This window comes from Phormidium sp. CCY1219 (assembly GCF_035615515.1).
Lineage (GTDB): Bacteria > Cyanobacteriota > Cyanobacteriia > Cyanobacteriales > Laspinemataceae > CCY1219.
Genome location: NZ_JAJENT010000844.1, coordinates 1 through 57671, shown reverse-complemented (window position 1 = coordinate 57671; position 57671 = coordinate 1). Strand labels below are relative to the sequence as shown.

41 protein-coding genes (1 of these 41 running past the window's edge) are annotated in these 57671 nt (G+C 51.4%); 26 read left to right on the top strand and 15 right to left on the bottom strand.

Features of this window, described 5'->3' with window-relative positions; genetic code table 11:
* The 7 genes from LKK83_RS27000 to LKK83_RS26970 all read left to right on the top strand — a co-directional run.
* Positions 1-368, top strand: partial view of a hypothetical protein gene (locus LKK83_RS27000; RefSeq protein ID WP_324634574.1) — the 3' portion only. Its footprint begins 328 nt before the window's first position; only the last 368 of its 696 coding nucleotides appear in the window; its start codon lies beyond the left edge, outside the window; its stop codon occupies positions 366-368.
* 150 nt (positions 369-518) lie between these two features.
* Positions 519-833: a hypothetical protein gene (locus tag LKK83_RS26995; protein ID WP_324634573.1), complete on the top strand. Its 315-nt coding sequence runs from the start codon at positions 519-521 to the stop codon at positions 831-833.
* 160 nt (positions 834-993) lie between these two features.
* Positions 994-1992, top strand: coding sequence for a hypothetical protein (locus LKK83_RS26990; RefSeq protein WP_324634572.1), 999 nt, complete (start codon positions 994-996; stop codon positions 1990-1992).
* Positions 1993-2092: 100 nt separating this feature from the next.
* Positions 2093-3190, top strand: coding sequence for a hypothetical protein (locus LKK83_RS26985; RefSeq protein WP_324634571.1), 1098 nt, complete (start codon positions 2093-2095; stop codon positions 3188-3190).
* A gap of 395 nt (positions 3191-3585) precedes the next feature.
* On the top strand, positions 3586-5217 hold the full coding sequence (locus LKK83_RS26980; RefSeq protein WP_324634570.1) for a pentapeptide repeat-containing protein: 1632 nt from the start codon (positions 3586-3588) through the stop codon (positions 5215-5217).
* 126 nt (positions 5218-5343) lie between these two features.
* A complete protein-coding gene (locus LKK83_RS26975) occupies positions 5344-7134 on the top strand; it encodes an NACHT domain-containing protein (RefSeq protein WP_324634569.1) in 1791 nt (596 codons plus the stop codon).
* A 23-nt stretch (positions 7135-7157) separates the two neighbouring features.
* Entirely contained in the window at positions 7158-8183 is a 1026-nt protein-coding gene (locus LKK83_RS26970; RefSeq protein WP_324634568.1) for an ABC transporter substrate-binding protein, read from the top strand.
* 80 nt (positions 8184-8263) lie between these two features.
* Here the strand turns inward: LKK83_RS26970 and LKK83_RS26965 are convergent, their stop codons facing one another.
* Positions 8264-9127, bottom strand: coding sequence for an ABC transporter permease (locus LKK83_RS26965; RefSeq protein ID WP_324634567.1), 864 nt, complete (start codon positions 9125-9127; stop codon positions 8264-8266).
* Positions 9128-9416: 289 nt separating this feature from the next.
* On the opposite strand from LKK83_RS26965, the gene LKK83_RS26960 reads away from it, so the two are divergent.
* The gene (locus LKK83_RS26960) at positions 9417-10181 is read left to right on the top strand and encodes an ABC transporter ATP-binding protein (protein WP_324634577.1); all 765 of its coding nucleotides are present in this window, start codon (positions 9417-9419) and stop codon (positions 10179-10181) included.
* A gap of 47 nt (positions 10182-10228) precedes the next feature.
* Here the strand turns inward: LKK83_RS26960 and LKK83_RS26955 are convergent, their stop codons facing one another.
* From LKK83_RS26955 to LKK83_RS26945, 3 genes are all read right to left on the bottom strand, one after another.
* Positions 10229-10498: a hypothetical protein gene (locus LKK83_RS26955; RefSeq protein ID WP_324634566.1), complete on the bottom strand. Its 270-nt coding sequence runs from the start codon at positions 10496-10498 to the stop codon at positions 10229-10231.
* A gap of 56 nt (positions 10499-10554) precedes the next feature.
* Entirely contained in the window at positions 10555-10764 is a 210-nt protein-coding gene (locus tag LKK83_RS26950; RefSeq protein WP_324634565.1) for a hypothetical protein, read from the bottom strand.
* A gap of 1270 nt (positions 10765-12034) precedes the next feature.
* Positions 12035-12268, bottom strand: a complete 234-nt coding sequence (locus LKK83_RS26945) for a DUF4278 domain-containing protein (protein WP_324634564.1) — start codon at positions 12266-12268, stop codon at positions 12035-12037.
* A gap of 1425 nt (positions 12269-13693) precedes the next feature.
* On the opposite strand from LKK83_RS26945, the gene LKK83_RS26940 reads away from it, so the two are divergent.
* The 7 genes from LKK83_RS26940 to metK all read left to right on the top strand — a co-directional run bounded on the left by LKK83_RS26940 (position 13694) and on the right by metK (position 21151).
* Positions 13694-14026, top strand: coding sequence for a hypothetical protein (locus LKK83_RS26940; protein WP_324634563.1), 333 nt, complete (start codon positions 13694-13696; stop codon positions 14024-14026).
* A gap of 305 nt (positions 14027-14331) precedes the next feature.
* The gene (psbB, locus tag LKK83_RS26935; RefSeq protein WP_324634562.1) at positions 14332-15858 is read left to right on the top strand and encodes a photosystem II chlorophyll-binding protein CP47; all 1527 of its coding nucleotides are present in this window, start codon (positions 14332-14334) and stop codon (positions 15856-15858) included.
* A 137-nt stretch (positions 15859-15995) separates the two neighbouring features.
* On the top strand, positions 15996-16091 hold the full coding sequence (locus tag LKK83_RS26930; RefSeq protein WP_324634561.1) for a photosystem II reaction center protein T: 96 nt from the start codon (positions 15996-15998) through the stop codon (positions 16089-16091).
* 259 nt (positions 16092-16350) lie between these two features.
* Positions 16351-16914, top strand: coding sequence for a transcriptional regulator NrdR (gene nrdR, locus LKK83_RS26925; RefSeq protein ID WP_324634576.1), 564 nt, complete (start codon positions 16351-16353; stop codon positions 16912-16914).
* An 855-nt stretch (positions 16915-17769) separates the two neighbouring features.
* Positions 17770-18840: a 30S ribosomal protein S1 gene (locus LKK83_RS26920; protein ID WP_324634560.1), complete on the top strand. Its 1071-nt coding sequence runs from the start codon at positions 17770-17772 to the stop codon at positions 18838-18840.
* A 218-nt stretch (positions 18841-19058) separates the two neighbouring features.
* Positions 19059-19799, top strand: coding sequence for an HAD family hydrolase (locus LKK83_RS26915; RefSeq protein ID WP_324634559.1), 741 nt, complete (start codon positions 19059-19061; stop codon positions 19797-19799).
* A gap of 83 nt (positions 19800-19882) precedes the next feature.
* Positions 19883-21151 (top strand): methionine adenosyltransferase, encoded by a 1269-nt coding sequence (gene metK / locus LKK83_RS26910; protein ID WP_324634558.1) that lies wholly within the window; start codon positions 19883-19885, stop codon positions 21149-21151.
* Between the two features lie 201 nt (positions 21152-21352).
* On the opposite strand, the gene LKK83_RS26905 is transcribed toward metK, so the two are convergent.
* The 5 genes from LKK83_RS26905 to LKK83_RS26885 all read right to left on the bottom strand — a co-directional run bounded on the left by LKK83_RS26905 (position 21353) and on the right by LKK83_RS26885 (position 31553).
* Positions 21353-23293 carry an ATP-binding response regulator gene (locus LKK83_RS26905; protein ID WP_324634557.1) on the bottom strand — a complete coding sequence of 647 codons (1941 nt, stop codon included), beginning with the start codon at positions 23291-23293 and terminating at the stop codon, positions 21353-21355.
* Positions 23294-23430: 137 nt separating this feature from the next.
* Complete coding sequence (locus tag LKK83_RS26900; RefSeq protein ID WP_324634556.1) at positions 23431-24900, bottom strand: sensor histidine kinase; 1470 nt, start codon at positions 24898-24900, stop codon at positions 23431-23433.
* A gap of 151 nt (positions 24901-25051) precedes the next feature.
* On the bottom strand, positions 25052-25501 hold the full coding sequence (locus tag LKK83_RS26895; protein WP_324634555.1) for a response regulator: 450 nt from the start codon (positions 25499-25501) through the stop codon (positions 25052-25054).
* 161 nt (positions 25502-25662) lie between these two features.
* Positions 25663-30411 (bottom strand): PAS domain S-box protein, encoded by a 4749-nt coding sequence (locus LKK83_RS26890; RefSeq protein ID WP_324634554.1) that lies wholly within the window; start codon positions 30409-30411, stop codon positions 25663-25665.
* 410 nt (positions 30412-30821) lie between these two features.
* Entirely contained in the window at positions 30822-31553 is a 732-nt protein-coding gene (locus LKK83_RS26885; RefSeq protein WP_324634553.1) for an SIMPL domain-containing protein, read from the bottom strand.
* A gap of 197 nt (positions 31554-31750) precedes the next feature.
* Here LKK83_RS26885 and LKK83_RS26880 point away from each other — a divergent pair, with 197 nt between their 5' ends.
* Both LKK83_RS26880 and LKK83_RS26875 read left to right on the top strand, forming a co-directional pair.
* Entirely contained in the window at positions 31751-33679 is a 1929-nt protein-coding gene (locus LKK83_RS26880; RefSeq protein ID WP_324634552.1) for a HEAT repeat domain-containing protein, read from the top strand.
* 187 nt (positions 33680-33866) lie between these two features.
* Positions 33867-35747, top strand: coding sequence for a sulfatase (locus LKK83_RS26875; RefSeq protein WP_324634551.1), 1881 nt, complete (start codon positions 33867-33869; stop codon positions 35745-35747).
* Here LKK83_RS26875 and LKK83_RS26870 read toward each other — a convergent pair.
* On the bottom strand, positions 35744-35875 hold the full coding sequence (locus LKK83_RS26870) for a hypothetical protein (RefSeq protein ID WP_324634550.1): 132 nt from the start codon (positions 35873-35875) through the stop codon (positions 35744-35746). The genes LKK83_RS26875 and LKK83_RS26870 overlap by 4 nt on opposite strands.
* Before the next feature lie 182 nt (positions 35876-36057).
* Between LKK83_RS26870 and LKK83_RS26865 the strand changes: the two genes are divergently transcribed.
* Positions 36058-37050, top strand: a complete 993-nt coding sequence (locus LKK83_RS26865) for a hypothetical protein (protein WP_324634549.1) — start codon at positions 36058-36060, stop codon at positions 37048-37050.
* A 69-nt stretch (positions 37051-37119) separates the two neighbouring features.
* Here the strand turns inward: LKK83_RS26865 and LKK83_RS26860 are convergent, their stop codons facing one another.
* Positions 37120-38136, bottom strand: coding sequence for an OmpA family protein (locus tag LKK83_RS26860; RefSeq protein WP_324634548.1), 1017 nt, complete (start codon positions 38134-38136; stop codon positions 37120-37122).
* Positions 38137-38313: 177 nt separating this feature from the next.
* The gene (locus LKK83_RS26855) at positions 38314-38463 is read right to left on the bottom strand and encodes a hypothetical protein (protein WP_324634547.1); all 150 of its coding nucleotides are present in this window, start codon (positions 38461-38463) and stop codon (positions 38314-38316) included.
* A gap of 33 nt (positions 38464-38496) precedes the next feature.
* Here LKK83_RS26855 and pcrA point away from each other — a divergent pair, with 33 nt between their 5' ends.
* The 3 genes from pcrA to LKK83_RS26840 all read left to right on the top strand — a co-directional run bounded on the left by pcrA (position 38497) and on the right by LKK83_RS26840 (position 42484).
* On the top strand, positions 38497-40833 hold the full coding sequence (gene pcrA / locus LKK83_RS26850) for a DNA helicase PcrA (protein WP_324634546.1): 2337 nt from the start codon (positions 38497-38499) through the stop codon (positions 40831-40833).
* 86 nt (positions 40834-40919) lie between these two features.
* Positions 40920-41375 carry a hypothetical protein gene (locus LKK83_RS26845; protein WP_324634545.1) on the top strand — a complete coding sequence of 152 codons (456 nt, stop codon included), beginning with the start codon at positions 40920-40922 and terminating at the stop codon, positions 41373-41375.
* 92 nt (positions 41376-41467) lie between these two features.
* Positions 41468-42484 (top strand): WD40 repeat domain-containing protein, encoded by a 1017-nt coding sequence (locus LKK83_RS26840; RefSeq protein WP_324634544.1) that lies wholly within the window; start codon positions 41468-41470, stop codon positions 42482-42484.
* A 174-nt stretch (positions 42485-42658) separates the two neighbouring features.
* Here LKK83_RS26840 and LKK83_RS26835 read toward each other — a convergent pair whose 3' ends face one another.
* The 3 genes from LKK83_RS26835 to LKK83_RS26825 all read right to left on the bottom strand — a co-directional run bounded on the left by LKK83_RS26835 (position 42659) and on the right by LKK83_RS26825 (position 48114).
* Positions 42659-43996, bottom strand: coding sequence for an FGGY-family carbohydrate kinase (locus LKK83_RS26835; protein WP_324634543.1), 1338 nt, complete (start codon positions 43994-43996; stop codon positions 42659-42661).
* Between the two features lie 76 nt (positions 43997-44072).
* On the bottom strand, positions 44073-44714 hold the full coding sequence (locus LKK83_RS26830) for a restriction endonuclease subunit R (RefSeq protein WP_324634542.1): 642 nt from the start codon (positions 44712-44714) through the stop codon (positions 44073-44075).
* A 355-nt stretch (positions 44715-45069) separates the two neighbouring features.
* Entirely contained in the window at positions 45070-48114 is a 3045-nt protein-coding gene (locus tag LKK83_RS26825; RefSeq protein ID WP_324634541.1) for a CHAT domain-containing protein, read from the bottom strand.
* A 214-nt stretch (positions 48115-48328) separates the two neighbouring features.
* On the opposite strand from LKK83_RS26825, the gene acs reads away from it, so the two are divergent.
* The 5 genes from acs to LKK83_RS26800 all read left to right on the top strand — a co-directional run.
* Positions 48329-50296, top strand: coding sequence for an acetate--CoA ligase (gene acs / locus LKK83_RS26820; protein WP_324634540.1), 1968 nt, complete (start codon positions 48329-48331; stop codon positions 50294-50296).
* A 278-nt stretch (positions 50297-50574) separates the two neighbouring features.
* Positions 50575-52209 (top strand): iron uptake porin, encoded by a 1635-nt coding sequence (locus LKK83_RS26815; RefSeq protein WP_324634539.1) that lies wholly within the window; start codon positions 50575-50577, stop codon positions 52207-52209.
* Positions 52210-52941: 732 nt separating this feature from the next.
* The gene (locus tag LKK83_RS26810; RefSeq protein WP_324634538.1) at positions 52942-53184 is read left to right on the top strand and encodes a hypothetical protein; all 243 of its coding nucleotides are present in this window, start codon (positions 52942-52944) and stop codon (positions 53182-53184) included.
* The gene (locus LKK83_RS26805; protein ID WP_324634537.1) at positions 53177-56311 is read left to right on the top strand and encodes a TIGR03032 family protein; all 3135 of its coding nucleotides are present in this window, start codon (positions 53177-53179) and stop codon (positions 56309-56311) included. Before LKK83_RS26810 ends, LKK83_RS26805 begins: the two co-directional genes overlap by 8 nt.
* 146 nt (positions 56312-56457) lie before the next feature.
* On the top strand, positions 56458-57671 hold a 1214-nt coding region (locus LKK83_RS26800), incomplete at its 3' end, for an FG-GAP-like repeat-containing protein (RefSeq protein ID WP_324634536.1).

Here is a 57671-nt window from a genome sequence, read left to right as displayed (position 1 = left end):
GGGGAATCGAACCAGCAGAAGGAATTTTTGTGCCCGAATTCGTCAAGCATTCCGGTCAGAAACCCGATGATAATGGCGTGTTGAAGCCGATTAACTATTATAGCTTGAAATGGGATTGGGTGGAACGGACGAACTGGGAGATGGTCGAACAAGCCGCATTGGTGCTTGAAGACCCGCAAAATCTCAGTCGGTTGATTGATTTGGAAGGCACCCGAGAAATGGTTTGTCTGGATAATTTGCCTCCCCATGAAATTGCTTGTTTGATGGCGGCGCATTTGGATGCGGATTCTACAAAAGATGAGATGGCGTTGCCGGCAGGATCCGATGAGGATTTTAATAGCGATCGCGAAATGGCAAACGCGATGTAATTTCTTTCTCTTTCGTCGATTTGTCGGGGTTAGAAACCGGGTTAATTCACCTGATATTTTCATTTGCAAAAAAACTAGATTAAACCCCGGTTTCTTATCCTTTTTCTTGTAGCCATCAACCATGATTTTCATACCTCAGAGGGCACTAAGGTGAAAAACATTGCGAAATTGACCCGCCAGTCGGTGTGGGAAAACCAGTTAAAAGGAAATCTCGCCACCTTTGAAGAGATTCGCAACGATAGCTTAAACGATTTGGCACTGCTAGCGGAAGATTTCCACCACATGAGTTTAATTGTGGAATCAGTAGAGCAAAATTACAGCGCCTTGCTCGAGCAAAATCAGCAGATGAAAGCCTTGTTGTTAAATGTAGTGGAATCATGCTACTGCTGGCAGGGAAATCGTTGCGATCGCTGCCAAAACATCCTGAATATTCTCGCTAATCCCCCCGCAAAAAGGGGTTCTTAAACATTGAGATTCGTTGCTTTACATTTCTTAACCCTGCGTTAAGAAAACTTAATTCAATTCTGGAACATCATCCCGGTTTTCTAGTCTACACTAGAATTATTTAGCGGTCAAACCAGACAATATCTCGCAGTCAATTGTAAATTGCAGGAGGACAATTACCATGACGCAATCCACCGCCAAAGATAATAAAGCCAAAATCCTGGCCGAGTTTCAGCAACTCCTCGAAGAGCGCAAACAGATAGAATCGAAAGTTGCCACGAAAGAAGAAGAAGCGGAAAAAGAGAAAAACAAAGAACTGCTGCAAGTTGCCTCTAGTTATACGATTGATAGTATTGTCAAAGGGTTAGCGGACCTGCAGTTAGATTTTGGCAGTATTATTACGCAGCTTGCCGAGAAACTGGACAGCGAAACCACGAAACTCGACGAATTGAAGCGGGCGATCGCGATTGAAAGCGATCGCTTAGAAGAACTGCGAAAAATCCGCGTGGTTGCCGATGCGCTGCATATCTTAACCCAAGAACACCAAGAAAAGCTAAAAATCCTGGAAAATCGCGCTGCAGAACAGCAAGAGTCCATCGAAAAAGATATGGCGCAAAAGCGCAAAATCTGGCAAAAAGAGCAGGAAGAATTCGACACAGCAGTGCGAGAACAAGCGGAACTATTAGCCCAAGCCCGGGAAAGCGAAGCCGCCGACTACAACTACGAAATACAACGCTTGCGGAAAATCGAGATGGATGAATACGAAGAGTCCAAGCGGCAACAAGAACGAGAACTGCAAGCCATTAAACGGGAGAAAGAAAAGAATTGGGCCGAACGGGAAGAATACTTGGAAGAACATCAAGCCGAATTTGAAGAAAACCAGCAAAAGATTGAAGGATTTGAGGAAGAACTGAAGCAGGCATATATCAAAGCCAAAGAAGAGGCGATCGCCGATGCCAAGCGGGAAGCCAAAGTGAAAGCAGACTTATTTGAAAAAGAGTGGGAAGGCACCAAAGAAGGATACGAACTCACCATCCAATCCCTCAACAATACCGTGGAACGTCAGACCCAAGAAATTGCCGATATTACCGCCCAGCTACAAGCGGCAATGCGACAAGCGCAAGACTTGGCGATGCGCGCCTTTCAAAGCTCATCAAATGGCAGCTCTTCTGCCAAATAATCCACCGATTTTATAGAGACGCGCCGCCGCGTCTACACCGCTAAAAAAGCCTCAAGGTTTTTAACTAAACAGTCGCCCATTCTCAGGAGAAAAACAACCGATGGTGAAAAAAATTAACTCCAAAAGCACCAAAGCCGAAATCCTGGAAGCTTTTGAAGAATTGCAGCAAGAAAATTCCGGCTTGCAATCGCAAGTTCGCAAACTGAATAAAGAAAAACAAGCCGTGGTGGAAAATCCCGTAAAAGCGGTGAAGCAAAGCGCATCGGCGGAAGTCAGACCCTCGAATAATGGGAAAACGGCGCAACAAAAAGTCAATCAAACCATTCAAAGCTTAGAATTGCTGCAACAGGGATTTGGTAGTGCGACGAGCGAACTGTCCGAACAACTCACGCAGGAAGCTGCCAAGTTAAAGGATTTAGAAGAGTTAGTCAGCCAAGAAGTTGAAGAGCTGCAAGAACTGCATGATTTAGAAGAAGTCGAAGAAGACACCTTAGATACCTTATTAGAGACCTATCAAGAACGGGCCAAAAGCTTTGAACAAGAAATCGGCGATCGCCAAGAAACCTTAGACCAACAAATCCAGGACTTAAAGACAGAATGGGAGAAAGAGCAAAACATCCATCAGCGCCAGATTAAAGAGCGCAACGAAACCCATCACAAAGAGCGCCAGCGCGACGAAGAGGAATATCGCTACAACTTAGAACTCGAACGCAATCTCGATAGCGAAGAATACGAGCAAAACAAAAAATCGCTCTATCAAGAACTGGAAGAAACGCGACTTGCCCAAGAGAAAGAATGGAACGAGCGGGAAACGGAAATTGCCGAACGGGAAAAACAATATGCCGAAGCCAAGGCGAAAGTGGAAGAACATCCGAAAAAATTGGAACAAAATATCAAGAACGGCAAAGAAAATGGCCGCAACATCGGCAACTATCAAGCCAAAGTTTCCGCCGACTTGCGTGCTAAAGAAATTGACGGTCTCAAGCGCTCCTACGAACTGCAAATTACCTCGCTAGAAGCCTCGATTAAAGACCGCGAGGCGCGCATCCAAACCCTGACCAAGCAACTGGAAGCGGCACTGAAACAGGTTCAGGATTTGGCCGTCAAAGCCATCGAAGGGTCTTCCAACGCCAATTCTTTCCAAGCCTTGCGAGAAATTGCCGTAGAACAAGCGAAAAATCAGCCGAAAAGCAAATAAACGATTATTTCGGGCATAGTCAAACGAGGGGCAATTGCGATCGATTGCCCTTTTTTTTGTGTGATTTGAAGCAAGTCAAAGGCAATGGTAGAAAAGGTGAGAATCACGGGAGATGGTGGCGAGGGTGAAATGAACCCGGGGGACAAAATCGGCGCTCAATTCTCTTTTTGGGTAGAATGGAGAGTGGCAGGCGATCGCACAGGGAAGAAGCGCCCCAAGAGCCGAGGTATTTCTGCGCCTGTTATTCATCTGGAAAAATAATTTGTGCGATTGGGCAAACTTCATCAAACTTTCATGTTCAAATTTACCCCAATATTATAAAATCAATCTGACTTGTCCGAATCCAGGTCAGCTATCCAGAACACCGAGTCCCTGCTGTTGTGGGCTGAGGATCCATGCAACAAAACAACCCTGATGCGCTCAAAATAGCCGAATATATTTCCCTTGCAGGTTCCGTTGTCGGTTCCCTCGCCGTATTGCTGTTCGGGAAAATAAACTATGGCGGGGTGATTCTGTTTTTGTCGGTGTGGCTCAACCTGGTCAACCGCCACCGGATGCACCAGCTCAACGAGCAACAGATGCTCAGCGCCTTGGTGGAATTAGATTGCAGTCTCGGGAATATCGAAGGAGCGATCGCCCATCACGTGGGGGACTTAAAAACCGAAATGATTCAACTCAATTCCCACCTGCAAGAAAACCTACCCGCCCAAGAAATCGAGCAACTGCACTTACCCCTAGCCAACCAACAACCGAAATTCGATCGCCTAAATGATTCCGTGACGCGCATCAGCGATCGCATGGACACCCTAATCGAGCAACTGCAAGCCGCCGGGGAATCCGCGCCCCCGGAAACCGAACCCAGCGCACCAGATCCCTCCCTGGAACCGCCCTTATCGGCTTTATCTCTCGAACAGCTCGAAACCCTACCCGAGTCCATCGAGCGACTGTGCGATCGCATCGTCCACTTAACCCAACTCATCCGCGAGTTAGAACAACAAATTCCCGAAGAAGTGCCACCCCGCGCCGCACCTCCCCAACCAGAAGCGCCACCGCCAGCACCCTCCCAACCGCCGGGAAGTGAGCCAGCGGATATGTCGGCTCAATCCACAGGGGAAGCGCAACTCAGCCCAGGAGAACGCGATCGCGAGACCAGTGCCACAGAAGTTCCCACCTGGGACAATCCGGAATCCATGTATCCCGCCGACCCCAGGGCCACAGAAGTTCCCACCTGGCACAATCCGGAATCCATGTATCCCCCCGATGCCAGCACCCAGGGAATTCCCACTTGGGATAATCCGGAATCCATGTATCCCGCCGACCCCAGGGCCACAGAAGTTCCCACTTGGGATAATCCGGAATCCATATATCCCGCCGCCCCAGTTGAGTCTGAGGTTAATTTTCCCGCACCGATCGCCCCAACCTCCCCACCCGTGCCGACAGAGGCGGCACAATTTGCAGTGGGTTATCCAGATGAGGTGTTCCCCTACATCGACTTGCGGGGCGTGAGTTTAATGGGAACTAGCTTAACCCAGGCCAATCTCGCCGGGGGAGATCTGTCCGAATCCAATCTCAGCGAAGCGGATTTGAGCGGTTCTGACTTGCGACAAGCTAACTTAATGGCAGCCAATCTCAGTGGTGCAAATTTAGCCCAGGCCGATTTGCAGGGGGCAAATTTAGTCGGGGCCGACCTCAGTGGGGCGAATTTGTGCAACGCTCACTTGCGAGGGGCTAATCTCACGGCTGCCCATTTATGGGGCGTGAATCTGAGTGGATGCCATCTCGCCTCACTTAAGTTAAGCGGCTTCGACCTCACTGGTGCCAATCTCAGTGCCACCGATTTATCTTTTTGCGATTTAAGCGGAACCAATCTCACCGGCGCAAATCTCGCGGGCGCGAATCTACAAGAGGCAAATCTCAGTTATGCCAATCTCACGGGGGCGGCGATCGCCGGGGCGGATTTCGGCGCAGGGGAAACGCTGGCAATTCTCACGGGTGCGATTATGCCCGATGGCACGCAACATGAATAATTCCGCAGGGGGTGGATAGATAGGAATTCTCAACCAGCGGTACAATTCAGTTGGGAAGTGCGAGCGAATTTTACAACTCCTAAACGAACCGCGATAGAGTCGCTATAGAGTCGGATAATCGTTAAAATGAATCAGATGCACACAGCACAGAAGTCACCTGGGGGGAAATGGATGCAGCAAATTCAGGAAGGCGACGGAATTTTTAACGCACTCGGCGATCGCGATCCGGAAGCAGAGGAGATTCGCGAAATTTTGCTCGAAAAAGTCAAAACTGCTTGGATATCCGGTGTTTTGCAAGCATCTCTGCGCGATCGCCCTCATCTGGAGGTGAAGGCGGAAGTCCGGGATCCGGCGGTGGATTCTCCCCCAGAGAACACCCGCGCCACTCTCGCGCCACAAGCGGGGGAAAAACTGCTAATTCTCGGGGAAGCGGGGGCGGGAAAAACCACGGCGCTGCTAGAAATTGCCCGCGATCGCCTCGCACTCGCCGCCCGCGATCGCGATCGTCCGGTTCCGGTGGTGTTTCGTCTCTGCACCTGGACGAAAAAACACAAAGTGCTATTTGAATGGTTAATCGAGCAATTGCATCATCTCTATCAGCTCGCTCCCTATGTGAGCGATGAGTGGTTAGAGGATCGCCAAGGCTTGCCGTTTTTGCTGCTGCTGGATGGTTTGGACGAAGTGAGTTCCGCAGAGCGGCAAAACTGCGCCGAGGCCATCGATCGCTTTTGCCAGGATCGCCCTCAGATAACGGTGGTCGTAACCAGCGCGATCGGCGAATACGAAGCCCTAGAAACGCCCCTCCAGTTCGATCGCACCCTGGTTTTGCGATCGCTGACCCCAGAGCAAATCCAGCCCTATCTCGCCGCCGATATCCTCCCGGAAACTCCCGCCCCAGAAATGCCTTGCACTCCCCTCACCTTACGCCTGATGGCGGAGGTCGGTACTCAGGAGAACTGTACCGCGACGCCCCTGTGGAACGCTTATATAGAAAATAAACTCGATTGCATGGCCGCCGAGAGTCCTTACTCCAAGCGCGACGCCCAACACTGGCTCACTTGGCTGGCGCAAAATATGTGCGAGTGTTCCAGGACTTTATTTTTAATCGAACAGATGCAGTCAAACTGGTTGCCGAAAGGATGGCAGGAACAAGTGTATAGCCTGGGACTCTGGGCGATCGCCGGCATCCTCACTGGCCCGATTATCGGGTTGACTACCGGGGCGATCGGTGGCGTGGTGATGGGCTGGATGCGCGGACCGATGGGCGCTGTGCTGTTTCGCGGCTTGCGCGGTCCGGTAGCCTGGTTTTGGCTTCGTCTCTGGACTCGCCGCGCGATCGCCAGCTTCGCCGGATTGCTGCGCCCCCTGCTGGGGATGGTTGTGCGAGGCGTTCCGCACATGAGCAGTAGAGTGCTGGTCAAATGGCTGCATCGCAAAATCTGGCGATCGCTGCTGCGCCTCCCTTACAAATTAATGAGCAAAACTGTCTTTCGCAATGTTACCCCCAAACTCATCCAAAAGACAATCCAGCGCGGATTTCCCGGTTGGGGAGAGAGTATCGTGCGCGAAACAATGCCCAACCAACGAGTCTGGATTGCGGTCAAAAATGCCCGGTTTTTCGGCATTCTCGGCGCAGCCATCCTGATAATCCTCGCCGAGGCGATCGAGGTGTCTGTATTCAAAGCGGCGATCGCCGGATTGCTATTAGGAATTTTTGCTGCAGGCGGTTTGTGCATCAAACACCTTTTGCTGCGCTTTATGCTAGGATTCATGGGATTGACTCCCTGGAATTATGCCCGATTTCTCGATTGGGCTACTGAAGTGGGATTCTTGTACAAAGTCGGCAGCGGATATATTTTTATTCACCCCCAGTTACAAACCCATTTAGTCGAATTTAATTCCGCTAAAATAGAATAACTTTAACTCTGTTTATGACACCCATGAATCACTTTTGGACTCGTCGTCAAACCCTTTGGATGCTAACCGGTACCGCTGCAGGTCTTGCCTTGCACGCTTGCACCCCTAACCAACCGCGATCGCCGGAAACTTCCGATAAAAATACCGCCTCCATTGGCTTATTTACCTGGGTAGGGTCTACACCGCTTTACATCGCCAAAGAAAAAGGATTTTTCGATGACCTCGGGCTAGACTTAGATGTAAAAGTCTTTTCTGCCAATACTGATGCCAATACCGCCTTTATTGCCAATCGTTTGGATGCAGTTTCTCCTGTGGCTTCGGAAGCCGTTACCCTCGCCGCCACCGGCAAGGATTTTCGCATTGTTTTAGTCCAGGATACCTCTGTGGGTGGCGATGGCATTTTAGCCCGCAATAGTATTGCCGAAATTGCCGATTTTAAAGGAGAAAGAATCGCCGTAGAAGAAGGTAGTGTCAGTCACTTCTTTTTGCTGCAAGTTCTCGACACCGTAGGCTTAGATTCGGAGGATTTTACCCTCGTCAATGCCCCTCCAGATGCCGCCGCTGCTGCATATCAATCCGGGAATATTCCTATCGCCGTGACCTATGCCCCTTATTTGCAAAAAGCCAATGAAGCCCAAAGCGATGGACGAATTATTTACGATTCTTCGCAAATGCCCACGGCAATTACTGACCTCTATGTTTTCGATGCAGCATTTAGCGATCGCCATCCCGAAACGGTGTTAGCCTTTGTCCAAGGAGTCTTGCAGGGATTGGAATTTTTGCGAACTAACCGCGAAGAAGGAATTGCGATCGCCGCCCAACAGTTGGATATCCCCCCAGAAGAATTAGCCTCGGCGCTCAACGGCGTGCGACTTCCGGATTTACAGGCAAATCTGGAATTACTCGCTAACCCGCAAAGCGATCGCTATTTGTTAAACTCCATGCAATCCCTAGCGCAATTCCTCAAAGCACAAGGTCAAATTCAACAAGTCCCCGATTTAGCTCCTTTAATCGAACCTAAATTTATCCTGCGAATCGACTCAGTTTAACCGTCGGGTGGGCAGATTGCCCACCTTCCCCTCCCAACCCACTCTAATATGAAAAATCCCCCGGTTGTACCCTATCTCGATTAATGCTGAGAATACTCCGCCCAAGGGGTGACTTTTTTCGCCACCCATTTAAAGGCAAAATCCAGTAACAACCCAATCGCCCCAATGACCACAATGCAAACTAGCACTTGGTCTGTTTGCACGAAACGCTGCGCCCTGGCAATTCTAAACCCCAATCCGCGATCGGCAGCAATTAATTCCGAAATCACCAAAAAATTCCACGCCCCCGCCACATTCACCCGCAATGTATCCAGAATACTTGGCACTGATGCGGGTAAAATCACCCGCAATAAAATATCCCGTCGATTTGCCCCCAAGGTATAGGCGGCATTTAACAATTCGCTGGGAATAAACTTCACCGCATCGGCTATCATTATGGCATTATAGAACACAATGCCTAAAAAAATAATGACCACCTTTGACATTTCCCCCAACCCAAACCACACCACTACTAACGGAATAAATGCAGCCACTGGCATATAGCGAATGGTGCCTACAATCGGACTAAACAGGCTTTCCATACTGTAAAATGTTCCCATCGCAATCCCCACGGGAATTCCTACCGCCGCCGCCGCTAAAAATCCCCCGAAAACGCGACCAAAACTGACAAAAATATCCACCCACAAGCTTTCGTCCCTCTGTTGTGGGTTTAACATGTCTATCCCCGCTTGCAATACCGCCGTGGGGGTGGGAAGCAGCATCGGCGTCACCACTTCTCCATAACTGAGTATCCCCCACAGCAGCAGCGGTATCCCCAACGCACTCACCGCCAGCAGGATCCGCAACCGCTGCGGAAATCCTTGGCGAATGCTCCAAAAAATGGAAGGCTCTAAATAGGGTTTCGGCGATCGCGGCATGGTCTTTCTCCGATGTTTACCTCTCATTTCTCCCCTCTTTCTCCTCCCGCAATTCTACCCCAGCTCGTCCCTGGATAAATTGTTACAATTTTTACCATTTTTTGGCCATTTTTTTTGCCAATCTATCTGGACAAATGCAAAAATTTGTGATACCCTTATATCATAATGGGAATAGTGGCAAAATTTTTAAAAATGCTACTATTCCCATTATCAGATAATCTATCATATTTTCAACCCTTTGTCCAGGGAAGTCTCAAAAAAATGGCCAAAAAATTTGTTAAAAATTGTTAAATTACGATTGAGTGATATCAGCGTCATGCAAGAGCGAATTTCCAGCAGGGGCATTCCCCAATTACAAGTCAAAGAGTTATATAAGCGCTTCGATCGCCTGATGGTATTGCACAACATCAACCTGCATCTATATGCTAACGAACTGGTTTGTATTGTGGGCGCTTCCGGGTGTGGAAAATCCACCTTATTAAATATTATTGCCGGCTTGATGCCACCCACCTCCGGGCAAGTGCTGATGGATGGCGAACCGATGTTAGGACCGGGAAGCGATCGCGGCATGATTTTCCAGAGTTATTCCTTATTTCCCTGGTTAACCGTCGCCGAAAATGTCGCCTTTGGCTTGCGCCTAAAAAACATGCCCAAGCAGCAAAGAAAGGAAAAAATCGAGTATTATTTAAACGTGGTGGGATTGAGTCAATTTGCCAGCGCCTACCCGAAACAGCTCTCCGGTGGAATGAAACAGCGAGTGGCGATCGCCCGTGCGTTAGCCAACGAACCGGAAGTTTTGCTGATGGACGAACCCTTTGGTGCATTAGACGCACAAACCAAAGAACAGATGCAGCAATTTACCCTGGATTTATGGCAAAAAACCCAGATGACCGTATTGATGATTTCCCACGATGTGGAGGAAGCGATTTTTCTCTCGCAACGCATCTATGTAATGAGCGCCCATCCGGGGGAAATTAAAGAAGAATTGGCGATTAATCTCCCAGAATTGCGGGATTTAGAGATGAAACTCTCGCCGGATTTTATCGAGATTAAGCGACAGGTGATTCGTGCCTTGCGATAAATGTTATCCAAGGCGGTGGGCAATGCCCAGCCTACAAATTGAGTGATTTAAGGCAAAGAATCGAATAAAATCCACTTTTCTTCATAAGCGATTAAACCAGCGGCGTAAGCGTCATCTAAAAATTGCATTAATGCCACACTGGCGCTCAGTTTCATCACGAATAAGCGGGCGGCGGCGGTAGCGCTGCACTGGCGGGAATAAATCACCTCGTCGCTTTCTCCTATATCGTCATCGGGAGGAAAAACGCGAAAGATCCAACCGCGCGATCGCGGAAAAATTTTGATGTGCCAGCCGCGATATATTTCTTCGGTTTCCATTGCTTTGGCGAAATGATTTTAGGCTGATTTTTTGAGGGCAAAAATCTGGCAATTTTTTACGGGTCGAACCGAACCACATCTGTGCGTTGGGGGTTAGACGGTGAGGTTTCGGTTGCACCGGGGTGACTCACGGGTGCGGGCATGGGTGAGAAAAATTTCAAACCAATGGCGATCGCGGCACTAACTAAGGCAAAGAGACACAGATAATCTACAAAACGAATCAGAAGTGTCAGGGCAATGTGCTTGTCATTTTTTCGGAGTGGCATTATAATAAAAGAGATGATAACTGACCACTTCTTCACCTCTATCTCGTGCTATCCGAATGGTTTTTTCAAGGTAAATCAAGGTTTATACTATCAATAGCTGGGCAAATTGAGTAAAAAAGCCGATGTTAAAGATAGGGTTGCTAACTTTGCTATACCTGCAAATCCGCCCGGAGGATCTGACACCTCCTACCGCTGCGCTCAGAGTTTTGACCTGCTGCATGCCAAGGGTTCGGGGGCAAGAGCGCCAAATCCAAATGCCTCAACCCGCTTATCATCGGTCAGCAGTTTGAGCCAAAAGCCGAACGAGTTGTCAATCCGCATCCTGCAACCCACGCCCCACCTAGGATGAGTTGCACTGATAAAAGGCGGGCGATCGCAATCCAACTCCATGCCCACACTTCCCCAGTGCCCAACTTCCCACTACTATGCCCACCACTACACGGGAACTATTCGGGAGTTTGGTAGCCCCGTCTTTTTAAAGCGGGGCGGAAAAACGACTCGCTTGTTTTAACAAGCGAGATTAGTTGCAATTAAAAAGTTAGTAAGGGTAAAAGCCTACGCGACGAAGCATCCTAGTTCAGATGAAATTCCGGCCACCGGAGAACCGACGGCTCTAAATAGAAGTGCACAACGACATTGAGCGGAGCAAACAACGCAGGTTGTGGAGCGTATAGAAGTTAAGGGAAGTGCCCGGAAAGCAAAAAAAGCAAGTAGCCTGAAGCGAAAGCAACAGGGTAGAGGGTCGGTGGCAGAAATGCCTTTTGACAGACCCTTCTGAGTATAACTCGGAGAATCTGCGCGTATGCGCGACCGCAGAGTGTCAACTTACTCTATGCGCTGCATCCCACTGGCGTTGAAAGCCCAACTTGCTCAGGGTGTGACTCTAACCTCAACCGTGAAAGTCATCTGTTCCGGGATTTTCTGGGATTGGGCGAACGGGCGAACATTGATGCTGCGATCGACAATTTCTCCAGGGATGACCCCCAACGGAACTGGGCACCAAAAGGCTGGCAATTTGTCGGTGGGGAACTGCGGCAGGTTGAGTAGAAGGGGGGTTTGCGATCGCCCATGAGCGAAATAGTCCCTAACAAAAAAGCAAAATCATACTCCAGACGATAATTTCCATAAGGGTATCCACTGGCAATCATAGAAAGAGTTGGCTCTTGCGCCGAAGTTGCGTAAGAGCCAACTCTTTAATTAACGATCCGCCTCAAAAACTATCCGAAGTATTGCGTTTTCAAGCGCTATAGTTGGATTCAAAAAAACTGAATTAAACCAAAGTGAGAGACAGTGAAGTTAACTCGATTGTTTTTGGAGATTGTGTGGTTTCTGGATTCATCTGATACGCCACGCCCCGATACATCAGGGTAACGGCAGGAGGAGTTGCAATTTGCGGTTTGGATTGAGTGTAATAACTCACTCCACGATAGTTGGCGATGCTGGAAGGCTGGATTGCAGGTACGTTGGAAGGTTGATACTGGATGCCGCGATAGGATAAACTCATTTTTTTTTGGCAAAGGTTAAATTGATTTTTGATGAGCATAAATGAACTCAAGATTGCCCTTTCCCTATGCTCGTTAGAGTGCTTTTGAGATTTTTTTCTTATTCTCTTGTTTCCAAGAAGATAAGGAGAAGGGATGGACAAAAAGCTGGGGAGTAGGTTTCCTTGTTTCCTTCGGTTTAGCTCGTGAGTGGGAATACAACAAATCTAGCAACGCTTTTAAAGAGTGTCAACCCCAAAAAACTAGAAAATTAAAATTTATATTGTCATCAATTGCTTGTTTAAAGCAAATTAATAGAGAACACAACTAGGAACGAGAAGCCCATTTTTGCTACGTTTGCATCCTCGTTTACATCGAAATTCTCTAATATGTATCGGTTTAATAACTGTCGCATGGCTTGAAAATAAAGCAGTAGTTTGTTATGCAAATTTATTTTATTTCTGCCAAAGATAATTTGCAAGAATCTCCGAGACATTCAGGAGCAGATTCCCCCAACCCTCTTTTTAAGGGCTTAGTTTTCCCCATTTTCAAGAGCGAGGGGGATTTTAAGCAAAAATGCCACCCTTTGCATGCCGGTGGAGGGGGGGGAGGAGACTCCGCCTCGGGAGAGGTTGTCCGGGGAGCCTGAGAGCGAGTTAAGCTTGGGAAAGAGTTAAAAACTTGTTTGCATAAGTGCTTAACTGTTTCGTTATTAAAGAAAACTCGTATTAGATTCGGATTTTTAATTTTTGCCAAGGTGCATTTTTCAAGTTCTGGGGAGGAAAAGTGGACTTCGAGTTAGACTTGTGGGGTAAATCCGCCCGAGTTGTTGGTTGAGATGTCATAGTGAAATCCGGGCCATTGCAAGTCCGAGAGTTGCTGTAGACGATCGCTAGCCACCCCGAGGGTCCGTGCAATGGCTTGGAGGATGCTTGTTTTTCCTGCACCATGCATGGCAATCAGAACAATCAGATCCCTGGCTAAAGTTGTATCGGTATCGGTGAAATTGAATGAGATATCGCGAAATTTTTTGAAATGTTTTCAATGGAGGGATTGAACTTTCATAATAAAATAGCCGTGACAGTAACATTGGCGATCGCCGTTTAGGTGAGGGAATCAGACAGAGTGATGGGAAGATGCATGGACACTGAGGGAAAAGTGGTGGAGCGGATGGATCGGAACAAGGAGGAGGATGGAAGCGAGAAGCGATCGCGCCTCAACCGGAGAGGTAAAACGCTTACCTGAGCGGGATGTACTCTCGCCACAAGGGGGAAGAGAAATAGCAAATCGCGCTAACGCAAAGAGATTAAAAATTATTCGGATGAGAGCTGGATGGAAAAATGAGAGGAGTGATGCATGGGGAGGCAACACGGTAGGCGGTGAAAGCCGCCCTTAGTGGAGTTTTCCGTGCATATTAAACACAGATTATAGGCGATCGGGAGAGGCTCGTGAAATATTTTTTTCTAACAGAAGGCTGGACCGTAGGTCGAGTGTGGGGAGTAGAAGGACTGTGGAACGCGATCGCGTGGCGACGCGAACCCGCGATCGAGAGAATCAACCTGAGCATTGTGGAGCATGAAGAGATTTTGTGGCTTTATCGAGTTGAAGACGCGGTGATCATGGTAGAAGTCAAGCCCAAGGTTCCAGACGCCAGTGGAGCCTCAAGTATCGGGCAAGTGTTTCTCCGGCGGTTAATGAGTGCCGAGCAAGTGATCGAGAGATTAGCGGCGTCAGAAGCGATTTGCCAGATGAACAGTAGCAAAGGGACGAAATTCACCTAAATCGGCGTAGGGAGGGGGAAATCACCGGGGCGTGAAAGCCCATTCCCGGAGGCACTAGGGGGGATTTGGGAGTCCAGAGCGATCGCCGAGCGAGAACAGAAGCCGGAATAAGCTTGCATTCGACTCCATCAAACGTTACACTTCTTTAAATACTGTCTCATTTTTTGAGAACCGATGGTCTGAATGCCACTCCTGTCAAGCCCAGAGGCGATCGCCCCCGGGTTTCCAGGCAAGGCAAAGACCCTATAAAAGGCTCGAAAATAGCGTCCAAGTAGAAATCTCTAATAGAGGAGGAAGTGTAGTCGATGGGACTACCCTGGTACCGAGTACACACAGTCGTCCTGAATGACCCAGGGCGTCTGATTGCCGTACACTTGATGCACACTGCCTTAGTGGCAGGATGGGCTGGCTCGATGGCCCTATACGAACTCGCCGTTTTCGATCCAAGCGATCCGGTTCTGAACCCCATGTGGCGTCAGGGCATGTTCGTGTTGCCCTTTATGGCACGGCTAGGGGTGACGGATTCTTGGAGAGGTTGGAGCGTTACCGGCGGCACCGCCACCGACGTGGGCTTCTGGTCATTTGAAGGCGTAGCCACCGCTCATATCGTCCTGGCTGGTTTGCTGTTCCTAGCAGCCTGCTGGCACTGGGTTTACTGGGATTTGGAACTGTTCAACGATCCTCGCACTGGCGAACCAGCCTTAGACCTGCCAAAAATGTTTGGCATTCACCTGTTCTTATCCGGTTTGCTGTGCTTCGGGTTTGGAGCCTTTCACCTAACCGGGCTATTTGGTCCGGGCATGTGGATTTCCGACCCTTACGGATTAACCGGGCACGTACAACCGGTAGCGCCAGAATGGGGGCCAGACGGATTTAACCCCTTCAATCCCGGGGGAATCGTCGCGCACCACATTGCCGCCGGAATTGTGGGAATTATTGCCGGCATCTTCCACTTATCCGTGCGTCCGCCAGAACGGCTTTACCGAGCGCTGCGGATGGGGAACATCGAAACCGTACTTTCGAGCAGTATTGCTGCGGTATTTTTCGCGGCATTCGTCGTCGCGGGTACCATGTGGTACGGTTCGGCGGCGACCCCCATCGAACTGTTCGGTCCGACTCGCTATCAGTGGGATAGCGGTTACTTCCAACAAGAAATTAACCGCCGGGTGCAAGTCTCTATGGCGCAGGGCGCAAGCCAGTCCGAAGCCTGGTCGCAGATTCCCGAAAAGCTGGCGTTCTACGATTACGTGGGCAACAACCCCGCCAAAGGCGGTTTGTTCCGCGTCGGTCCGATGAACAAAGGCGATGGAATTGCCCAAGCGTGGTTGGGTCATCCCGTGTTTGAGGATGGTGAAGGTCGGGAACTGACCGTGCGTCGGATGCCCAACTTCTTTGAAACCTTCCCGGTGGTCTTAGTAGACTCCGAAGGCATCATTCGCGCCGACATTCCCTTCCGGCGCGCAGAATCGAAATACAGCTTCGAGCAAACTGGCGTGACGGTGAGCTTATACGGTGGAGACCTCGACGGTCAAACCTATAGCGACCCAGCAGTGGTCAAACAGTTTGCCCGGAAAGCCCAGTTAGGCGAACCGTTTGAATTCGATCGCGAGACCCTAGAATCCGACGGGGTGTTCCGCACCAGCACTCGCGGTTGGTTCACCTTCGGTCATGCCTGCTTTGCCCTGTTGTTCTTCTTCGGACATCTGTGGCACGGATCGCGTACCATCTTCCGGGATGTGTTCGCCGGGGTCGATCCGGATCTCGAAGAGCAAGTGGAGTTTGGCGTCTTCCAGAAAGTGGGTGATATCAGCACCCGGAAGCAAGAAGTTTAAACTCTGTGTAGCTCTCTAGCTATTTAGAAAGGTCTAACAACGATGCGCGTTGGTTTTGCTTGCCCCGTGCTGTTTGTTAGACCTTTTTTCTGTTGCCTGGTAGACTGGAAAAAACAGAATTATCAGGAAGTTCTCATATGGAAAGCATCGCTTACATCCTAGTTCTGACCTTGACCCTGGGTTTGCTGTTCTTTGCGATCGCATTTCGCGAACCGCCTCGGATTGGCAAATAACCCCTTCCGGCAAGTTATTCCATAGCCCCTGAGCCAATCTTATCTGTTCGGTCATGCTTTTGCGATTCGCCGGAGAGGATAAGAATGTTGGCTCAGAGTTTTGCCGTTGAATGGCAAATTTTTGCTTGCCTCTTGGCGACGAGGGGCGGAAAAACGAGGGGCAAAGCGCCAGGGGAAATTTTTCACCTGCATTGATAGCGCTTTGTCTTTGCAATTTTCCGCCCAAACGCCTTTTATCTGTGCCCAGAGGACGATTATTATGCGCTGTCCATTTTGCCAACATACAGAAAGTCGGGTTCTCGAATCGCGATCGGCCAGAGACGGTCAAAGCGTTCGGCGACGTCGAGAGTGCTTGAACTGCCAGCGTCGCTTTACCACCTACGAGCGGATCGAATACGTTCCCGTGACGGTGATCAAGCGCGACGGAGGACGAGAGTGCTTCGATCGCTCCAAATTGCTGCGCGGCATCGTTCGCGCCTGCGAAAAAACCGGGGTGGAAGCCGAACAAATCGAAGCGTTAGTGGATGAAATCGAAGCCTCGTTGCAGCAGCAGCGGGTGATGCGAGAAGTCTCGAGCAACCAAATCGGAGAATTGGTTCTGTGCCACCTGCAAACACTCAGTGAAGTGGCCTATATCCGATTTGCTTCGGTTTATCGCCAATTCCAAGGAATTCGCGATTTTGTCGAAACCCTAAACGATTTGCAAAACCGCAGCGAGGCGCAGATGGAGCGATTGACTCCCGAGATCGACGATCGCTCCTGCGATTCTTCTGCCACTTCATCCGAGACCCAAGCCCACGACGCTTCCTTATTTATTCATTAATCTTTCTGCGATTCTCGCGCCGCTTCCCTGGCAAACCGAGGCACAGGGAGCAAATTGAGCCTGCCTGGGTTCTCGCTTGCAGAAAAAATTCCCCTGGCAATCTGGTCAAGGAGGAGTTGGCAAGATATAATAGATGGTCTAGAATAAAAAATTTGGAATGCGATCGGCTAAACTAAAAGCAAGCTTCTTCGTCAACCGCCGTGCTATTAACACTGCTGTTCGTCGCCGAAGTTCAAAAAAAGGAGCCACTGACCGGGACCAATCAACCCCTTCACCTCTTGGGAAAGGTGGAAATTGTCCAAAAATCAGGGGGTCAGCACAGGATCCAAAGCCAGCGATCGCCATCCAACATTTCCTGAAAGCAAGGAGAATTTTCCTCCTTCCTTGGTAGGAAAAACGGGGAATTGCACCCCATACAAGTCAGGATAAACATACTTCTACAAAAGCTACAGAAAGTCTTTCCCACAGCAAGAGCAATTCGAGCAATCCGGCAAGACTTTCCCTGCGACATCAGCCGCAGTTCATCGAGTAGAATAAAAAAACGGTACGCGCGCCCAGCGCGAAACCTCGACATCCTGTCGAAAACGCCCTTCCCAGAACCAACTGGGTTGAGGAGATAACACCCCGCCATAAGGCAAGCGGCGGGTTGTGCCGGGGAATTCTCAGGCATCCACAGAGAAATTCAGGATCGAGCGCCTGACTCGCCTGAAGACGCTTCTGCCCCCAAGGCGGGAGAACGTCAACCGAGATTTTGAAGTCCTCGCCCTCGGGCGGAGTCCTGAAAATCTGCACTCAATTCATCGCCAAAACCCACAAAAATCAACACACGGAGACAAGTTCCAGGAAAATATACGCATGGTCAATCAGAACACAATCGCCAAAGATATTGGCTTTACTCACGAAGATTTCGCCGCCCTACTCGACAAGTATGACTATCATTTTAGCCCCGGCGATGTAGTGGCCGGCACAGTATTCAGTCTAGAGCCAAGGGGCGCTCTGATTGACATTGGTGCAAAAACAGCGGCATACATCCCCATTCAGGAAATGTCAATCAACCGGGTTGACGCCCCCGAAGAAGTCTTGCAATCCAACGAAACCCGGGAATTTTTCATCCTCACCGATGAAAATGAGGACGGGCAGCTTACCCTGAGCATCCGCCGCATCGAATACATGCGGGCATGGGAGCGGGTTCGGCAGTTGCAAGCGGAAGACGCTACGGTACGCTCGCAGGTGTTTGCAACCAATCGCGGGGGGGCACTGGTCCGGATTGAAGGCTTGCGCGGGTTCATTCCGGGGTCCCATATCAGCACCCGCAAACCGAAAGAAGAGCTGGTGGGAGAAGAACTGCCGCTGAAATTCCTGGAAGTGGACGAAGACCGCAATCGTCTAGTTCTGTCTCATCGGCGGGCCTTGGTGGAACGCAAGATGAACCGCCTGGAAGTCGGCGAAGTGGTGATCGGCACGGTGCGCGGCATCAAGCCCTATGGTGCCTTTATCGACATTGGGGGCGTCAGTGGATTGCTCCACATTTCGGAAATTTCCCACGATCACATCGATACACCCCACAGCGTCTTCAACGTGAACGACGAACTGAAGGTAATGATCATCGACCTGGATGCGGAACGCGGACGGATTTCTCTGTCTACCAAACAGCTCGAACCCGAACCCGGGGATATGGTCAAGAATCGCGATGCGGTGTACGATCGCGCCGAAGAAATGGCCGAAAAATTCCGGGAGCAGTTGCGCCTCAAAGAACAAGGCATTAGCCCGCAAGAGGCAGAACAGCAGGCAGCAGCAGCCGCCGCCCCCACCCCCGCCCCCACCCCCACCGAGGAGGAAGAACCTGCAGCGGTGGAACCCGAAGGCGAAGAACCAGTGAGCGAATCCGAAGAAAGTCAAGAAGACGCGGCACCGGTGACAGAATAAGTCTCGCCCAATTCGCAGATAAAGAGCTGTCGGCGATCGACGCCGAAAAGGTTCGGGGTGAGGAATTTTCCCTGGCGGGTGAAAAGGTAAAGGAGATTTGCTCTCCACACTTGCCACAACCGCCCAAGGGACAACCATTCCGGGGACAGACTCCCTCGAACTAACAAATGTCTGCCCGACAGCTTTTAGCGAGAGTGATGTAAGTGGAGAACAAGCCATTGGCAACCATTCAATGTGGCACGGTCAAGTTCGAGAATATCCAGGGGATTATTTTCGACAAAGACGGCACATTAGAAGACTCGGAAGATTTTTTGCGAATCTTAGGACAAAAGCGATCGCGGATAGTAGATGCGCGGATTCCCGGCACTGGAGACCCCCTGCTCATGGCATTCGGCATCCATGAAAACATTCTCGATCCCACTGGGTTATTAGCGGTGGGCAGCCGGGAAGAAAACCAAATTGCCACCGCCGCCTATATCGCCGAAACCGGTCGCGGATGGTTAGAATCCCTCAACATTGCTCGCGACGCATTTGCCGAAGCGGACGAACTGTTCGAACAAGATCCAACTCCATCCCCCTTGTTTGTGGGCTGTCTCGAAGCCATACAAGTTTTGGCTCGGGGGGATATCAAACTGGGCATCCTCTCAGCCGATCGCACCGAAAGAGTGCGAAAATTTGTCGAGCATTATCAGCTCGGCAAATACATTCAACTACAAATGGGAGTAGATTCTGGACCATCCAAACCAGACCCCTCCCTTTTTTTGCAAGCATGCCAAACCCTGGGTGTAAAACCAGGGGCCACCTTGATGGTGGGAGATTCGCCGGCAGATATGCAAATGGCAAAAAATGCCGGTGCGGCTGGATGCATTGGGATTAGCTGGCGTCCGGCTGGGGCAAGGCGTTTAGAAGGGGCGCAGGTGGCGATCGCCAGCCTGGATGAAATCCAAATTTTCCCCTAAGACTTGCCTGATGACCCAAAAGTCTATATGGTAAAAGGCACCGCAGAATTGTAACCGATCGTACATTTTAGGAGGACTTCATTTTGCCTCGTCGCTACCTATTCACATCTGAATCCGTTACCGAAGGACATCCCGACAAAGTCTGCGACCAGATTTCCGACACAATTCTGGACGCCCTGCTGGCTCAGGATCCGAAAAGCCGGGTCGCCGCTGAAGTGGTGGTCAACACCGGCTTAGTCTTAATTACCGGGGAAATCACCTCCCAAGCGCAAGTCAACTACGTAGACCTCGCCCGGGAAAAAATTGCCGAAATTGGCTACACCGACGCTGACAATGGCTTTTCTGCCAATAGCTGCTCCGTGCTGGTGGCCCTGGACGAACAGTCTGCAGATATCGCCCAAGGGGTGGACCAAGCGCAAGAAACCCGCACCAAACTCAGCGAAGAACAACTCGACGCGATCGGGGCGGGCGACCAAGGGTTGATGTTCGGTTTCGCCTGCAACGAAACCCCAGAACTGATGCCGATGCCCATTTCTCTGGCCCATCGCATGTCTCGCCGACTGGCTGCAGTTCGCAAAACCGGTCAATTGCCTTACCTGCGTCCCGATGGCAAAACTCAGGTGACGGTGGTTTATGAAGATGGCGTCCCGGTGGCGATCGATACGATTTTGATTTCCACCCAACATGACCCCAGCATTGGCGAACTGACCGATAACCAAGCCATCCAAGAGAAGATCCAAAAGGATCTGTGGTCAGCGGTGGTGGAACCTTGCTTCACCGATCTGCAGGTGAAGCCGGACGATCGCACCCACTACTTGGTCAACCCCACCGGCAAATTCGTCATCGGTGGCCCCCAAGGGGACTCCGGTCTCACGGGACGGAAAATTATCGTCGATACCTATGGCGGCTATTCTCGCCACGGTGGCGGTGCCTTCTCCGGTAAGGACCCCACGAAGGTAGACCGCAGCGCGGCTTATGCTGCTCGCTATGCGGCGAAAAATATTGTAGCCGCTGGTTTGGCCGATAAGTGCGAAGTGCAGCTCAGTTATGCCATTGGGGTGGCTCGCCCGGTGAGCATGATGGTGGAAACCTTCGGCACGGCGAAAGTGGACGAAGAGAAGTTAGAAGAATTAGTCAACGAGCATTTCGAACTGCGTCCGGCAGGAATCATCCAAGAGTTTAATTTGCGAGGTCTGCCCGGAGAACGCAACGGTCGCTTCTTCCAAGAAGTGGCGGCATACGGTCACTTGGGTCGCACCGACCTCGACTTGCCTTGGGAAGCCACGGATAAGGCTCAGTTGCTCAAAGATGCTGCGAGTTCTGCGGCGGCTACTGCTCCTGCGATCGGATAGGAAGATGGGCTTAATGCTTTTCCCATAAGGCGATGAGGCCGATAGTTTAAATCTTGTATATTGGCGGCAGCTTGAATGGCTGCCGCTTTCTTGTATAGCAATTACCTTTAGTGAGGTATATTTGAGTGCTAGGGGTGGTGCGTGACCCCTGGCGGGGATTGGGTGGCGGTTGCAGGGATTGAGGAGCGGGGGTCACGCACCCTACGGGGGGTCGGTTTGAGGAACGTTGGCCAGAGACGCGATCGCCTCCACCAAGCGAGCGGCGTCCAGGGGTTTGGGCAAGTGAACCTGAAAGCCGGCGGCTAGTGCTTCGCTCACATCCTCAAAGCGCGCGTAGGCGGTGAGGGCGATCGCCGGAATCGGATTTCCCTCTTCTCGCACAAAGCGGATCAAATCGTACCCATTTTCCAACGGCATCCCGATATCGCAAACCAGCACCATCGGATCGAAGCGCTCGAGTTCCGCTTTCGCCTCTGCGACCGACCCCACTGCCCGTACCTGCGCCCCATATTCTTCCAGCAAGAGAGCCAATAAATCCCGGGCATCGATTTCGTCATCCACCACCAATACCCGCAGGTTGACCAAGGGAAACTTATCTGCATCCTCACCTTCTCCCCCACTGGCAGAGGCTTCCTCCGGATCGCTCGATCCTTGATGCAGGGGCAACCAAACCGTAAACGTGGTTCCTGCTCCTTCCCCATCACTGGCTACCGAAATTCTGCCGCCGTGCATTTCCACCAACTGACGGGCGATCGCCAATCCCAGACCCAGCCCGCCAAAGGAACGAGTGGTGGAGGCATTCGCCTGACGAAAGCGATCGAACACGAAAGGCACAAACTCCGGATCGATCCCTTGCCCGCTATCGCGCACCTGAATTCGCGCCTCAGACTCCAGGCGATCGAGTCGCACCTCCACCCATCCGCCAGGGTCGGTAAACTTCACCGCATTGGATACCAAATTCCAGAACACTTGCTGCAAGCGATTCGGATCCCCCATCACCCAAGCTTCTTCCGGATCCAGTTCCACCCGCAACTCGATGTCCTTCGCTTGTGCGGCTAAACGGACCGTTTCGATCGCCGCCTCGATGGTGGGAATCAAGGACATTTCTCCGACACTGAGACGCATGCGCCCCTGAAGCAACCGCGAGGTATCCAGCAAATCCTCCACAAGCTGCGTTTGTAACTTTGCATTGCGCTCGATGCTCTCCAACGCCGCCGCCCGTTTGGCGTCACTGAGCTTGCGGGCGCGCATCATCGTCGCCCAACCCAAAATCGCATTCAGGGGCGATCGCAACTCGTGAGACAACACCGCCAAAAACTCATCCTTCATCCGGTTGGCATTTTCTGCCGCCTCCCGTGCTGCTTGTTCCCGTTGCAGCACCTCGAGCCGCTCTTGCTCCACCTGTTTGCGATCGCTGATATCATCCATCAACCCATCCACAAACACTTTCCCATTGCGGACCGCTTTCGTCTTGGTTAATTCCACCCACAACGAATTGCCATCCCCTCGGCATATCTCCACTTCTGTCTGCAGGAGATTATCTCTCTCGTGGCTTTCTATCTCCTCTAAAAACGAACCGATGGCGGAAGACCACTGCTGAGAAAGCAGCTCTTGTGCGGCGGACAAATCCTCCACCCCAAGTAAATTGAGAAACGCTTTATTGCCCTGCACCAGTTTTCCCGCCCGGGTGAGGCGAAACACCCCCACATTTAAACGATTCAGTAACGATTCCAATTCCGTTTGTAAGGTAGCCGCCCGCTGTTCGGCTTGGGTGCGTTCCCAAGCCGATCGCACCGCCGCCGACAAGCGGGAATAGTGCTTCGGCGACTTGACCACATAATCGTCCAACCCCTCTTTCATCGCCCGCACGGCAATTTCTTCATTACCGCTATTGGTAAACATCACCACCGGCATTTTCGGGTAGCGTGCTTTCACCGCTTGCAACACGTCAATTCCCGTACTCCAGCGCAGTTGATAGTCACTCACCACTAAATCGAACTGTCCTGCGTCGATGGCCGGTTCTAAGTGGGCGAGATCGAGAATTTCTTCAAACTGCACCGCCTTAAACTCGCGCTTCAGTTCGCGGACAATGAGAAAGCGATCGTCTGGGTTATCATCAACGAGCAGAATGCGTAAAACCATGTTAGAGAGAATTCAGTTGAGATTGCAGTTGAGCTTCAGGCCCGTGACACTCACTCAGGAACCGACCCCCATCCAATGGGACGAGCCGACGGTTTCTCGTTTGTTACTCTTCGATTTTAACCAAAGGTAGCGCATTTTTATGAGGCTGCGGGCAATTCTATCCAAAATCGGCTGCCTTGACCTAGCTCGGAGTCCACCCCGACTCGACCCCCGAGGCGATCGACGCCCTTGCGGACCAGGGCCAAACCGATGCCGGTGCCGGAATAGTTTTCCACCCCATGCAAGCGCTCGAACACGCGGAAGACGCGAGTTTGATTTTCTGGCGCGATGCCCATGCCATTATCTGCCACCCACAGGCGCACCCAGCCGTCTCGTTCCTCGGCCCAAATCCGCACTTCTGGCACCGGTTCTGGGGGGACAAATTTGAGGGCATTGGTGAGTAAATTGCCAATAATCTGGACTAAAGTGGGGTAGTGCCCCACCACCGAGGGGAGGGGTCGTCGCAGGTCAATTTGGGCATGGCGAGCGGCTTGTTTGGTTTCGATCCGCCGCAGGACTTCGGTGAGTACCGCGTCGAGTTCTACCGGTTCGCGGGGAAGTTCCGAGCGAGTGATGCGGCTGTAGTCGAGCAAATCGCCGATCATTTTTTCCAGGCGATCGGCAGAGTTGGCGATCCGGTGCATGTATTCGCGACCGCGATCGCCCACCTGTGCGGCGCAATCTTCCAGTAAAGCTTGGCTAAATCCCTGAATGCCGCGCAAGGGTTCTTGCAAGTCGTGGGAAGCGGAATAGGCGAAGGCTTTCAGTTCTTCATTCACCTCTTGCAACTCGGCGGTGCGCTCCTGCACTCGTTGCTCCAGGAGTTGGTTGAGCTGCTGCATGGCGTCGTCAGCTTGCTTGCGCGGGGTAATCTCTTCGAGCAAGCCTTCGATCGCAGTTTGATTGTTGATTTCGATGGTGGTGGCGCTCAGTTCTACCCAGATGCAGCTACCATCCGGGCGCTGGAGCTTGATTTGCCGTTTTTCTGTTTTCTCTTTAGCGGTTTGCGCTGGTAATTCTAGAGTTGGCGTAGCATATTCTCGGGCTTCTGGCAAGGAGCTGACGCCAAGCAAGTGCAAAAAAGTGGGGTTGCATTCGAGTAATTCGCCTTCGAGGGTGGCGCGAAATACCCCGACGTTCAAGCGTTCTAGCAAAAATTGCAATCGCACTTCCAAGGCTTCGGCTTTGCGCTCGGTTGCGGCGCGTTCTGTGGCGAGCTTTACCGCTCTCGGTAGGCGGATAAAGTGTTTGGGGGATTTGATGATGTAGTCGTCGAGACCGGATTTCATCGCCTCTACGGCAATTTCTTGGCTGCCGGTATTGGTAAACATGACCACCGGGCAAAAGCGATCGCGTTGTTTGATCTGTTGCAGGACTTCCATGCCGGTACTCCAGCGCAATTGGTAATCGGTAATCGCTACATCGAAATTCATTGCCTCGAGGGCTTGGGCGAGACCTTCGCGATCGATGACTTGTTCGATCTCGATTTGAGAAAACTCGCGCCGGAGTTCGCGAATAATCAACAGGCGATCGTCGGGATTATCATCGACCAGTAGGATGCGAAACACGGTTATCCTTCAACAATGGATGAGAGTGGCTAGTGGTCGATCGCCCATCCCGCAGGCAGGAAAATCCAGGGGTTTTGCGCCCAGATTTGCCATTGCGGTGGAACCTACGATCGCCGGGGCGGCAAAAAACCAGGTAAACGACATTTGCCCGTTATTTTAGTATTGGCTGCTGATTTAACGACAGCCAGTAATTATTCACGTCTCCTAACATGTTTTGTAAGGCTTTAAAATTGGGAGGTTTGATTAAATACGAGTTGATGCCAATGTCGTAAGCGACGTTGATATCGGCATTTTCTCGAGAAGCGGTGAGCACCACCACTGGCAGTCGTTTGAGGTTGGGTTGCTGGCGCAGCCATTCTAGCACTTCGAGACCGGATTTGCGCGGAAGTTTTAAATCGAGCAGCATCAGCAGGGGCAGGGGGTAGGTATCGCGATCGCCATATTCCCCTTGCCCCTGCAAGTAGGCGATCGCTTCTTCCCCATCTTTGACGATATGAATGGGGTTAATGGCATTAATTTTGCGAAAGGCACGTCGAATCAACAAGATGTCGTTGGCGTCGTCTTCGACGAGCAAAATCGTATAGTTGCTTTGGTTTAACATGATGAGTCCTCTGTGGTCGGGAGTGGGAGAAGCGGGAAAATCGGAAATGCAACTTTGGGTAGGAGGGATGAAATGGACTGATTTTGTACAGATGCTATTTTAAAGCCTCTCTATCTCTTAGGGTAGCACTACAGTGGGACTCGAGCGATCGCCAATTGAGTTTATTCGACAGACTGCGCGCTTTTCTCCCCCGCCTCGGGCAGTTCTATCCAAAATCGGCTGCCCTCGCCCAGTTGGGAGTCCACCCCGTAGCGACCTCCGAGACGCTCCATACCTTTGCGGACGATCGCCAAGCCAATGCCGGTGCCGGCATAGATTTCCACACCATGCAGGCGTTCGAAGACCTGAAAAATCCGGCGTTGGTGCTCTGGGGCGATGCCGATGCCGTTGTCGGCAATCCACAGGCGGATCCAACCGTCGCGATTTTCTGCCCAGATTTGCACCTGCGCGGTGGTTCCGGGGGGCTGGAAAATCATTGCATTTCTCACGAGATTTGTCAATACTTGTACGAGAATGCTGCGATGACCGCGCAGGGTGGGCAGGGGGTGTTTCACCTGGATCTGCGCCTGTCGCTCCTGTACCTCACTTTCAAGCAGGGAGCAGATTTCTGTGAGAACTAACTCCAAGTCTACCCGTTGCAGTTCGATGTCGGCGCGGCTCAATCGGCTGTATGTGAGTAAATCCTCAATCAAACCTTCCATGCGCTCTGCTGCATTAACAATGCGTTCGGCGTATTGGAGTCCGAGTTCATCGAAGCAATTGCCGTAGTCTTCGAGCAACGCTTGGGCAAACCCCTGCATCGCCCGCAGGGGAGCGCGCAAATCGTGAGAAACGGAGTAGGAAAAGGCTTTGAGTTCTTCGTTGACCTCTTCGAGTTCGGCGGTGCGCTCTTGCACGCGCTGTTCTAGGGTGGCGTTCAGTTCGCGCACTTGGGCTTCGGCTTGGAAGCGATCGCTGATATCGAGGACGATAACCACGGCGGCGATGATGGTGTCGTCGCGATCGCGAATCGGTGCTGCATTTGCCTGAATTATCCCATAACTGCCGTCCTGGCGCAAAAATTGAATTTCTTGTCCGCGCACGATTTCTCCGTGGTATAATGCCCGCGCTAGGGGCCATTCTTCTTGCGCTAAGGGTTCGCCGTTGAGGTGAAATCCGGCATACTCGCTATATAAGGAAACGAACTGGGAAGGATGACCCAAAATCTGCCCCACTTGGTGATTGGCGAGAATGGGTTTGCCCGAGGGGGCGGCGGCAATTCCTACCCCTGCCGGCATTTGCTGCAGTACCGCTTCAAAGAGCGATCGCTCTTTGTCTAATTCGGCGAACAGTCTTTCCCGTTCTGCTTCGGCATTTTGCCGCTCGATCGCCGTCGCCAGCAGGTTGCTGACCGCTTGTAGGAAGTTGGCATCTTCTGGGGTGAAGCGGTGTTTTTCCCGGGTATGTGCGCCCAATACGCCAAACAGGCGGGTGCGATCGGGAATCACCACACTGATGCCGCTGACGATTTGGCGATCGAGCAGCAGAGACGGCCCTGTAAACCGGGTTTCGGCGTTCAGGTCTTCTACAATCACCGGTTCGCGGACGCCCAGAGTATAGCTGGCTTGGGAATTTTCCGTCGCATCTACGGTGGCGCGACCGATTTCGTCAGCGTCCCAGCCTACCCCAGAACGCAACAGCAAGAGATTTTCCTCGGGCAGCAGTTGCAGTATTTTAGCATACTCTACATCCAGATTTTCGGCCACGATCGCGGTCATTTCATCAAATAAGCTGTCCAGATTTCGAGTGGAAAGGGCAATCTGACCCAACTGAGCGATCGCTGCTTGTTGTTTCGCCCGCTTCGCCAGTTCTTGTTGCTTAGCAATACTCTCGCTGATGTCTACCGTCACCGCCAAAATTTGATAAATTTCCCCCGCTTCGTTCAACATCGGCACGTATTTGGCAATAATCGAAAATGGCTGAACTCCGGGCAAAGTAATGGTAGCATTTACCGTCTGGGTGCTGCGGGTTTCTACCGCTTTTTTCAGGGTAGGTAAATAGCTTTGGGTAACCTCTGGCGGCCAGATTTCTTCGTCTCGCCGCCCGATGAGTTCTTCTGCTGATTGGCCGCTATATTTTTCCCCGGCTGCATTCACAAACTGAAATCGTCTTTCGGCATCGTAAATCACGAAGACATCGGGAATATTATCCAATGCGGTGCGAAATTTTATTTCGCTTTTTTGCAAAGCTTTTTGGGCTTTTTTGCGCTGGGTAATGTCAACAATTATCGAGCGACTGCTCAGATAATTTCCTTCGGCATCTTTTATGGCTGTGGCGCTTAACTGCACCGGAAAGGTCGTGCCATCTTTGCGAACCATTTCAAATCCTAGCCCTTTAACAGCTCCTTGCTGTTTAAACCGCTGGAAGTTTTTATAAAAAATTTCCTGACTTTCCGAGGTAATTACGTCAGTAAATTTGCGTTTGCCCACAATTTCTTCCCGCTGATATCCCAACCACTGGAGTTCGGTATCGTTGATGCGGGTGAAGGTGCCGTTTTTATCTAAAGAATGGTAGCCGCAAGGAGCGTTTTGATACAAATCGTTTAACTCTTCGGCTAAGGCGGTGATTTTTTGTTCGGCATGTTTGCGCTGGGTCACATCGTTTGCCATCGAAATAACCAACCGTCTGCCATCGGGTAGGGAACCCAATGGGGCGGAAGAAAAGCTCCAAATTCGCTGGGTTCCCCGGTTGGTTTGGATGATAAATTCGCCTTCATCTACCCGGCGATCGAGTTCGTACAATTTTTCGATCTTTTCTCGAACCACAGCTTTGCGGTTGCCATAGGCGCGATCGGTCCATTCTTCCACCGTGGGAATCTGTTCGGGACGGTACCCGGTTAGTTCGGTCCAGGTTTGATTCATGTAGAGGTTTTCGCCATCTTCGGCATGAACGATCGCCGGAAAGGGAGCTTGATTGAAGAAGCGGCGAAATCGTTCTTCGCTATTTTTTAGCGCTTGTTTGTCTTGCTTGGATTCGATCGCAATGCCGGCGAGATGAATCGAGCGTTGGATGAGTTCCCAATCGGCGGCACTGGGACTTTTTGGGGTACGATAGTACAGAGCAACGGTGCCGATCGCTTGGTTTTGGCTGGACATAATCGGCACCGACCAACAGGCGCGCAGTCCGCATTGCAAGGCGGCATCTTTATACCGTTCCCAGCGCGGATCGGTGGCGATATCGCAGGCGATCGTCGGTTCGCCGCGATAGGCAGCACTCCCGCAGCTTCCCGCATTCGGCCCGATTTTCACCCCGTTGGGCGTCACGGCTTTAAACTCGGCTGGCAAACTAGGAGCGGCGATATAATGCAAGGTTGTGCGAGTGGAATCGAGCTGCAAAATCGCACAAATGGCGTCTTCGGCGTGAGATTCGATCGAGAGGGTGAGTTGGTGGAGAATCTCCGGGAGGGGTACATCCTGGGCGATCGCCTCTAAAATCCGATTTTGCCCCAGCAACAGAGCTTCCGCCCGTTCGCGCACGTGGATTTCCCGACGCAGAGACTGGTTGACGGTGGCTAACTCGGCGGTTCGTTCTCGCACGCGATTGTCTAAGTCGGCGGCGAGATGCTCGAGGGCGGTTTCGGCTTGTTTGCGCTGGGTGATATCTCGTCCTTCTGGAATCAGCAATATCACTTCCCCGGTGTTGTCGGCGATCGGTTTGAGGGAAAAATCAATCGGAGTGAGGGTGTTTCCCGCGCCGCGCACTTCTACTTCGTAGCGCAAGAATTCGCCGGCTGCAGCGCGGGCGATCGCTTGTTTTAATTGCTCCTGAGTTTCTGGAGAACCGGTCCACCACCGCGCCTCCCAAAAGGGTTTCCCGATAACCTCTCCCGCCTTTATCCCGCCAAAGTCCAAGGCGGTTTGATTCGCTTCGAGGACAATTCCCTCGGGAGTCAGCAGTCCGATAAATTGATAGGTTTGGTGGAAAATAGCGCTAAATTGCCTCTGACTTTCTGCCAGTGCTTTGATACCTTGCACTCGTCGCAGGTCGATCGCATCGAGAATGCGGGCCACATGCCAAATGATGCCGGCAAATACCACGGCATTTAACACGCTCAATACGGCGATCGCAAAAGCCATTTTCTCGCTATTGCGGTACAAGGCGATAATCAATCCCCCCAATATCGACGGGATGAGAATGGCCCAGGGTAACAGTCGCCTCAACATGATGCCCCCGGCATTTTCGCCGATGACGCGCTGCATCCACCCGCGATCGGGTGCGTTCAACCATACCCCGAGGGACAGCAGCATAAAGGCGATCGCGGTATGAATCGCCATGCCGGTGTAAGACCCAACGCTGTAGAATAAGGTAATGTGGTAAACATGCCCCAGCAATGCAGTAAAGGCAATGAAAAACGTCCCGGTTGCCAAACCCTGCGCCCATCGGTCTCGTCTTCGGCGCGCCAGGAACAATGCCAAACCAATGCCGATAAAGTTTATCGCCGTATTGGGAGCCATGCGCCCCTCGGCTAAGGCATCTACTGCATGGGGACTGTCTTCAAACAGCAGTTCGTCAATACCCAAATTGACCCCAAAGCCATACTCGATGCTGGTGAGTACCCCCAACAGAACGATCGCGGCGATCGCGCTATAATTGAACCGCTGGAAACTCTTTCCCCGGCGACCCTGGGGCGCGTCTCTCCCGGACAACCACAGGGAAATTCCGCCCAACAATAGCCCCAAGGCGGTGTTGCCTTTCATCGTCACCACGCCTGGGAGCAAGCTTTTGAGCCATTCTATCTCGAATATCCACCCCAGCAAGACGGCAATACTTATCGCGATCGCCGCCATGCCAAAAAGCTGTCCGAGACGTTGAAATCGTCGCACCAGTTTGGTGGATTTGGGAATGGGTGGGGGTTGAGTTAAATCAGTCATGGCATACGCTAATTTCAGGAAAACCCAGATTCACGCAACAGAATCATCCTTGTCACCTATGCTCCTCATAGTAGCGAGTCGATGGCAAGTTGAGTTTAGATCCGGTTGGGAATCAAGAAAGTTTTAATAATTTCTTACCAATCGTTTAAAATAAAAAGTCGGTTTAATTTTCCAACTCTACTCAATGGATGGATCTGGGGTAACAAAAGCCGGGAACCAATAGAGCCAAGTTTATGGTATTTTGGACAAGCTTTGTTCTATCTTATCATTTTTCCCCTACCGATGGGATGGGGGTCTGAGGTAGCGATCGCAGGGGATAAAAAACCGGGATAATAGAAAAGACGCGCCGGGGCGCGTCTCGATATCTAGAACCCACTGAGAAACTTAGCACAAATCGGCTAAATTGGCGATTAGTAGCGAACTTCCAAGGTCACGGAGGCGGATATCTGCTGTTCGCCGCCGATAACGGGGGTGGCGCGGTCCAAACCTGCAACTTCGCTTCGCAGGAAGGGTTCCGGGGTGGGCGTCGCCGCATTCACCTGAATTCTAACGATTTCCTGGCGGGAGAGATTCAGGGAGTCGAGGACCGTATCTGCTTGGGTGAGGGCGTCATCGGTGGCGGCACGAATGGCTTGCTGGCGGGGGGCGGCAATGGCTGCATCTGTGGCAACGAAGGAAATGCCATCAATCCTGGTTGCGCCTGCATTTACGGCGTTATCGAGCAGCGCGCCGGCGTCTTCGGTGGGCAGGCGAAAGCTGACCAGATTCGAGGCAGAATAGCCGGTGATGACGCGGCGATCGCCCTGGCGAGAATAGAGGGGGTTGAGGCGGATGCCGGTGGTTTCGAGTTGGTCTACGTTGCGCGAGCGCAACAGTTCTACCACCGCCTGCGATCGGCGGGCGGCGTCTTGCTGGGCGTCGGCGGCAGTTTTGCCTTGCACTTCTACCCCCAAGCGCACCTGGGCCAACCGGGTGGGAACGTTCACCACTCCCTGACCGGTAACGGTTAAGGTATTGAGGCGCTGTTCCTGCGCCACCACGGGATGCACCCCGGTGAGGCTCACCACCCCCAAGGCTAAGGATAAGGCGGTAAGTTGACTCCAGAGATTGACCCGAGGGCGAGATGGTAGAATTCGATTCATAGCTATAATTGTGGTGACAAAAGTTAGGGTTGGGTCGGTTGACACAGCGGTAAAATTGAGCGCAGATGGGTTACAATGCTCGGCAATCTGGCCGGCTTTCTGGCAGCAGGGCGATCGCATCCGTTACTTTTCGGGGGCGACCAGATTGTGCCCGTGCTGTTTCCGGTTGCCCCATCTGATTTTCTTTGCTTAAAAAGATGACTACACTACAGCCTCCTCTCGATCCGCTGAGTAGCATGAGCGACGATCGCCTGCGCGAGTATTTGGCCCAACCGCAAATCCGAGAAACTCTGGGGCAGCAGTTGGCGTGCATTCAGCGCGAAAGCGATGCCCTGCGGGTGGTGAAATTGGCCTTAGAGGTGGATTTGACTTGGGGGGCGAGGGCGATCGCTTCCCTGAAACCGATGTTTGTGCGCTCTAGTTTGGGGCTGATTTTGCGCTTGGGGGTGGCGCAATGCGTGAAAAATCGGCTGTTCGGGTTGACGCGATCGGATGGGGCGATTCGGTATTTGATGCAGCAGGTGCGCGAAAGCGACCCCACGGTGTGCGCCTCGGCGGTACGGGCGATCGCCCAGATTGGCTCTGATGCTGCAGTAGAGTCGTTGCAGCGCTTGTTGGAAGGGGCGGATGACCCCTTGCAGGCATGGGCGGCGTGGGGATTGGGGCAAATTGACACGGCGGCGGCGGTGTTCCAGTTGCAAGAATCCCTACATCATTCTAAGTCTCGGGTGCGGGAATGGGCGATTTGGGCGCTGGGACAACAGCGATCGGCGGCTGCATTTTCCGCATTGCAGGAAGGATTGCAGCATCCGGATGCTGAGGTGCGCTGGCGGGCGGTGGCAGGAGTGGGAGAGTGGGGAAAAGACGGACGTTGTGCGAGTGAGTTGGGGGAGGATTGGCCACAACGCTGGTCGGCGGCGATTGAGAACTTGGTGAGAATGCTGACGGATGAGGAGGATTTCGTCCGCGAAAAAGCCGCTCGCGCCCTGGGAAAGCTGAAGGCATCGGCGGCGGTGCCGGCGCTGATCCCCTGTCTGGACGATCGCGATGTTTACGTGACGGTCAGGGCATGTGAGGCACTGGGGCAAATTGCCGACGATCGCGCATTGGCTGGATTGGCACAAGCCCTCGCCCATCAAAATGCAGATATTCGCAGTGCAGCGGTGCGGGTGGTGGGCGACATGGGCAGCGATCGCGCGGTGGTTCTGGCGTTACGAGGCTTGCAGGATAGCGATCGCTTCGTGCGCGCCCGGGCGGCGGAAGCCTTGGGTAAAATCGGCAGCCAGCGGGCAGTGCGGGGATTGTTACAGGCTCTCTGCGATGGGGAGTCTTACGTGCGCTGGCGAGCTGTGTCCGCGTTGGGACATATCGGCAGCGATCGGGCAGTGAGGGCGTTAGGTGAGGCGATCGCCGATTCAAATCTGTCCGTGTGCCAACAAGCGATTCATGCCTTGCGTCATATCGGCTCTCACCTCGCCGTCGATACCCTCGAAACCGCGATCGCTGCCACCGAAAGCCCCGAAATTCGCGCTATAGCTCAAAATGCTTTAAATCAAATTTTAAATTCTGCCGCAAAAACTCCATTATTTCACAATAGCACACAATCGGAAAACAAACACCCCCAATTGCCAAAACTTTATATTACTTCATTTTCCCAAGCCCGGGACTATCTGCGAGACAACCTAAAAACGCGATCGATTCGCGGGGTAATTTCAATTGGCAGTGCCACGGTTTCTCCGCCCCCGGGATTTGCCGCAGTTCCCCAGCGATTGCGGTTGAAATTCGACGATATCGACACGCCCTATGATGACCCGGATCGTCATTTGGCCAGCGCTGAAGATATCCGCAAAATTCTCGCCTTTTCTGAAGAAATCCACCCCAGCAAAGGGACGTTGCTCGTCCACTGTCAAGCGGGAATTAGTCGCTCTTGTGCAGTGGCGTTTGTCCTTTGTGCCGCGTTACTCGACCCGGGAAAAGAACCAGATGCCCTCGATTATGTGTTGCAAGCTCGACCCCAAGCTAAACCGAATCGATGGATTGTAGAATTGGCCGATGAAATTCTATCTCGCAATGGCAAATTGATTGAAACTCTAGAGGCGATCGGCACGCGCAACGTTCGCTTTTAGGCTAAGATAGCCTCATACTCCCCGTAGGGCGATCGCCACCCACCAATTGACTGATTTACAACAATTTTCTGGGAAATTGCTAATTTAAAATGGTAACGTGGGTAGGCTCACCCTCCCACCCTACTCTCTCCCAGACAACAGCGCACAATTCGAGAAAAAACCAGGGATTGACAATCAGCCATCAGCCATGAAAAGACGCAATCTGTTAAAGTATTTAAGCCTGAGTGCAGCTACGGTGGGATTGAGCAAAGTTGCCCATGCCAAACCACCAGAAAAGTACAATGTTTTGTTTTTGGCTATAGACGATTTGCGACCGCAAATTCAAAGCTATGGTGAAAGTCAGATGCTGACACCAACCTTGGATAAATTAGCAGAACAAGGGGTGTTGTTCGAGCGTGCCTATTGCCAAGTGCCGGTGTGCGGAGCCTCCAGATTAAGCATTCTCACCGGGGCGAGACCGAATAAAATTCCCGGCGAACCGATAGGGCGATTTTGGACTTACAATTCCCGATTAGATAAAGAGATCGTTAATTGGCTGGGTCACTTGGAACCGGCGGGCATCAACCGTCCGAAAACAGCCGAGGGAAAACCCGCGCCGACTCTCCCGATGTTGTTTAAACAAAACGGATACAATACCCAGTCTGTGGGAAAAATTTATCATGTGATGGAAGATGATATCGATGCCTGGAATTATGGGATGACGCGGTTTAAAGACATTCGGGTTTATAATATTCCTGGAAACGAAGGGAATGCGTATGAAATTGGGGAAAACCAGCCGGATAATGCTTATCCGGATGGGGTGACTACGGATTTGGCGATCGCCGCCCTGCGAAATTTAAAAGAACAGCAAAATCCCTTCTTTTTAGCTGTGGGATTTGTTAAGCCGCATTTGCCCTTCAACTGTCCAAAAAAATACTGGGATATGTACGATCGCCGTGACATCGAACTGGCACAAAATCCTTTCGCCCCCACCGATGCACCCCCGGAGTCTTTACACTTTTGGGGAGAATTGAGAAGCTATCGCAATCTCGTATTTGCAGATGAAACGCGATCGCGGTTAGATGAAGAATACGCGCGCACCCTGATTCATGGCTACTATGCTTGTACCACCTTTGTCGATGCCAGTATCGGCTACATTTTGGACGAATTAGAGAACTTGGGACTGGGAGACAATACCATTGTGGTGGTGTGGGGAGATCATGGGTTTTTGTTGGGAGAACATAATTTATGGACTAAGCATACAAACTATGAAGTTGCTTTGCGAGTGCCGTTAATTATCGATGCGCCGGGAAAAGCAAAGAATGCAAAAACCGCCGCATTAGTGGAATTGGTAGATGTTTATCCGACTCTTTGCGAACTGGTGGGCATTGAAAAACCCGAACATTTGCAAGGTACCAGTTTAGTGCCGCTTTTAAATAATCCCCAGCGACGTTGGAAAGGTGCGGCGTTCAGTCGATACAAATATGGAGACACAATTCTGACCGATCGCTATAGCTACACGGAATACATCGATGTAGAAGATAATTTGGTGTCGCGAATGCTCTACGATCGCCACCGCGATCCGTTAGAAAATCGCAATATTGCCAATTTGCCCGAAAATGCGGCCCTGGTAGAAACCTTGAGTCAATTACTCGCTAGTGGGTGGGAAAGGGTGGTATTTGGCAAAAGCAATTTTCCCCTGCCCCTCGATGTTTTGCCCGATGGCACGATCGTGATTCCCAAATCGAACGATAGTGGCAAATCCAAGGGGGAATCTGCCACTGCTTTACCCTTGAGTTTAAAAGCGAAACAAATCGAAATGTTAGATAAGCAAGCAACCCTTTCTATTGGCCCGGAAAAACAGCTTGCGTTCCAGCTTGACAGTGGCGATCGCTTCCAAATGGCGCGTTTGTGGTTTGTGGCAAAACATGACCCCACCTCACAGGCGATCGCCTTGGAGACCATCTCAATTCAACCGCCCGCTTGGCGATGGAACTCCCCTAAATCCGGCGACTACTTTTACCAACTGCAGCTCAAAAAAAGTAATGCAAATTACATCGTTAAAACCGGATCGGTGAAAATTCTCTAAGGGTGGGGAACTACTGCTGGAATCGATGGGTTATTCCAGCCAAAGGGATTGGCAGGAGTTATTGCGATCGCGGCTAATTTTGAGCCATGTGTTTCCCCGGCGTTAATGGTTGAAAAAGTATGAGTCATTGCACATTATCCGGTTCATGGCTCAATTTACCCCCAGTAGTGGGCTAACCCACCTTACATAAATTCACTTTTTTTGATATCATTTAAGGTTAACTGGTAAATTGAGAATTTACACTTATCCGAGCGGCATTTTCCACCCTAAGACTCAGATAAATCAGTAAAAACTACTACGGAATGGGGCGATGAAAAAATCACTATTGGTCAGTGCGGCAGTATTTTTGATGGCAGGATTTGGCGCGACCCCCGAACCTGCACCCGTCAGGGCGCAAAACCGGGGGGCGAGTGTGGTCCAACTGGGGAATGAGGTGTCGAACAGCCAGATAACTCCTGCGGAATTAGAATTGCTGAGTACGGGAGGAGAACCGAAGCTGAAACTAGAGTTTATTCCGCCAGCCATTGGGGCAGAAGAACGGCTGAAAATGAGCGTGGATATGAACTTAAATATGGCGATCGCCGGTCGTCCGATGCCTTCTTTTGAAATGCCGACAATGGAGATGAGCTTTCAGAGCAAAGTTACCCAAGTAGACAACAATGGCGATGTTTATTTAGAGTTAATTTGTGCCGATGCCAATTTTGCCGACGCCGCCAGCTTCCCCCCGGAGGTGATGGAACAAATGCGATCGCAAATGCAGCAGTTTATCGGTTTAAAAAGCTCCTTTGTCATCGACGCTGCAGGTCATACGAAAGATATTAGCTTTGATTTTCCCCCTAATACCGACCCTAACGCGATGCGAATGTACGAGCAAATGTTTGCCTCTTTGAGCGAACTTTCTGCCCCTAGTCTGGATGAAGCGATCGGCATCGGCGCGCAATGGCAAGTCACCGCTTCAGTTCCCACGGGAAGCGGCATTAATGTGGTGCAAGTTTCTACCTATGAGGTGGTGGATTTGCAGGATAATTTGATGACAATTGATTTTGAAACTCAACAACAAGCCGATCCGCAAAACATGAGCTTGCCGGGAATGCCACCCAATGCTAAGGTGAATTTAACGGCATATGAAGGTCAGGGAGAAGGTCAAATAGCGATTGAGGTGGGAAAAATTATGCCGATTCGCGCTCAGCTTTCAATGGCTACTAATAGCGCCATGCAGATTACAGTTATTGAAGGCGGCAAAGAAGAACAAACCACGATGGATTCTAATGTGTTGATGCAAATTAATTTAGAATCGAATTGATTGGCATGGGGTGTTTTGAGGCGTAGGGTGGGCATTGCCCACCCTCCCTTTGATGGGGGTAAAGCGCAGCTATTCGGCATTTTGGCGGGCGTAATTGAGGTTTTTTTGATATTCAATTACTTTTTGTTGAGCGGTTTGGTGATTGGCGCTGGATTCGGGAACCGCTTGCATTAGCGCGATCGCTTCTTCCCATTGAGTGGTAACCTGTTGCCAAGCTGGCGCTGTATTTGCCTTTTGTGTCAGAACCGCCGCATTCATCGCGGTATTGAGACCTTCTTGAAACAATTCCGACGGGGATAAGGAGGCGATCGCCCGTCGTTCGGTTTTGATAATAAACTCAACCCGACGATTCTTTTTTCTTCCCTCGGGATTATCCGTGCCATCTGGCTTATAATTGTCCGCAATCGGTTGACTTTCCCCCATTCCTTTGGTTTGAATTCGCGTGAGTTCTACATCAAACTGATTCACGAAATAATATTTAACGGCGGCGGCTCTTTTTTCGGAAAGCTGCTGGTTGTAATGTTCGTCCCCTTTGCTATCGCTATGCCCGTACACGAACAGTTGCGCGTCGCGGAAGTGCTGCAATAGTTGATGAATTTTCTCTAACGAGGGTTTGGCGGCGGCGAGAACCTGGTATTTATCGAATTCAAATAAAATATGCTCGGGCAGATTAAATTTAATCCCTTCGATGGTGGTTTCTGCCTTTAATTCTTCCAGCATTTCCTCTACTTCCGTAGGGGTAAGGATGACCTGTTGGTCTAAAATTCGGGTGGCATCGATGGGACTGGTGCTATCTTGTGCGATCTCCCTTGGCGCTGGGGTGGGAGGATTGTCGGCGGGGAGGGGTTCGGAAAGGGTTGCCGCTTCCGCACTCTGCGTCAGGGATAGGCGATCGGCGGTTTTTTCCGATGCCGAGGGGGAAGGTGATGGGGAAACGGTGGGGGTATTTTCCGATGCGGTGCTGGCGGTTTCGGTTTTGTTGGGGGTTGCTGAAGAAGGAGAAGGTTTTTGTGCGACTGGCGTGCTTTCACATGCAGCACACAGCACCGAGATGCTTGCTAAAATTGACAAGATTCGACGAGTCATGGCTGCGCCCTAATGTGGAATTTTTATTTATTATTTTACTACAGTTGGGTCGGTTTTGTCACGCTTTTTCCGTGAAGAATTATTAAAAAAATCGCCCTTGGCAATGCGTTGTCCTCGGGTAAATTACGCAAATTAGATGTTTTGGATGAGGGAAGTTTCCCGGAAATTGGGAAAGATTTATTTGTATCCTCTGAGGGGGGTAGGATTATTCTGGGAAGCGATCGCGGTGGTGACGGGATATTTTGGGGGGAAATTTTCCCGGGCATCCATAAAAGGCGATCGGGCGAAGCCAAATTTCGGTAAAATCGAAAGGCGACTCGATCGCAAATCAAGCCCCTAGCGCAGTTCTCCGGTTCAACGATGACCCCAATCACAATTGATTTTCTCAGTCAACTCAACCCCAACCAACGACGCGCCGCCGAACACTTTTGCGGTCCCTTGCTAGTGGTGGCGGGGGCGGGTTCTGGCAAAACTCGGGCGCTGACCTATCGGATTGCCAATCTGATACGCACCCAGCAAGTCCATCCGGACAATATTCTCGCGGTGACTTTCACGAATAAAGCGGCGCGGGAGATGAAGGAACGGATCGAAAAGATATTTGCCGATGCCTATGCTCTGCAAAAATACGAAAAGCCGTTGGTGGCGTTGGAACCGGCGGAACAAACCCAGGTGCGATCGCGGGTGTGGAAAAGCACCATCAAACCCCTGTGGATCGGCACTTTCCACTCCCTGTGCGCCCGAATTTTGCGCTACGATATCGACAAATATAAAGACGAAAATGGTCGCGAGTGGACTCGCAGCTTCTCCATTTTTGATGAAAGCGACGCGAAAAGCCTAATCAAAGAAATCGTCACCAAACAGATGAATTTGGATGACAAAAAATTCAATCCGCGTAAAGTGCGCTACGAAATTAGTGGGGCGAAAAACAAAGGCTGGACCGCGCGCGATGTAGTGGAAGACCAACCGAACCCTCGGGGACGGATTATCGCCGAAGTTTACAACCGCTATCAAGATGGGCTAGCAGCAAATAACGCTCTCGACTTCGACGATTTGATTCGGATTCCCGTGGAACTGTTTCGGAAAAATTCCACCGTGCTAGACTACTGGCACCGACAGTTTCATCACATTTTAGTGGATGAATATCAAGATACAAACCGCACCCAGTATGATTTAATTCGCTTGCTGGCCACCAACGGGGAACCGGCAAAATCCTTTAATCAATGGAGCGATCGCTCGATTTTTGTCGTCGGCGATGTAGACCAATCAATTTACAGTTTTCGCATGGCCGATTTTACCATTTTGCTGGAATTTCAGCAAGACTTTGGCGATGGATTGCCCGACGAAGAGACCCAAACCTTAATCAAACTCGAAGAGAATTATCGTTCGCGGGAAAACATCCTGCAAGTGGCCAACCAACTGATTGAAAAAAATACCGAACGCATCGAAAAAGTGCTGCGCCCGACCCGAGGGGAAGGCGAAACCATTTTATCCCACCGTACCGAAAACGAAATCGACGAAGCGGAATTTGTGGTGAATCAAATTCGGATGCTGCACGCCCAGCATCCGGAATTAGACTTAAACGCCTTTGCGATTTTATATCGCACCAACGCGCAATCGCGACCCTTTGAAGATGTATTGGTCAGGACGGACCTGCGCTATCGCGTTGTGGGGGGACTGCGATTTTACGATCGCAAAGAAGTCAAAGATGTGTTAGCCTACCTCAGAGCGATCGCCAATCCCGCCGATAGCATTAGCTTGCGAAGAATTATCAACACTCCCAAACGCGGAATCGGCAAAACCACCCTCGACAAACTCGAAGCCGTCGCCCAAGAACTCGGCGTCCCCTTGTGGGAAATTATCAGGGATGAAACCTCGGTGAAAACCATTGCCGGAAGGTCCGCCAAATCGGTGATTGAATTTGCCCAAATCATCAAAAACTGGCAAGCCGAAACCCACACCTTACCCGCCCTAGAAATCGTCCAAGGCGTCATTGACGATTCCGGCTATATTGCTGCCTTGAAAAACGAAGGAACCGACGAAGCCGAAAATCGCATCGGCAACGTGGAACAACTTTATAGCGCCATCATGCAATACGCCGAGGAACAAGAAGACGAATCCTTAGCGGGGTTTCTCGCCAATGCATCTCTCGCCAGCGATTTAGACAGCTTAGGAGAAGGGGAAGAAGCGGTTTCGTTACTCACCTTACATGCTGCCAAAGGGTTAGAATTTCCAGTAGTGTTTATGGTGGGCATGGAAGACGGATTATTTCCCAATTTCCGCAGTCTGAACGATGCCCGGGCATTAGAAGAAGAACGACGACTCTGTTATGTGGGAATTACCCGCGCCCAAGAACGATTGTTTTTGACTCATGCGGCGCAACGGCGCTTGTGGGGGTCCTACGAAACCACTCGTCCTTCGCGATTTTTAGCCGAATTACCGCGCGAATTGCTGCAAGGAAATGCCGTGGCTAAACCGCGCCGCCAGCGCCGCATTCCCACCGGAAACCGGGGTAAAGGTGCGGCGGCGGGGGCGGTGGATTGGAACGTGGGGGATTTGGTGATTCACGATACCTTTGGCGCGGGAGAAGTGTCCCATGTTTTCGGTTCGGCAGGTAAAATTTCTTTGGCGATTAAATTTCCCCGGGGGGGACAGAAAATTATCGATCCGCGCACAGCGCCTATGGAAAAATTAAACTAGAATTTGCGGGTGGAGGGGCGAAAATATGGGTCAAAAATGCCCCTTTTTCCCGCGACAAGGCAGGATCTACCACTTACACGAAAAGAATGGAAAGAGGTTTAATTTGGTTGCCGTTGCTGGCCCTGTTTATCGGGTTGGCGTGGGCGGGTTGGAACGAATATCAGAAAGTGGAAGCCTATCGCAGTTGGGCGCAGCAGTTCGATCGCGCGAAGTACGATATTTATGCGGTACTCGGACAGCGTGGCGATCGCATTACTTGGGGAAAACCCACCCGTAGCGGTCCGGTGGATTTAAGCGGATTTTCCCTGCAAGCGGTAAAATCGATAAAGATGTGGGTGGACGAACAGCCGGTGGACCTGGAACGACCGCCCGAAACTCTCAACGGTGGTCGCATCTACTTAGAATTTTTATTGTCCCCACCGGATAGCGCCGCGCGAATTCCGTTTACCCAAGTTTCTCTTGCCCTAGAATGGGCCAAGTATTTGCAGCAGGAGTGGCAAAAGTGGCAGGAAAAACCCCCGGATGGAACTTTATCCCAGTGAAGCGCGACGGAAAAACGCTGGCGGAGGTTTTTAGCCTGCGATCGGCGATGGATTCAATGTAAATTGAAGGTTTATTTTTTCACCAATCACAGATGATCTTACAGTCTTTCTCCTGGAAAAAATTTGGCGCGATGGTTGTTGCGGGAATGGCAACGGTTTCTACCGTTCATTTTGCAGTGGGGATGAGCGCCCCCCCGATTTTTGCCCAACAGCAACCCACCAATGCACAATTGCTAAAAACTCTGGGCGATCGCGCCTTTCCGATTTTTGCGGTAGCGGTGAGTCCGGATGCGCCGGTGGTGGTGAGTGGCAGCAATGAGGATACGATTAAGTTTTGGAATTTCAGCACTGGGGAACTGCAATACACCGCACAGGTGCATTTAGATGATGTGAGGGCGCTAGCGGTGAGTCCGAGTGGGGAACTCCTCGCCAGTGGTAGCGATGACACCACTGTGAATCTGTGGGATATGGAAACCGGACAGCTTCTCTATACCCTCTACGGTCACGATAAAGGGGTGAAATCCGTGGCATTTAGTCCCAACGGCGAGATTGTCGCCAGTGCCAGTTGGGATCGGACGATTAAATTGTGGGATGTGAATACCGGCCAAGTGATTCGCACCCTGTCGGGCCACGAGGATGGCGTGGATGCGGTGGCATTTAGTCCCGATGGCACTACCCTCGCCAGTGGCGGATTAGACCGCACCGTGCGCTTGTGGGATGCGTCTAATGGCGAATTGCTGGCGACGATTCCCGCCCACGATGACTGGGTGAGTTCCGTGGCGTTTACCCCGGATGGGGAACTGTTGGTCACCGGTAGTTACGATAATACGGTGAAAATTTGGGATGTGGCGCGCGGGGAATTGCTCGAAACCCTTCGCGGGCATGATTTCCCGGTGTACGCGATCGCCGTCACCCCCGATGGGCGCACGGTTGCCAGTGCGAGTGACGATCGCACGGTGAAACTGTGGGATATCGCCACCGGCAGAGTGCTGGACAATTTGACCGGTCACGAAAAGTCCGTGTTTGCTCTGGCAATGGATCCCGATGGCAGAGTGCTGGTGAGTGGTGGGAATGACAACACGATCAAAATTTGGGAGTTAGAGAATTGAGGATTTCTCCCGCGTAGGGTGGGTGATGCGCCGCACCCAATGGACGACGCCGGGGCATCACCCACCAAAATGCTACGTCTCGTTCAGTCTCCGTTCCCAGCATATGCTGGGAACGGGCATTCGGAGGTTCTGCCTCAAACAGATGGGGTCTACGGGGGTTATGGTTTTTTGGGTCTATCGGGAAAGGGGATCGCGCACTTGCGGGTCGGATTTCAAGGCCAGCAATGCAGTGCCGTAGGCGGCTTCCGTGTTGGCAGATGTGGCCACATTGACTCTCAGGTAGCGCTGTCGAATCGCTGTCCAGGTGGGGTTTTTGGCTCCACCGCCGGCAGTGTACACCTGTTTGAGGGTGGTGGCTCCCAGTTCTTGCAACAGTTGATAGCCGCGCGCTTCAATCCGGGCAATGCTTTCGAGTAGGCCGTGGAGAAATTCGGCGGGGGTGTCGGGACGCGGATCGAGGCGTGGGGGTAAGTTGGGGTTGTTGATGGGGAAGCGATCGCCCGGGAAGATGAGGGGGTAATATTGCAGGGGACTTTCGCGATCGGGGTTGATTTGGGCGCTCAGTTCCGTGAGCTCTGTATCGGTGAAAAATTGCCGCAATACCGCGCCCCCGGTATTGGATGCGCCGCCGGTGAGCCATAAGGTGCCTTGGCGGGCGGGAAGGGCGGGGGGGTCGAGGCGGTGGCTGTAAATGCCGTAGCGCGCATCATCCACGCGATCGCGACTCAGCAGTTTGAGGACTAAGGTAGAACCGAGGGAGGTCACGGCTTCCCCGGGTTCTCGCGCACCACTGGCGAGAAAGGCGGCGATGCTGTCAGTGGTACCGGCGCAGACATAGCACTCGGGCGGCAACTCGAAGCGATCGCCCATTTCTGCGGTGACTTCCCCAATCCGGCTTCCGGGCTTGACAATATGCGGCAAATAGGGTAAGACTTTCTGGAATAATGGCGCAATTCCTTCGAGCAACCAACTGGGATAAAAGCCGACTTGCGGATCGTAGCCGAGTTTGAGGGCGTTGTGATAGTCACTAATGCCGATTTGCCCGTGCAGCAGGAAACTCAGCCAATCCGCTTGATGCAGGAAAAATAGCCCGGTTGTAGATACGCGATGGAATGCGGAATGATGGATTCTGTCGTGGCGCGCGTACCACAGCAGTTTTGCCAAGCTAGAGGTGGCGCTGATGGCGGGATGGTTCGGCGGGGCAATGGTTTGCAAGCTGTCCATTACCGAACTTCCTCGGGCATCATTGTAGAGGATGGTTTCGGCAACTGGGGTTCCCGTGCGATCGCACAGCAAGACCGTGGAGGAGGTGCCATCAATGGCGATCGCCTTCATCTCTCGCCGGATTTCTACCGGAATTTGCTCCAATAGGTCAAATAAGGCGGTTTGCCAGCTTTCTGGGGTTTGGGTGTCTAGGGGATAGTGCGCGATCGTCTGAATCTCCGCGCCCGCGTCAATCGCGATCGCGCGCGCTCCAGAGGTGCCGAAGTCAATGCCAAGATAAAAAGCCATCTGGATATCAGCAACGGGACAATTCCTAGTGTACGCGATCGGGCTGCATTGGAAACAGTAGCGCGATCGCAAAATTTCATAATTGGCAAATCGCTTTGAGCACTTGCAGCAATTGCATCGCCGCCTCGGGATTCATTAAATTGAGTTCTGGCATAAGCTGATAACTGGGCGGATTTCCCTGCTGCATATACACAAACTGATAGTGCATTCCATTCGTCGTTAATCCCCACTCCGATTCTTGCCCACTGAGATTTTTAAAGGCATAAACCAGCAATTGAGGTAAGCCCATATAAACCGTAAATCCACTATTTTTCGCTTCGATGACCAATACCCAAAACGAGACATCTGTGCTGCTCATGGCTTTTTCTCGATTGACCGCCAAAATATCCAAGCGCCCGGTAATTTTGGTGTCTTCATCCTCAATGGTTATTTCCGCAATATCTTCTTCTAAGCTAATCTTAATCGGACTGCGATAAAATCCCGCCAACCGCATCAGGGGAAACGTGGTCAGTGCTTTCACCAATCCTTCGGAAACTTTCTCGCTATAAAGGTAGTTTTCAAAATCCTCGCGAATTTGAGCCAGTTCCTGCTGCTCGAATTCGCTGAGCGGTTCTAGGGATAATAAATCGCTGAATGAAGCAGCAGGAGAGTGCTTCTGGATTTTTAACAGGCGATGAACTTCATTTAAGGAGAGTTGTTTGGTTTGCAGGATGGTCATGGCTGGTATTGGCAAAGGGGTATTTAATTGATTGTAGCAGAAAGACGACGCAAACTTAAGTTAAAACTGAGTAAAAAATAAAAAGCGATTAAAATCGCGCCTAGGCAGGCCAAGTCCGCCTACGCGGACTAATTCGTTTGACATTTATTCATTTCAAATGGCTCGGATTGTTTGCTTGTTAATAAAAAGCGATTAAAATCGCGCCTAGGCAGGCCAAGTCCGCCGACGCGGACTAATTCGTTTGACAGATATTCATTGAAAATAGCTCGGATTGTTTGCTTGTTTAGTAATGGTTTTAGTCGGGTTTTAACCGAATTTAGCTACTAGGCGGTGATTGAACTCATCGGCGGCGAATTTACCGCAAATTCATGCGGGCAAAATGCTCTTGCAGTAACTTGTGAATAAACCGATAGCGTCCGCCCACTTCTTGCAAGAACATGCGCTGGGTGGCATATTTCAAAAACCGGGCATAATTCCAGGGAATATACCCTTTCCAATAGAGAATCAAGCGCAGGGTAAAATGTTGAATGCAGGCGGTTCCTGCTGGGGACAGACCTAAAAATAGCCCGATCGCCATGCCAATCGAAACAATTTGCACGGTGTCTGCAAGGGAGAGTGAAACAGCGGAGATCGCCTCGGTTTGGGCAAATAACATTGCAAACAGATGCTTGCGTGCCAGAAAAGCAATTCCTCCCATCGAGATTGCCCCCAAAACCGCAAAAAACAGAGCATTTTTGAACGACTGCTTTATTCCTTGATTTGGGTGTTTGGGACGTTCGATTTCCGGACTGGTTATTTCAAAAGTCAACAGGAAAACTGGCCCCATTAGTGGAATTATCCAGTAGGGCAAAGGCAATCCGGCAAATCCCGGCAAAATCCAAAAAATAACCTTCACAATTGGCCATGATATTAGTCCACAAATCAATCCCACCCCGATAGATTTTAAAATTTTTACCTTAGACTGGAGGAGAGTGGCAACGGGTTTGATGTGCAGCTCTTTGCCAAAGGTTAAAAATACCCAAAGGCCAAAGAAAAATCCGTAAAATAGGGCGATTACGACCAAGAGAAAAAACCAAACAATGGCAGAGAGTTGAATGTGATTCCCCAGAAACACAAGGGCGTGAATTCCGCTAATGATTCCGCCAGCGATTAATCCATAAATGGCAGAAACGCCGAACCGATACAGGCGTCGATTGACAAGATTCGGCAGCAACAGGGGTTGCATGTCTTCAATGGCAAAGTTAGCCAATTCTGTTTGGGAAAAGCGGTCTAGTGTTTTCGCCAACCAGATGAGAAAATGCCGGGTTTGCTTAGCACTGGGGGGGCGATTGTGCGGGAAACGGAGGGGTTTAAGGGGTCGCTCTAGCATCTGTTGAATATAAGTATCGAGTAAATACTCCTGGCGGGATTCATTGGTGGTTAATTGCTGCCAATGTTGTAGGGAAATATGACGATAAGCTAAGGCGATCGCGCTCAAAAATAAAGGAACTCGGGCTAATTTGAACAAAGCGCGATCGCCTTGAATTTTTGGCCATATTTTCTCTCTATCTACTATCTGTAAATAGTCTTTGATTTGCGAGTGGTTCAAGGGGTGCAAGCAGATAGAAGCATTCAGGTGTAATTGAATGTCCGATCGCTCGTATGCTTCGCGCCGACTGCAAACCACCAGGGCGGGCGATCGCATTTCGCCGTGCAAAAATTGATTAATTGCTCTCACGCCGGGTTCTTGTCGCCCGGATTCCAGTTCATCCAACCCATCTAACAAGGGTAACAACTGACCCGTTTTCAGCCATTGTTTGCCAAGTTTTGGCTTAATATCATATTTATTCTGAAGTTCAACCGCGATCCAGTCTCCGATTCCTTGGGTATCCTCTTGCCAAGTGGCGAGATTTAAGAGAATTGGCATCGGTTCTGTTGCGACTTTCATCGCGCGATCGCACAATTCTCGTGCCAGTTCCAACAACGTGGTGGTTTTCCCGCTACCGGGAGCACCCAAAATCAGCAATTTTCCCCCAATACTCTCTTTATCAAACACATCCACAATATCCATCCAATCGGGCAACATCTCGGGGGTGCGATCGCCCACTTTTACCTCCACATCCCACTGTCGCTTCACCTGCTGTAGTTGATGCTCTTTCCCCACATTTGTCAACAACCCTCCATGCAAAGATTGCTCTAACCGACTCTCGATTTCTGCATTAACTTTTTTGAGCAAATCTTTGCGATATGGCGCATCCGATCGGGCGAAAAATTGCCGCCACAACTCCCACCACTTTCCTCCCGCCAAGGGTTGAGGCGCAACGGCGATCGGTTGGTTGCGCCCGCGCAATTCACCCCAGGTGGGCGGTTCCATTGCTGGATGTTGATAGATAACCGGCACCCACTGAATTCCCGGATACTCTGTTTGCCAAAAATCCTTTAATTTTAACCGCGCTTCTCGCAGCGCAGCATAAAAAGAGGAACCGCGAGCAAAGGCGGTGAGAAAATATTCTAAAAAATCCTTCGCTACTTTGTCGGGGACTTTTTCTTTCATTACAATGCTTTGTGCCAGTTGCAGTTTAGCCAATTGATGCGCCAATCCCAATCCGTCGCAAGAATTAAAAATGGCGATTTGCAACCCGCCTTGGATAGCATGAGACAGAGCATTTTTTAAGTGGTCTATGGTCAATTGTTCTCGATGGTTAACTTCCAACCACCCGATTTCCCCGTTTTCGCTGGAACTGTGTCCGGCGAAGAAAAAAATATCCCATGTTACCTGGTTGCTCCACAGTCTGTGGAGTAACTGTTCTTTGCTGGGGCGTGTTAGGAATTCGATTTTGCCTCCGACGTTGCGTAACCGGGCAATTTGTTGGCGATCGAAATCGGTATCCAGATTATCGCTATTGCCCAAAACGGCTAAAATTCGCGCCCGTTTTCGGTGCGGTGGCGGCAGAGGAGGAATCGCGCGATCGGTGGTTCCACTCAAGGCAATTTCTACCTGGTTTTGGGCAAAGATATCCCACGCCATCCAGGGTAACTGTCGCAATTGTCGATGGTGGGTGATAATAATTGCGCGAATGTCGTCTGTGGAATTTAAGTGCTGCGCGATCGCATGGCGAATGGGTTGCCACTCGGCGCGATCGCCGTTGAGCCAGCAATTTAGCTGTTGTTCTAATTCTTTGGCGGCATTCTCACTGGAGTTTTTGCTTTGATTTCGCTTGTTGGCGCGGGATGTGCCTTTATCCAATCGAGCTTTAAACGCCTCTTGCCACTGGCACAACAAGTGCGGCATCTCGGAGTTTCCCGGGAGATGACCGTCAAGCTGCAAACCTCGGTTGCCATGTTGATTTAGCTTCAATCTGGCGGGAAATCCGTCCGCGAAATTGCCGTTACCAAACTCGATAGAGATATAGGCGATCATTTGAGTGAAATTACATAAACTTGTGCGAGGGTCAACCCACCCTCTGCTAGCTTAACCGATCGCCCACCGCGCGATCCAGGACTTGCCCCCTTTCCCGAGTGGGATGCCCCCACCCTACCTGCGCCCCAGAAAAACTTAAAAAAATCTAAATATTTTTCTGGCTCAGAAAGAGGGAAAATAGTTGGAAACGGTAACTAAAATTACAGCAAACCCTATGTCCCAACCAACTATCGAATCCATACTCAAGGAAAAACGACTGTTCCAACCCGGGGCAGAATTTTCCCAAAACGCGCATATCAAAAGCCTGGACGAGTATCAGCGCCTCTACGAAAAAGCAGCAGCGGATCCGCCGAAATTTTGGGCGGAATTGGCCGAAAAAGAGCTGCATTGGTTCAAAAAGTGGGATACGGTACTCGACTGGCAACCGCCGAATGCGAAATGGTTCGTGGGCGGACAAACTAATATTGCCTACAATTGCCTCGATCGCCACTTAACCACCTGGCGCAAAAACAAAGCGGCATTAATTTGGGAAGGGGAACCGGGGGACTCGCGCACCCTGACCTATGCCCAATTGCATCGGGAAGTTTGCCAGATGGCGAATGTGTTCAAGCAACTGGGGGTAAAAAAAGGCGATCGGATTGGCATTTACATGCCGATGATCCCAGAAGCAGCGATCGCAATGCTTGCCTGTGCCCGGATCGGTGCCCCCCACACGGTAGTATTCGGGGGCTTCAGCGCCGAAGCGCTCAAAGACCGGCTGGTTGACGCAGAAGCCAAACTGGTGATTACCGCCGATGGCGGGTGGCGCAAAGATGCGATCGTGCCCTTGAAAGAACAGGTGGATAAAGCCCTCGAACATGGGGTGCCCAGCGTAGATAACGTGCTGGTAGTGCAGCGTACCGGGCAAAATACTCACATGGAACCCGGGCGCGATCACTGGTGGCACGACTTGCAAGCCAATGCATCCGGCGAATGTCCCGCCGAACCGATGGAGAGCGAAGATATGCTCTTCATCCTCTACACCTCCGGCACCACGGGCAAACCGAAAGGGGTCGTTCACACCACCGCCGGCTACAACCTTTATACTCACATAACGACCCAATGGACCTTTGACCTAAAAGACACCGATGTGTATTGGTGTACTGCGGATGTGGGCTGGATTACCGGGCACAGCTACATCGTGTACGGGCCGCTGTCCAACGGGGCGACCACGGTAATGTATGAAGGTGCGCCTCGTTCCTCTAACCCGGGATGTTTCTGGGATGTGGTGGAAAAATACGGCGTCACCATTTTCTATACCGCCCCCACCGCAATTCGCGCCTTTATCAAAATGGGCGAACATCACCCGAAAGCCCGCAATCTCTCTTCCCTGCGAATCCTGGGCACTGTGGGCGAACCGATCAACCCAGAAGCCTGGGTATGGTATCATCGCGTGATTGGCAAAGAACGCTGCCCGATCGTGGATACTTGGTGGCAAACCGAAACTGGGGGCTTTATGATTACCCCCATACCCGGGGCGATTCCCACCAAACCGGGTTCCGCAACTCTGCCCTTCCCGGGGATTATCGCCGATGTAGTAGACTTGGATGGCAACCCAGTGGGTGAGAATCAAGGCGGATATTTGGCCATCAAACATCCTTGGCCGAGTATGATGCGGACGGTGTATGGCGACCCCGATCGCTTCCGTCGCACCTACTGGGAGCATATTCCGCCGAAGGATGGCCAGTATTTCTATTTTGCCGGGGATGGCGCAAGGCGCGATGAAACCGGCTATTTCTGGGTGATGGGTCGCGTGGATGACGTGATTAGCGTCTCGGGACACCGCCTGGGAACGATGGAAATCGAGTCGGCGTTGGTGTCTCACCCGGCGGTGGCGGAAGCTGCGGTGGTGGGCAAACCCGACGAACTGCGCGGCGAGGCGATCGTGGCTTTTGTCTCTGTAGAGGAAGGCTACGATGCTGGCGACGAACTGGATAAGCTGCTCAAGCAGCATGTGGTGAGTGAGATTGGTGCGTTGGCCCGTCCGGCGGAAATTCGCTTTACGGACGATTTGCCGAAAACGCGATCGGGTAAGATCATGCGTCGCTTGCTGCGAAATCTGGCCGCAGGTCAGGAAATCGCCGGCGATACTTCTACCCTGCAAGACCGGAGTGTGTTAGATAAGTTGCGTTCTGGCGCGTAAGCCGATCGTCGCTTGGGGGTTTGCAAGGGCGGGGAATTCATTCCCCGCCCGTAGGACTTCCGCAAATTGACCCGATAAGAACTACCTGTAGGGTGGGCAACGAGTTGCCCACCCTACCTGTAAGGTAGAGGCAAAAAATTCCTCGTATTCCCCGGCGAATGGGCAGGGAATTTCCCGCAAATGGGAATTTTTCTGATATCATGTAGCCCAGCGCTTTTCATTGCAGGGTGTCCAGGCTTTTCGCGCGCTTCAATTCGGTGTGAGGAGATTTTACCACAATGAGTCAACACTATCGCAATTTTATCTGGGGAATTCCGCTCTGGGTGGGATTTGAGGCTCTCCTGGGTTTGGCAACACATGCAATGCCCCTCCCCTCTGTGGCACCTGCCCCAGGGGACTCGGCAGGGTTGTGGCCCCCGGGGACTCCCTCTGCTCAGGGCAATCTGGATGCAGGGCCTCTGGAACGGGTGAATTCGGTGTCGAACCTGCGGGATGTGACGCCGACGGATTGGGCGTTTCAGGCGTTGCGATCGCTCTCGGAGCGCTACCAGTGTTTGTTGGGCTACGATGATGGCACCTATCGCGGCAATCGGGCGATGACCCGCTATGAATTTGCCGCCAGTTTGAATGCCTGTCTCCTGCGAATTCAAGACCTCATCGATACTATCGATCCGTTACCGCCAGAGGAACTGGTAGATATCCGCCGCCTGCAATCGGAATTTGCCGCCGAATTGGCAACCCTGCGCGGGCGGGTGGATGCATTGGAAGTTCGCACCGCACAACTGGAAGCGAATCAGTTCTCTCCCACCACGAAACTGGGCGGGGAAGTGCTGATGGCACCGGTGGATGCATTTGGCGATCGCGGCGAAACTACTGCAGGCGGCGAAGATACGGAGTTATCTTTTGGATACCGCATGCGGCTAACTTTGGATACTAGCTTTACCGGGCGCGATCGCCTCCGAACTCGCTTGGAAGCGATCGAAATGGCTGAGTTGGACGATACCACCGGCACCGCAATGGCTCGCCTGGGGTTCGATGGGGACAGCGATCGCGCCTTTGAACTCGATCGCCTGGAATATCGCTTCCCCGTGGGCGATCGACTCCGCCTCTGGGTCGGCGCAGTCGGTGTAGGCCAAGATGATATCCTCCCCACGATTAATCCCTTGTTTGAAAGCAGTGGCAGTGGGGCACTTTCTCGCTTCGCCCGCCGCAACCCCGCTATATTCCGTCAACCCGACGGTTCCGGTATCGGGTTTGAATATACACTCAGCGAGTTCCTCTCCCTGCACGGCGCGTATCTCGCAGACAATGCCGCTACCCCCACCTCCACCAAGGGCCTGTTTGATGGACCTTACAGCGCTAGCGCACAAGTTACCTTTTCTCCAGTAGATACCTTCGATATCGCTCTGTCTTACCTGAATGCTTACTATCCCGCCGGCGAGGTGAATCTCTCGGGCAGTACCGGCAGTAACAATGCCCGCCGCCCCTTTACCGACGATATAGCTACTTCTGCCAATCACTTCGGCATCCAAGCCAGTTGGCAACTGCAACCTCTCACGATTGCCGGTTGGGTGGGTCTGTCTTACGCAGAAGCGCGGGTGAGCGATAATGGCGTGAGTGAAGGGGATAATGCTACCCTGTTTAATTGGACGGTGAATGTGGGCGTGCCGGATTTAATTAAAGAAGGCAGTTTGCTCGGATTTATCGTCGGTCAACCGCCCAAGGTGACGGATAATGATTTCAATGCCCGGGAAGATGAGGATACCTCCTTGCATTTCGAGGCGTTATTCCGCTATCCAATTACCGATAATATCAACATCACTCCCGGCGTTTTCCTGATTACCCATCCGGAACATAATTCCGATAATAACACCATTTGGGTGGGTACGGTTCGCACGGAGTTTGATTTTTAATCCCCCTGCCATCGCCTGGTTTTCTAAATGTGAGAATTGAGAATCGAGAATTGCCTTAATTCTTAATTGTCAATTCTCAATTGTTAATACTTAATTTATCTCCCCCGCAAATTACCACAGGAATTACCACAAAAATGATAAATTGTCAATCCCCATTGCGGATTGCAAAGAGGGTTCCCAGAAAAAGTTTCTCATTGTTAATTGGTATTTATTGATTTGAGAGGTAGCACCGCGTATAGGAGGAAAACGCACCTCGAGGGCAAGGTAAGAAGAAAGGTAGCAACTTGAATAAAAATCTCCCTATTTGTTAGCTAAACCTCAATATTGATTACCCCCAATCGAGTTGTATCGAGTTTTAGGTTACAAGTTTCATCAAATTGGCTACAGGTTTTTGATTGACAAAAAAGTTTTATTGTGATAAAGCAAGCATCATCCATCTCTTTGTATCCACCAACCCTTTAACTCGTAAGGCATTCAGCATTTTTGCCCTTAACCCGAGGTAAGGGGAAGCCGAGGCACCCCGCAACCAACCCGTGGATATTGCCACAGAACCAATCAGGAAATTATCACCAAGAAACTCTTGACATTCAGACAAGGAATCGGTCAAGATATGTCTAACGATATAGCGCCTAAAAAATGGCTAAAATTGCGATAGTAATGCAAGTAAAATAGCTGTAAATTAACCCCAAACCGCATTTCTTGCTCACGTCATCAGGGAAAATTGTGTCACCCATGAAGCTACAACTAGCGTTCGTGCGAATCAGTCAAACACCGATCGCTGCTTCTACACCCGTTTTCAGACAATTCCCCTTCATCGACCCCTCGGATGAAGCGGAACGGAAAATCGTGGCTACAGTGGCGATCGCTCCCCTTATTTCCTCCACCCTAACCCGCCTGACACCCAAAGCATCCTCCGCTTTTTTGAGGGTCACTCCTCCATTGAAAGGATATTTCCTGTTGCCCGCTGATGTCTAAGTCTCAACCCCTAACCGTTGCCCACTCCCAGCAGTTCCCAGAGTGGTTGCACGAACAGCAAATTAGCCTTGCCTTCACCACCTATCAAACCAATCGGTTATTCCTCATCGGATTGCACCCCGATGGGAGACTTTCCGCAGTCGATCGCGAATTTGACCGTCCGATGGGGCTTTTTGCCACTCCGGAACGGCTGGTGATGAGTACCCACTATCAAATCTGGCAGTTCGATAACCTCTGTCGCCCGGAAGTCGGAGTCAGCGATTATTTAGAATACGACAAACTCTACGTTCCCCGCGTCGGCTATACCACCGGCGACATCAACACTCACGATGTGATTGTAGACAAAGACGAGAACTGGGTGTTTGTCAACACTCAATTTAGCTGTCTCGCCACCCGCGATCGCGACTGCAGTTTTCGCCCGATTTGGCAACCGCCCTTTATCTCCTCCCTCGCCGCCGAAGATCGCTGTCACCTCAACGGATTGGCAATGGTAGACGGCGAACCCGCCTATGTCAGCGCCTGTTCCCAAACCGACAGTCCCACCGAATGGCGACAACAGCGACAAGAGGGCGGCTGCATTATCAATATCCGGTCGAACGAAATCGTTTGCAGGGGCTTAACCATGCCCCACTCGCCCCGGGTTTACCAAGAGAAACTCTGGATCCTCAACTCCGGGACTGGTGAATTCGGCTATGTGGAGTCCGGACAATTTCACCCGGTCAGTTTTTGCCCCGGATTTGTGCGCGGATTGGCATTTTATCGCAATTTTGCCTTTGTCGGACTTTCCAAACCCCGACATAACAACTTTCAAGGGTTGGCATTAGACGATCGCCTCTCAACCCAGCAGCAACAAGCTCAATGCGGATTGATGGTTATCGATCTCAACAGCGGCCAAATCGTTCACAAGCTGCTGTTTGAAACCATCGTTACAGAATTATACGACATTGCCGTATTGCCCGGAGTGCGGCAACCGATCGCATTAGGATTTCACACTGACGACATCGAACGATTGGTGACGTTTCCGGGTTCTGGACGCATTGTATCCACCCGCCCCGGCATTCATCAAGTCCCGGAAATCCAGGTCAAAGTTATCGAATCCGAGGAACCCAGAACAACCGCGCCTCGGAAACGTCCCCCCCTCAAAATGGCAGTGGTGCAGTTCGATCGCGGCAGGCAATTGCAAAAACAAGGCAAATTAAAAGAAGCAGTAGCTTGCTTTCGTAAAGCGATTACCCTGGATCGCAACTATACCGCTGCCTACAATAACTTGGGAAATCTCCTGCAATCTCAGGGGAAAACGGAAGAAGCGATCGCCTGTTACCAGAAAGCCCTGGAACTCAATCCCAGCTTAGCACCGGCTCACTGCAACTTAGGCAGTGCGAGACAAATGCAAGGGGAAATTGAAGCAGCGATCGCCAGCTATCGGGAAGCCCTGCGCCTCAAACCGGATTTCGTGCAAGCGCACCACAACCTAGCCCAACTCTTGGAAGCAGTAAAAGCCGCAGATAAAACCGCTGAAAATACCGAGGTGAAAACGGCGATCGCGCCCCCAAGTGCTACCCCTGCTGCACCCACAGCAACCGCCCCAGTTTCCCACCCTTTGCCCAAAGTTTCTTTAATCATGACGGCGTACAATACTGCGGCTTATATCGAAGAAGCGATCGCCTCGGTTCTGGCGCAAACCTATCAAGATTGGGAGTTAATTATCTGGGATGATGGATCGAAAGACGAAACTCCATCCATTGCCCGTGCTTATGCCGAACGAGACCCCCGCATTCGGTTTTATGGCAAACCCCATCGCGGCTATTCCCCTGCCTTAATTTCCAGTTTCAACCTCGCCCGAGGCGACTATTTCGGTTGCGTAGATTCCGATGACATTCTCGCCCCCACTGCCCTAGAAGAAACCGTAGCAATTTTAGACAGCGATTCCGATTTAGGAGTAGTTTATACCGACCATATCGATATGGATGCCAGTGGCAACAAGCAGGGGTTAAATTATCGCGCTTCAATTCCCTACTCCCCCGAAACATTGCTGCGAGATTTTATCACCTTTCACTTTCGGTTGATGCGGCGGCAAGTCTTTGAAGCGGTTGGCGGTTTCAATCTTGAATTTCAATCGGCTCCCGATTATGATTTGTGTTTGCGATTGTCGGAAATGACTCAGTTTTACCACTTAGCCAAACCGCTGTATTTCTATCGGCAGCGCCCCCAGCAAATCACTCAATCCAGGTCCGTCAAATATCAAGCGGTTTACAACCTCACCCCAGACAATCTTGCCCCTTACGATGCCTTCACTTTTCCCAGCTTGCAAAAACGCTGGCAAACCCAAAGACAACGGGGCGAACTCATCGGCATTTCCGCCACCATTGACAATCGCATGGTGGGCATGGTTATTGCAGAAATCATCCCCGAATCCCAGAATCCCGCCACCACCTATGCCAGCATTCTCTCCTGTTTTGTCGTTCCCGATGCGCAACAGCAAGGCATCGGCACTACTCTGATAAACCACTTAGAAAAAGAACTGAGAAAAATCGGCTGTCAGCAGATTGAAATGACTTATAAAAGCAGCGAATTGACCACCCTTGCCTTGGAACCTTTGTTGCAAAAACTCGGCTGGTTGCCGCCAAAAACCACCTTTATTCTGGCTCAAACCACCACCGCCAAAATTGCCGAAGCCCCTTGGCTGTACAAGTATCCCTTACCCGATTCCTTTACCGTCTTTCCCTGGGTAGAATTAACGGCAAAAGACCGCCAAACTCTTCTCGAAAAAGGAGGATATCCGCCATCACTCAATCCCTTTTTAGATGAAGCCCGTCTGGAACCGATGAATAGTTTGGGATTGCGCCATCAAGGAGAAGCGATCGGCTGGATCGTCACTCACCGCGTCGCCCCCGATACCATTCGTTACTCCAGCTTATTCGTGGGTGCAAAATATCAAAAACTCGGACGCGGAATCTCTCTGCTCTCCCAGTCGATTCAACAGCAAATCGCCAGTGAAATTGAAAATTGCACCTTATCAGTCGCCTGGGAGAATCAACCGATGAGCAAGTTCTTAGAACGACATTTGCGGCCCTATTTAACGGGCATTGGTGTGTCTCGCCAAGCCGTGAAACCGTTAACCCCTTAAATTCAAATGGATGAGCCAATGAAACCCTCCCGATCCCCTCCTGCCTCCCAAATTGCCCATCTGGGGAAATTCCCAACCCCCCATACCCAACTCAAATCCAACTCGCATTCAACTGTCCATTAAACATTACCCCTTGATTAACAATTATGCCGATTTTCAACACCGCTGTCCCCATCCCCTTCGGTCTCAATGATGTGGGGAGTCAGGCCGCCCCCACCTTCGTGGATATCGACAACGATGGGGATTTAGATGCCTTCATTGGGAACAGTGACGGCAACACCCGCTACTTTGAGAATACCGGCAGCGCCACCGCCCCTGTCTTTGCCGCCCCCCAAACCGACCCCTTCGGTCTTGCTGATGTGGGGACTTATGCCACCCCCACCTTCGTGGATATCGACAACGACGGGGATTTAGATGCCTTCATTGGGCAGATTTTCGGCAACACCCGCTACTTTGAGAATACTGGCAGCGCCACTGCCCCTACCTTTGCCGCCGCTGGCGTCAACCCCTTCGGTCTCACTAAGGTGGGGTTTTATGCCTCCCCCACCTTAGTGGATATCGACAACGACGGGGATTTAGATGCCTTCATTGGGAACAGTAACGGCAACATCCGCTACTTTGAGAATACCGGCAGCGCCACCGCCCCTGCCTTTGCCACCGCCCAAACCGACCCCTTCGGCCTCAATGATGTTGGGTTTTCTGCCACCCCCACCTTGGTGGATATTGACAAAGATGGGGATTTAGATGCCTTCATTGGGAACAGTGACGGCAACACCTCCTACTTTGAGAATACCGGCAGCGCCACCGCCCCTGCCTTTGCCACCGCCCAAACCAACCCCTTCGGCCTTATAAAAGTGGGGTCTTATGCCAACCCCAGCTTGGTGGATATCGACAACGACGGGGATTTAGATGCCTTGATTGGGGCACGTGACGGCAAAACCTCCTACTTTGAAGATATCACACCCATCGTCAGCATCGCCCCAGGTACCACCCCCGCAGAAGGCGGCGCAACCGCCGGCACTTTTACCCTCACCCTCTCCGAGACTGCCACCGCTGACACCACCATCAACTACACCGTCACCGGAACCGCCACCTCGGGAACCGACTACACCGCACTCTCCGGAACCGTCACCATCCCCACTGGCAGTACCACCGCCACCATCGACGTTACCCCCACTGACGATGCCATTATCGATGCCGGTGAAACAGTCATCGTCACCCTCAACACCGGAACCGGATACAACGTCGGTTCCGCCCCCAACAACACCGCCACCCTCACCATCACCGACAACGACAGCGCAGGCGTCACCATCACCCCCACTGCCACCACCGCCACCGAAGGCGGCGCAACCGGCAGCTA

Excerpts from the sequence above, each read along its gene's own strand:
- LKK83_RS26990 (WP_324634572.1), top strand. The coding sequence starts at position 994 with ATGACGCAATCCACCGCCAAAGATAATAAAGCCAAAATCCTGGCCGAG.
- LKK83_RS26985 (WP_324634571.1), top strand. The coding sequence starts at position 2,093 with ATGGTGAAAAAAATTAACTCCAAAAGCACCAAAGCCGAAATCCTGGAA.
- LKK83_RS26980 (WP_324634570.1), top strand. The coding sequence starts at position 3,586 with ATGCAACAAAACAACCCTGATGCGCTCAAAATAGCCGAATATATTTCC.
- LKK83_RS26975 (WP_324634569.1), top strand. The coding sequence starts at position 5,344 with ATGAATCAGATGCACACAGCACAGAAGTCACCTGGGGGGAAATGGATG.
- LKK83_RS26970 (WP_324634568.1), top strand. The coding sequence starts at position 7,158 with ATGAATCACTTTTGGACTCGTCGTCAAACCCTTTGGATGCTAACCGGT.
- LKK83_RS26965 (WP_324634567.1), bottom strand. The coding sequence starts at position 9,127 with ATGAGAGGTAAACATCGGAGAAAGACCATGCCGCGATCGCCGAAACCC.
- LKK83_RS26960 (WP_324634577.1), top strand. The coding sequence starts at position 9,417 with ATGCAAGAGCGAATTTCCAGCAGGGGCATTCCCCAATTACAAGTCAAA.
- LKK83_RS26955 (WP_324634566.1), bottom strand. The coding sequence starts at position 10,498 with ATGGAAACCGAAGAAATATATCGCGGCTGGCACATCAAAATTTTTCCG.
- LKK83_RS26950 (WP_324634565.1), bottom strand. The coding sequence starts at position 10,764 with ATGCCACTCCGAAAAAATGACAAGCACATTGCCCTGACACTTCTGATT.
- LKK83_RS26945 (WP_324634564.1), bottom strand. The coding sequence starts at position 12,268 with ATGAGTTTATCCTATCGCGGCATCCAGTATCAACCTTCCAACGTACCT.
- psbB (WP_324634562.1), top strand. The coding sequence starts at position 14,332 with ATGGGACTACCCTGGTACCGAGTACACACAGTCGTCCTGAATGACCCA.
- LKK83_RS26930 (WP_324634561.1), top strand. The coding sequence starts at position 15,996 with ATGGAAAGCATCGCTTACATCCTAGTTCTGACCTTGACCCTGGGTTTG.
- nrdR (WP_324634576.1), top strand. The coding sequence starts at position 16,351 with ATGCGCTGTCCATTTTGCCAACATACAGAAAGTCGGGTTCTCGAATCG.
- LKK83_RS26920 (WP_324634560.1), top strand. The coding sequence starts at position 17,770 with ATGGTCAATCAGAACACAATCGCCAAAGATATTGGCTTTACTCACGAA.
- LKK83_RS26905 (WP_324634557.1), bottom strand. The coding sequence starts at position 23,293 with ATGGTTTTACGCATTCTGCTCGTTGATGATAACCCAGACGATCGCTTT.
- LKK83_RS26895 (WP_324634555.1), bottom strand. The coding sequence starts at position 25,501 with ATGTTAAACCAAAGCAACTATACGATTTTGCTCGTCGAAGACGACGCC.
- LKK83_RS26890 (WP_324634554.1), bottom strand. The coding sequence starts at position 30,411 with ATGACTGATTTAACTCAACCCCCACCCATTCCCAAATCCACCAAACTG.
- LKK83_RS26885 (WP_324634553.1), bottom strand. The coding sequence starts at position 31,553 with ATGAATCGAATTCTACCATCTCGCCCTCGGGTCAATCTCTGGAGTCAA.
- LKK83_RS26880 (WP_324634552.1), top strand. The coding sequence starts at position 31,751 with ATGACTACACTACAGCCTCCTCTCGATCCGCTGAGTAGCATGAGCGAC.
- LKK83_RS26875 (WP_324634551.1), top strand. The coding sequence starts at position 33,867 with ATGAAAAGACGCAATCTGTTAAAGTATTTAAGCCTGAGTGCAGCTACG.
- LKK83_RS26870 (WP_324634550.1), bottom strand. The coding sequence starts at position 35,875 with ATGACTCATACTTTTTCAACCATTAACGCCGGGGAAACACATGGCTCA.
- LKK83_RS26865 (WP_324634549.1), top strand. The coding sequence starts at position 36,058 with ATGAAAAAATCACTATTGGTCAGTGCGGCAGTATTTTTGATGGCAGGA.
- LKK83_RS26860 (WP_324634548.1), bottom strand. The coding sequence starts at position 38,136 with ATGACTCGTCGAATCTTGTCAATTTTAGCAAGCATCTCGGTGCTGTGT.
- pcrA (WP_324634546.1), top strand. The coding sequence starts at position 38,497 with ATGACCCCAATCACAATTGATTTTCTCAGTCAACTCAACCCCAACCAA.
- LKK83_RS26845 (WP_324634545.1), top strand. The coding sequence starts at position 40,920 with ATGGAAAGAGGTTTAATTTGGTTGCCGTTGCTGGCCCTGTTTATCGGG.
- LKK83_RS26840 (WP_324634544.1), top strand. The coding sequence starts at position 41,468 with ATGATCTTACAGTCTTTCTCCTGGAAAAAATTTGGCGCGATGGTTGTT.
- LKK83_RS26835 (WP_324634543.1), bottom strand. The coding sequence starts at position 43,996 with ATGGCTTTTTATCTTGGCATTGACTTCGGCACCTCTGGAGCGCGCGCG.
- LKK83_RS26830 (WP_324634542.1), bottom strand. The coding sequence starts at position 44,714 with ATGACCATCCTGCAAACCAAACAACTCTCCTTAAATGAAGTTCATCGC.
- LKK83_RS26825 (WP_324634541.1), bottom strand. The coding sequence starts at position 48,114 with ATGATCGCCTATATCTCTATCGAGTTTGGTAACGGCAATTTCGCGGAC.
- acs (WP_324634540.1), top strand. The coding sequence starts at position 48,329 with ATGTCCCAACCAACTATCGAATCCATACTCAAGGAAAAACGACTGTTC.
- LKK83_RS26815 (WP_324634539.1), top strand. The coding sequence starts at position 50,575 with ATGAGTCAACACTATCGCAATTTTATCTGGGGAATTCCGCTCTGGGTG.
- LKK83_RS26810 (WP_324634538.1), top strand. The coding sequence starts at position 52,942 with ATGAAGCTACAACTAGCGTTCGTGCGAATCAGTCAAACACCGATCGCT.
- LKK83_RS26805 (WP_324634537.1), top strand. The coding sequence starts at position 53,177 with ATGTCTAAGTCTCAACCCCTAACCGTTGCCCACTCCCAGCAGTTCCCA.